Origin of the sequence: Desulforhabdus sp. TSK (assembly GCF_022836495.1) — a bacterium.
Taxonomy (GTDB): Bacteria; Desulfobacterota; Syntrophobacteria; order Syntrophobacterales; family Syntrophobacteraceae; genus Desulforhabdus.
In genome coordinates this window covers 57,672-115,342 of sequence record NZ_BQXM01000014.1, presented here as the reverse complement: position 1 = coordinate 115,342, position 57,671 = coordinate 57,672, and the positions used below count along the sequence as shown (strand labels likewise).

Genomic DNA, 57,671 nt, shown 5'->3' with positions numbered 1-57,671 from the left:
GGATGCGGGAATGGGAAAAGCCATCGGAGCCGAGATTGCAAGGGTCCTGCAAAAGCAGTATCAGCTCTACCCCAGCTGGAGCTTTAAGCTGCACGCCGACAACCTGGCCGCCTACATCAAAGGTCACCCCGAGCTTGGCTCCGTCCCCTCGTATGCTTCCGTGCGTCGTATGATGGTGGCGAGGCAGTGGTTGAGAAAGTCCGGGATCGACATAGCGGGCAGAGGCCTCAGGGAGGTTCGCAGCTTCGAAGCTCAGTACGTGCACCAGCTCTGGCACCTCGATTTCCACCATGGCCGAAAGCGCGTGGCGGACTCCAGGGGGGCCTGGCACACCCCCAAAGCCCTTTGCGTGCTCGACGACAGGTCCCGCCTGTGCTGCCACCTTCAGTGGTATCTCACGGAAACCGCCGAAAACCTCATCCACGCTCTTACCCAGGCCTTCTACAAGAGGGGGCTTCCAAGGAGCCTCCTCACCGACAACGGCTCTGCCATGGTGGCCGGAGAGACCCGAAAGGGACTGCTGCGCCTGGGCGTGGTCCACGAAACCACTCTCCCGTACCATCCAGACCAAAATGGTAAACAAGAATCCTTCTGGTCCCAGCTCGAAGGGCGCCTGCTTTCCATGCTGAGGCAGGTCAAGCCCTTGAGCCTGGAGTTCCTCAATCGCGCCACCCAGGCCTGGGTGGAGATGGAATACAACCGAAGCATCCACTCCGAGATTGGCACGTCCCCCCTCAAGCGATTGCTCAAAGACCCTTGCGTGGCTCGTCCCTGTCCTGAGAGCGGCAAGCTCAAGCTCGCCTTCTGCCTGGAGGAGACAAGATCGCAGCGCCGAAGCGACGGGACAGTCTCGATCGGGGGGGTGCGCTTTGAGGTGCCCGCAAGGCTTTGCCATATCCCCCGACTGCGGGTGCGCTACCAGTCCTGGGACCTGAGTCTCGCCTACCTGGTCGATTCCAAGGACGGCACGCTCATCGATACCATCTACCCCCAGGACAAGCTAAAGAATGCCAGCGGCTTCAGGCGAGTTGTGGGACCCATTGCCGATCCCCTGCCCGAGCCCGACACTCCCGATTCCTCCACTCCTTCGCAAATACCTTGCCGACTATGCCGCAACGGGACTCCCTCCGGCCTACCTGCCCAAGGCCGATCCCATCGAGAAGGAGGGCGACTCCCATGAGCAATGACAAGAAACTGCTGGCCCTCTTCGGGCTCAAGTGGAATCCCTTTTTGCCCAACATTCCCGTCGAATCCATCTGGGTCCCCCCCGGTTTCGAGCCCTTCTTCTCAAGGCTCGAGAACCTGGTTACAGAAGGCGGATTCGCCATGATCTCGGCGGAGCCGGGGATGGGCAAATCCAAGGTGCTCCAGCTCATCGCCCACCGGCTCGCTCCCTTCAGGGGGTGAGTGTCGGTGTCATGGAGCGACCCCAAAGCTCCTTGAGCGATTTTTACCGCGAGATGAGCGTCGTCTTCGGTGTCAATCTCTCACCCGCCAACCGATACGGAAGCTTCAAGGCGTTGAGGGAGCGCTGGCACCATCACATCAAGACCACTCTCATGAGACCCGTCCTCCTCGTGGACGAAGCCCAGGAAATGGTGAGTCCCTGTCTCAATGAAGCAAAGCTCCTCTCGAGCACCCACTTCGACTCCCGGTGCATCTTGACGACCATCCTGTGTGGAGACACAAGACTTCCCGAGCGACTCCGCTCCGAGCAGCTGGTCTCCCTTGGGACCCGGATGCGCTTGCCGATGATGATGGAGCCTCTGACCAAAGAGCAACTCATCGACTATTTGCACCATGCCCTGGATGAGGCCGCAGCCCCGCACCTCATGACCGAGCTCCTCATGGAGGCCCTTGCCGAGCACTGCCTGGGGAACTTGAGGATGCTCAACCTCATGGCCGCGGAGCTCCTCGATTCCGCCGCTCAAAAGGAGCTCCTCCAGCTCGATGAGAAGCTCTTCCTGGAGACTTTTGCAAGACAACCCCGCACCGGCAAGAAACGTTCTTGAGGAAAGGCGGCCAAAAGATGAACCCCTATAGCTTTGGCTTTCTCAAAGCCCGTGTCTCCATTGGAGAGGTGCTCTCCGCCTACGGACTGGACTCTCGCCTCAAGGTGAGAGGCGATCAGCTGATGGGTCCCTGTCCCTTGCACGGCGGAGACAATCCCACCGCCTTTCGGGTACACCTTCAAAAAAACCTGTGGCGTTGCTTCACCTCCTGCGGTGGCGGGGACACCGTCGAACTCGTAAGGCGCATCCACGGATGCTCTCATGCACAGGCCGCCCGCCACCTGCACCGCCTGGTCGAGGACCCGCCCTTGCACCCTATCCGGCCGACACCTGCCTCTTCGGGCAGATCCTTCAAACCCTTCACGCGCTCAATCCCCCTCAACCCGGAGCACCGCTTCCTCCAGCACATCAAGAAGATCACGCCCCGTTGCGCCCTCTACTTCGAGGCGGGCACCACCCCAAGCTCCGCCTTTCTCAGAAACACCGTGGCCGTGCGGCTGCACGACATCCAGGGCCGTCCCCTCGGCTACTGCGCCCGCATCCTCCTTGCCGATCGGATCGCTCGCTTTGGCAAGTGGCGCTTTCCAAAGCACTTCCCCAAGGCTCATGTGCTCTACAATGCCCACCGTGCCGAGCCTTTCCGCCACGAGGGAGTGGTTGTCGTCGAGTGCCCCTGGGCTGCCATACGCCTCTCTCAGGCAGGCCTTCCCAGTGTGGTCTCTCTTCTCGGGACCCAGATCTTTGACGATCAAATTGCCTGGCTCGCCAAGGCCCCCGGCATCCTTCTCCTGCTCGACGGAGATCCCGCCGGGCGAGAGGCCTCCGCTCGCATCGCCAACTCCCTGCAAGCCTTCACTACCGTCTACACCCATCTCCTGCCAGACAACAAGGAACCGGAGGATCTCTCCGATCAAGCCCTGGCAGCGATCGTCATGAAATACCCTCTTTCCTTTTGAACCAGTAATCGATTGGGAGGTGAACAGTGAACAGACATCAACACTCTCGCGACTCTCCATCACAAATCGTGCAAACGAGTCCATCAAAGAGCGTGAACGTGCTCATCATCCCTTGAAGATATCGCGGGCGCATTTCAGGAAGACGACACGTCCGCATCTTTTTATGTTTGACTTGAGTGGAAGAAGACGCTATATTTTTGGAAAATTATTCTTTATTAACTAAACTCTCTTATTAAAGAAGCCAAGTCAATGAAACAAGACCACGGTCCTGAGGTTGAAGCAAGGCTGGATCAAATGCTCAAAAGGCTGCGAGCCCGTAACTTCCGCGTCACGCCTCAGAGACTCGCCGTTCTCAGGATTTTGGCCGGCAGCGAGGGACATCCCACCGTCGAGATGATCTACGAGACCGTGAGAACCGATTTTCCCACCACCAGCCTTGCAACCATTTACAAGACCGTCTCCCTGTTGAAAGAGATGGGCGAAGTCCTGGAGCTCGGTTTCGCGGACGGGAGCAATCGCTACGATGGCAGCAAACCGTTTCCGCATCCCCACGTGATTTGCACCCAATGCAAAAAAATCATCGACCCGGACCTGAGCAGCCTGCGGGATTTGACGAAGGAAGTGATGGAGGAAACGGGTTTTCGCATCGTCACTCACCGCCTTGACTTCTTTGGAGTATGCCCGGAATGCCGGAATAAGGCTGAGAGTTGATCCTTCCCGCCGGATTGGCCCGGGAAAATATTTGCGAACGACGGGAACGAAGATGAGTCGACACCGGTGGAAAACTTTGTGCCTGTCTTAGAGGCTGTCTAAAAATTCGCTTGCTCAGAGTGATTGACTCATTTTTTAGACAGCCTCTTAGTACTACAACGAGAGTTCTTGTGTAGGGTGGGCTTTGCCCACCATTCTGCGCCGAAAGCATTGGTTGGTGGGCGAAAGCCACCCTACGCGGGAGGGCAATGTCTCGTTGTAGTATTAGAACAGCCAATGGTTTCCAGGCTGACACCCCTTGCTTTCCGCAGTTCACCATTGCACAGCAGGTGGTCCCCTCGTCAGGGGCCATGGTGCCACACATCCGTACAGGAGGTTGGCCGGACAAACAGTGAAACACCTTAATTCTCGGTATCACGCTTCAACAGCACACATACAGCGAAAGGAGGCAGCATCATGAAGGAGAAGAGCAAGAGCCCGGTCATGGGATCCACAGTCCGCGGCGGCACGACGAACCAAGACTGGTGGCCGAACCAGTTGAACCTCAAGATTCTTCATCAGCACTCGAACAAAAGCAATCCCATGGGCGAAGATTTCAACTACGCTGAAGAATTCAAGAAACTCGACTTTCAGGCTTTGAAGAAAGACCTCTATGATCTGATGACCCAGTCGCAGGACTGGTGGCCGGCGGATTGGGGTCACTACGGTGGGCTCATCATCCGGATGGCATGGCACAGCGCAGGCACCTACCGCCAGGGCGACGGCCGCGGCGGCGCAGGGTCGGGCAATCAGCGCCTGGCGCCCCTCAACAGCTGGCCGGACAACGTGAACCTGGACAAAGCGCGCCGCGTCCTTTGGCCGATCAAGCAGAAATACGGTCGAAGGCTCTCCTGGGCCGACCTGATGATCCTCGCCGGCAACTGCGCACTCGAGTCGATGGGATTCAAGACCTTCGGCTTCGGCGGCGGCCGCGAGGACATCTGGGAACCGGAAGAGGACGTGTACTGGGGGGCCGAAGAGGAGTGGCTGGCTACGAGCGACAAACCCAAAAGCCGTTACTCCGGCGACCGGGATCTCGAAAACCCCCTGGCGGCGGTGCAGATGGGCCTGATCTACGTGAACCCGGAAGGCCCGGACGGCAACCCGGATCCGGTCGCCTCGGGCCGCGACGTTCGAGAGACCTTCGCGCGCATGGCCATGAACGATGAAGAGACCGTCGCCCTCGTTGCCGGCGGGCACACCTTCGGCAAATGCCATGGTGCCGGGCCTGCAACTCATGTGGGTCCTGAGCCCGAGGCGGCGCCCATCGAAGAGCAGGGTCTCGGCTGGAGGAGCAGCTTCGGCAGCGGCAAGGGCGGCGATACAATCAGCAGCGGCATCGAGGGTGCCTGGAAGCCGCACCCGACCCGATGGGACATGGGCTATCTGAAGGTGCTTTTCAAGTATGACTGGGAACTGGTCAAGAGCCCGGCCGGCGCCAATCAGTGGCTGGCCAAAGACGTGGATGAAGAGGACATGATCGTCGATGCCCACGACCCGTCCAAGAAGCACCGGCCGATGATGACCACGGCGGACCTCTCCCTGAAATTCGACCCGGTCTACGAGCCCATCTCCCGGCGCTACCTGCAAAACCCCGAGGAATTCGCGGATGCCTTCGCCAGGGCCTGGTTCAAGCTGACCCACCGCGACATGGGCCCCCGCTCCCGCTATCTCGGTCCGGAGGTCCCGGCCGAGGAACTGATTTGGCAAGACCCTGTGCCCGCCGTCGACCATGCACTCATCGACGCACAGGACATCGCAGACCTCAAGGCCAAGATCCTCGCTTCGGGCCTGTCGGTCTCCCAGCTGGTTTCAACCGCCTGGGCGTCGGCGTCCACGTTCCGCGGCTCCGACAAGCGCGGCGGTGCCAACGGGGCGCGTATCCGTCTTGCGCCGCAGAAGGATTGGGAAGTCAACCAGCCGGCCCAACTGAAGACAGTGCTCCAGACCCTCGAGGGCATCCAAAAGGATTTCAACATCGCTCAGTCCGGCGGGAAGAAGGTATCCCTCGCCGACCTGATTGTTCTGGGTGGATGCGCAGGGGTCGAGCAGGCCGCCCGGAAGGCGGGTCATGCTGTCACGGTTCCCTTCACGCCGGGACGCACGGATGCGTCGGAGGAGCAAACTGACGTGGTGTCATTCGCCGTACTCGAGCCGGCCGCAGACGGGTTCCGCAACTACCAGAAGGCCAAATTCGCCGTATCGGCAGAGGAGCTGCTGATCGATCGGGCGCAACTGTTGACTCTGACTGCTCCTGAAATGACGGTTCTCGTTGGCGGTATGCGCGCCTTGAATGCCAACTTCGGGCAGTCCCAGCACGGCGTCTTCACTAAGCAGCCCGAGACACTCACCAATGACTTCTTCGTGAATCTGCTCGACATGCGCACGGTGTGGAAGGCAACCTCGGATAACCAGGACGTGTTCGAGGGGCGTGATCGCGCAACGGGCGAGCTCAAATGGACCGGCACCCGGGTCGACCTCGTCTTCGGCTCGAACTCCCAGCTTCGGGCCGTCGCGGAAGTCTACGGATGCGAGGACTCCGGGGAGAAGTTCGTGCACGACTTCGTCGCGGCATGGAACAAGGTCATGAACCTTGACCGCTTCGACCTGGCCTGATCGCAGCACAAAAGTCTACGAAGGTTCCTGACGGGGTGACGAATAAACGGTCAACCAACCCATGAGGATTGAGACGACCCCATGCTATATCCGGGTCGTTTCAATCTGAATGTTCTCCATGAGAAAATCCCTTGTGTGCGGATCTCAGGCCTGAGGCTTCAAGTCTTCTTCCAGGGAAGGATTACCGCTGGTCTGCTCATTCAGAACGCTTTCCCCCCGGCGCAAAGCGATCGGCGAGGTACCTAAACTGCTCGTAGTTCATTCCGCCAGCCAAAAGAGGCCGAGATCGAGCTCCAGCTCCGGAAACGGCTCCACGCGTGCTTTTTCATTCCCCACAAAGGAGTTCAGGATAAGTCTGCCGTCAGGTTCGATGCTGTACGCTTCCAGGGTCATAAGGATGGGATCGACCAGCCAGACGTAGGGTACCCTGTGCCGGATGTAGATGCGCATTTTTTCGATTCGGTCATGACGAGCGGTATGTGGAGAAAGGACCTCGCAGATCCAATCCGGTGCAACCGAAATCCAGTTATGGGCTTCCGCTTTAGGAAATCTTTCCCTCTTCCAACCGGCAAGATCCGGGACCAGGATATTCTCTTCGAATCCGATTTCCGGCTCCACAATGAAAATCCATCCGCCTGGTCCGCCTCCTTCACCAAATTGATAGGGAGTACCGATCTTACCGCTCAACGCCGTTGCGGCGAAACCGTGCTTCCTGGATGGCCTGAGGGTGACGACCAGCTCGCCATCAATGATTTGTCCGGTCATGTTTTCCGGAATGGTATAAAGATCTTCGTAAACGGCTTTCTTTTTGGCCGGTTCCGACATGGGAAGCTCCTTTATTTAGTCGGGAATTAGACCGTTTCACCGGCGGAAAATTGATGTAAGTTCCGTATGTCGCGCGAATCCTGACAGGTCGCTCTTCTTTTTGCCGGTTTGCTCGCGGCGGGTTCCTCTATGATGGCCAAGATACAAGTCCGAAGCAAATCACCGCTTCCAGCATGCCGCCAGGCTATCCTTTCCGCACCATATCTTCATGATTTTCCCCTGTTTCAGTATTGTCCCGGCTCAGCGGAAGCGGCTCTATCGGGTTTTGGCCCTGCTTTATGCCCAGGCGGATGGGCCGAGGCGAGCCTTTCTTCGGAACCGTGACTTCGACCCACAATTCCTCATCCGGTGGACGGCGAGAGGGATCCGGGATGTGCTCGGGGATGAAAAATGCCACGCTTTGGTCCAGCACTGCCAGCTTCTCGCCGCCCCGAGAGATGAATTGCACGTGCAAACCAGTAGGAACGAACCCGGATTCGTGAGGATCCGCCTCGGCCACCAGGCGCTCGCCCTCGACACGCAGTATGACGGATCGCAGCGACCGCCAGGCCATCCCCGGTTTCGCGTCCTCGATCCCTTTGGGCTCGACGACCAGTTGCAGGCTGACGTAACGGCCCCGGATGGGAAGGTCGGGGTCGTACGGAGCAGCGCGTACCCAAACGCGGGGATATATTGCACGATCGTAGAGCAGCTTGGCCCCGAGTGACGCCACCAAGCCTATGTGTACCACGGCTATCACCAAACCTTTGATCCAGGGCTTCATGCGGCACCCTTCTCCAAACGCGCCAGCAAACGGCGGCGCATCTTTTCCAGTAACCATCCTCCCAGCAAAAACAGCACACCCAACCCGACGAGACTCGCCGCACGGCCGAGTTTATCCATCACATTGGAAAAGTAAAAGAATAGCACTGTCAGCGCAAACCCGGCGACACCCAGATTGATGCGCTCCCTGCGCGCCTCTTTCACGCCCCACGCGATCAATCCGATGGAACCCAGCGCGCACATCCCATACGGCCCGAGCTCGCGCCAAGCTTGGCGCAGCAGGGTTTCGCCCCCCACAGGCATCTGGAGAGCCGTCGCACCCAGCATGAGCACCCAAAGCGCGGCAATGAGGTTTATCCAGAAAGCTTTGCGGCGAAGCCACCATGCCAGGACAAGAGGGAGCGCCAGGGCCGCTGTCCATACCGGTACAAGAATGCCTGCTGGCAGTGAGCGCGCGCCATGGAAACTCCATGTGCCCGACCACATCACGGCTCCTGCAGCAGGGATCAGTGCCAGGCCGCCAAGCCACGCCAACGCCTTCCGCGTCGGCGACTCCTTCTCTTGAGAGATCCCCGTAAGATAACTGATGGCCAATAGCAGTAAGCATTCAGCCAGAATTTTGCCGCTGCCGCTCCAGCCGCGTGAGGCTTCTATCCACTCAGCCCCGATCCACATGGGTGTGAGGAGTGCCACGAGCGTCGCTTGCGGCCAATCACGCAAAAGACCCCAGGCGATCCAGGCTCCCATGGCCCATAGCATAAGACCGCCAGGCCAATGCTCCTGCAAGTGAAAGATCTGCCCTGCGAGAAAGATACCCACCCCCAGGCAGACCGTGCCGACAGCATGGAGTGTACTGGAAAGCGCGGAGAAGTAAGTGGACAGCATCGCCCCTGCCACATGGAAAAAGCCGACCAGGAGCAGAACAAGACCGAAACGCTCAGCCGGTGACAACCTGTCCCAATGAGCCGCCACAAACAACAGCGCGCCGGCCCCCAACAGCAACCCCCCGAGACTGATTGCCAACAGCACGGGCCATCGAAGCCCCTGAACCTTTTCCTGCTCCGCCTCGTAAGCGCGGATGCGTTCGGCAACAGCGGATTCAATCAGCCCGATACTCGTCCATCTTTCAAGGTAACGTTCCCAGCGTGCGCGCAATTTGTCCTCCCCTCGCGGAGTATCGACGGAAATCCGATCAAGTGTTGCACACGAATAGCTCCCTACCGCTTGAGGATTTCTTGATTCTCAGCGGGTCAAAAGCCGGTTGGTCTGCTGCTTTGCAGGATACATGGGAAAGGCTGCTTCTCACATTGCCCTAATTTTTTTATCATATTTTGCACTTGAGACCCTTGCAAGGAATTTGCGATAAGAGGGGAGACTTTTTCCGCAAGGGTGTTCTCAAAATTCTAACGTGAATTGATTTCGGCTGCCCTATTCACTACGTGTTGATACAATCGGTAAAATGATTTTCCAAGTTTCAGAGAGAGACATTGTGGAGCTTGAAATGTGGAATCGGACCGATCATGCCCTGAGGCTGTTTGAAATCCGATGTGCATTGAGATGAAATGAAGAGACGCACAGGAACCGATGACCAGTAGAACATTCGCCACCCTCCAAAAAAATCTCCTCGACTGGTTCGCCGTCCATCAGCGGGACCTGCCCTGGCGCAGGAGCTACCTGCCCTACGAGATCTGGATCTCCGAGATCATGCTGCAGCAGACGCAGGTGAAGACCGTGCTTCCTTACTACCAGCGCTGGATGGAGCGCTTCCCGGACATTGCGGCTGTGGCCGAAGCTTCGGAGGAGGAGCTCCTGAAGTACTGGGAAGGCATGGGATATTATTCGCGGGTGCGGAACATCCACAAGGCGGCACAGCGGCTGGTGATGGAAAACGGCGGGACGTTTCCCCGTGAGCACGCCGCCGTTCTGAAGCTGCCGGGCATCGGCCGCTACACGGCAGGGGCCGTGATGAGCGTCGCCTTCAACCAGGATTTTCCCGTTGTGGACGGCAATGTGGAAAGGGTTTTCGCCCGACTTTTCGACATGGATTCCCCAGTGAAGGAAAAGGAAAGCCAGAAGCGCATCTGGGAAACGGCCCGTGCCCTGATCCCGGCCGGAAAGGCGCGGGAATTCAACCAGGCCCTCATGGAGCTGGGCGCCCTGATCTGCCTGCCCCGGAACCCCCTTTGCGGTGAATGCCCCGTCAACAGCTCCTGCGAAAGCCGCCGAAAGGGAACTGTCGAAGCCAGGCCCGTCATGGCGAAGCGCAAGAGCCTGCAGGCCATCGAGGTGGCCCTTGGCCTTCTGCTGTGCCAAGGAAAAGTTTTCATTCAAAAACGCCCCCCGGGCGGGCTGATGCCCCATTTATGGGAATTTCCCGGCGGTAAAGTGGAGGAGGGAGAGACTCCTGAGGCGGCTCTGGTCCGGGAATTCCGGGAGGAGCTCGAGCTGGACATTTGCGGACTCGATAAAATCACTCGCCTCCGCCACAACTACACATCCTTCAAAGTCACCCTTCACGCCTACTTTTGTACCCTGAAGGATTCAACCCAGCAGCCGGTGATTCGAACGGCCGTGGACGCCCGCTGGGTAACACTCGAAGCCCTCCAGGATTTTGCGTTTCCCGCCGCAAACCGAAAGCTGATCCAGCTTCTCTAGAATTTCTTTGGCCTTGTTTCTCCCGGCGCACGGGATTAATCTGGTGTCGCCGCAGAAAGTCCGACCACCCAGGCGGGCGTACACATCTTGATAACGGCTCTTTTCGTGGTCGGGCAACATTACAGACGTATCGCAGTACGTTGCAGGAGATTCCGTTCATGATCAATGTTTTTTCAAAAGCTTCTCTACTCGGGATGACCCTGCTTCTTGCAGCGGGCTGCAGCACTTTGGCGTCCCTGAAGCCCATCAAGCCTCCCAGCCTCGTCGAGGGTCTCAAGGTGGATGATATCTTGAATACAAACAGCCGGTCTGTCGTCACTTTCGAGTCCCTCATGAACGATCTGAGCACCATCCGCGTCATTTACCTGGGTGAAACGCACACCAGTATAGAAGATCATCGCATCCAGCAAAAAATCCTCGAAGGGCTTTACGCACGCAATCCCAAACTGATCCTTGCCATGGAAATGTTTCCCCGGGAAGCTCAACCCATACTGGACCGCTATTCCCGTGGTTTGCTCTCGCAGGAGGATTTCATCGAAGAAGTGAACTGGGATGGGGTGTGGGGGTTTCCCTTCGAGCTGTATCGGCCCATGTTGACGTTTGCTCAGGAAAAACAGCTCCAGATCCTGGCCCTTAACGCACCACGCCATGTCGTGGGCAAGATCGCCGTTTCGGGCCTGGCCTCCCTTTCACCCGAAGAACGGAGCCGCGTGGCGTCCGATTTTCACAAGGATGATCCCAAGCACCGAGAATATGTGCGGCAGGAATACGAGCTCCATCTCAAAGGAGGAATCAAGGATTTCGAAAGCTTCTTCGAGGCACAGCTGGCGTGGGAAGAAACCATGGCGGAAACTCTGGCCGGCAGACTATCCCAGTTGCAGGAAGGGGAGCAAATTGTCGTCCTTGTGGGCAAAGGCCATATCGTGAACCGGGTAGGGATTCCCGCCCTGACCTCCATGCGGGCACCCGCTTCCTTCAAGACGGTTGTCCCGCTCCCCGTCAATTATCCCGATAGCTTGTACGACCCCGATCTTGCCGACTACGTCTGGATCACCGAGCCCCTTGAACCGACGGCCCACCGCCCTCGACTGGGTGTCATGCTTGTCCCCGCCGCGTCGGGAACCGGCCTTGAAGTCCAGGGAATCGCTCCCGGCAGCCCGGCCGAAAAGGCCGGCATTCAAAAAGGGGATATCCTTTTTGAGATCGACGGGATTCCCTTGGAGAGCGTTGAAGATCTGCACAAGGCCCTCGGGAAGGACTCTCTCGACCACACGCTGAGCATCAAGAGGGGCAAACGCCAACTGAGCGTTCCCGTGACCATTTCTCCGTAGGTGCGCCGCGGTATTCCGGGGAGTACCGCGGGGCAGCCCGTCCCACAGATCTCTAGAAATTGAAGACCTTGGCTTCTGCGGCCATATCGATGAGGTGCGGCCCACCGTCGAGAGCCATATTGTGGAAAAATTTCGCTTCATCCAGCTTGCGGTTCTTGGCGCAGGGAGTACACACACCGATTTCCACCTCTTTTTCCACCAGGTACGGCAGGTAATCATTGGGGCAATCGCCGGTGGTGGTTTTGATGCTCAAATCCCGGGTGGAATCGGCCCACATGACGCCGCCGTCAATGAAGAACAGATTGACTTTGTGTCCCTTGGAGTGGGCGACTTTGGCGAACTGAAAACACCGCGTTGCTGCCTCATTGTCATCTTTGCTCAATACAAACAAAAAATTAGCCATGACTTACCTTCTCCTTTTGCAATTGAAATGATGATGAGCCAACAGTTCAGATTGATGCCTTTTTTAAAATAGATGAGAAGTCCGGGAGGATTCAACAGATAAATGAACGGAAAACGTGCAATGAGGTCAGCAAATACGAGGCGCTCTGACTTTATATATCTAAAATAACGGTGGACTCCCATCCGCCCGATGTCTCTTCCACCCGGTAGCGGTGCAGTGTAACGGCTTTGACATCCACGATCAGGTCATGCCGGCCCGGATCGATTTCTTCCCCCCGCATTTCGGCCTCAAGGGTGCAGGTTCCTTCCCCGCCATGGACCTCCACGCAAGCCACACGAAGCAGGAGGCGCTCGGCATCCTTGTAGAAAATGAGCTCCTGGAGCATTTGAAAGAGCAGCATGTCGAGGCTCTCGGATTCCAGGTGAACCTCACGTACTTCCTTCGGTTCAATGGTCTCCAAATCTACTACCATGGCGTTCATCGTGGCGTCCGCGGCAGCCACGAACATTTCAGGAAGGGTCCTGCCCCAGGCTTCGAACGCCACGTCGGCCGTGGCGATGTCTTCAAGATATTTGAAAGGCATGACAACAACCGCCTCTTGAGGTGTTTAAGTCTGGGCCTCGCACTCGTGCAGTCGCCGCAGAACGTCGTCACGGACGCTCTCCAGTTGGCGGCCGATGAATACGAGCTGAGTCTTGTCCGCGGCAAACTCCTCCAAATCGGCACGTCCCACCACGTAATTGAACAGATGGCAGGCATTACTGAAGCGGACGAAACCCTTGACGCGGAAAACCGTCGGCGGCAGGGTCGAGATGAGTCGACTGAATTTTTCTTCGTCCAGGAAGGACTCGGTCTGGTAAGCAAATGACCGAAAGGTCGTCTCGCCATGATGGGTCCATGGCACGGGAGGTCTTTCCTGGGGCGCCAACCCGAAAAGCAGCTTCGTATCCATGTCGCACCCCATCGTCTTGAAAAACACGGCATTTTCATTGTACTGCCGTACCTGACTTTCCACTGTTTGGACTTCGTCGGTGGTCATCTGATCGATCTTGTTGATGAGGATAACGTCCGCCGCCTTCAATTGAGTATCCATCGTGTGACTCACGTAGGGAAATTTGAGGCTCATGTAGGCGTCCACAACAAAAACGACGCAGTCCAGACGGACGTCGGGCAGGTTGTCCTGCACTTCGTAGACGAGAGCATCGGATTCAGCCACCCCCGTCGCTTCGACAACGATGAATTCGGGCTGAATGGTGTCCACAATCTCCCGAACCGCCGCTTCGAACTCTCCCGTCAGCGAACAGCAGACACAGCCACCCAGGAGCTCGACGATCTGAATGTTCTTCCCCTGCAGTACCTTGCTGTCGACGGCCACTTCCCCGAATTCATTCATGACAACGGCGATGCGGCGATCGGCGGCACCCACGATACGCCTCACCAGAGTGGTTTTTCCACTTCCCAACGATCCTGTGACAAGCATGATGGGAGTTCTGGATTTCATGAAATCTCCTGCGATACTCGTCCATTGCCTCCTTCAGACGGCCCCAAGTGCACTCTAACCTTTCACATTCCCGATGGGAATGAAACGAGCCACTCTCCTGCTGATCCCCGCCTGCTCCGTCGCCAGAACCACTTCGTCGATATCTTTGTAGGCCGGTCCCGCTTCCTCGGCCAATCCCGAGAAAGAAGCGGTTCGCAGGTAAATGCCCCTCGCTTCCATATCCTCCAAGAGCTTTTTTCCGTGAAACTGCCTCTTGGCCTGATGTCGGCTCATGGTCCGACCGCTCCCGTGCGCGGTGCTGAAAAAAGTCTGCCCCCCTTCTTCCACTCCTGCCAGCAGGTACGATCCTGTTTCCATGCTTCCGCCCACGATGACCGGCTGCCCGGTTTTCCTGTAAATATCCGGCAGCTCGCTCGACCCCGGCCCAAAGGCGCGTGTGGCTCCCTTGCGATGCACCAGAAGCTGCCTTTGCCTGCCATCAATGGTGTGCTCCTCCAATTTTGCGGTATTGTGAGCCACATCATAGACCTGGTGCATCCCGAGATCGACAGGATCCCGGTTGAAAACTTCGGAAAAGACTTCACGCACCCGGTGAAGGATAACCTGTCGGTTGGCAAAGGACATGTTGATGGCGCATTTCATGGCTGCAAAATAATCCTGACCCTCGGGGGAAAGAAAAGGAGCGCATGCCAGCTCACGGTCCAGAATTTTGATGCCGTACTTCTTTTCCATCACCTTGAGAAAAATCTGGAGATAATCCGTCGCCACCTGGTGGCCGAAGCCGCGGCTGCCACAGTGAAACATCACCACGACCTGGTTGGGCTGGGTGATCCCGAACGCCGCTGCCAACCGTGTGTCGAAAACATTTTCAGGCTTCACCACCTGGATTTCCAGGTAGTGGTTTCCCGAGCCAAGGGTACCGATCTGCTTGAATCCCCGCTCGACGGCCTTCTTGCTGACCTTGGAAGCGTCTGCCCCCCGGATGCATCCTCGCTCTTCCGTGCGATCCAGGTCCTCCGCCCATCCGTAGCCATTTTTGATGCACCAGTCCGCTCCCTGTTCGATGACCCGACGAAATTCATTTTGAGAGATATCGATGAAGCCGCTGCCCCCCACTCCCGAGGGAACGCGGGCAAAAAGCCGATCCACCAACTTCCGCAGCTGAGGCTTGACTTCGTCGTAAATGAGGTTCGTAAGGACGAGGCGCATGCCGCAATTGACGTCGAAACCGATGCCGCCCGGAGAGATGACCCCCGTTTTGAAATCCATGGCAGCCACGCCGCCGATGGGGAATCCATAGCCCCAATGACCGTCGGGCATGCAGTAGGAATAGCCGACAATACCGGGCAGGGTCGCCACGTTGGTGACCTGGTCGATGACGCCTTCATCCATGTTCTCCATGAGCTTCCGCGTGGCGTAGATCCGAGCGGGAACCCGCATTCCTTCCTTATAGGCCGTGGGAATTTCCCAAACCGTTTCGGAAACTCTTTTGAAGTCTTTGAATGTGGCCATAGGTGTCTCACTTTCTATGCCGCCTTTACGCGGAAAAAAAATCTCATGGTCTGCGCAGGAAGAGGAAAAAGTAAGCGTTTGCCGGGAAGCTTGGGGGAATGGAAAGAGGGATCACAGCTTGGAAAAACGCCAGGCCAGGAGAACAAGCCTCACTGCAAACATATGCTAACTGGTTTGAATCATAATTCAAACTGCTCATAAAAACCAGACCGAAGACACGACTTTTATCTCGATATGGCGATTCGTTAATAATTTGCTTGACAGTATCGTCGGTCCCCTTTTATCTTACCCATGCACAATTAGAAATGAGTATAATCACAAGAAAAAAGGGATTGTACCCAAATGGCGGGTCCGGTCGTGTTCGACATCTATTTTTATTACTATTTTCCCGGACGTGGAAAACGGTGCTGACCTGCCCCTGATGTATTGAAGACCATAGCTCGTCTCCCCAAGCCGCAGGTTCAGCCTGCGGCTTTTTTGTTTTCGTGGGGAACAGGGAGTGGGGAGCACGACGGCGAGACTGCGATGCCTGGGGAAGCAGGCGGGAGAGACGGAGGATGTCCTTGAAGGAAGCCTGGGTTTGCCTGAAAGAGTGGTCTCGGGAGATGGTGACCACTGCCCTGGAAAACGGCGCGGACGCCCTCGTGATCCCGGCTGGATGGCAGGAGAGAGTGAAAGCCCTTGGCCGTATCACCACCGTCAGTGTCGACGGGGATCTGAAACCGGGGCAGGATGTTTTTTTTGAATCCCTCCATTCTCCTGAAGACGAAGAGCGCATCGGGCGACTATTGCACCGGGGGCCGGTGGCCCTGGAGGATGAAATCCCGGGAAAGGATGGCGACTCCGGGCCAGGGAGCCGCCGACGCAGCTGGGAAGTGATTCCCCTGGAAAATCTCCTCGCGCGCAACGGGCGGCTCTTCGTCCCAGTGCACTCGACAGAGGAAATAGACCTGGCCCTCGGCATCCTGGAACGGGGCGTCGCTGGAGTCGTCATACATACTGAAAACCCCCGAGAGCTCCGAGCTCTCTTGAAACGCGTGAAAGGTGCGGCACCGGCGCAAGCCCTTCAGATCGCCGTCATCGAGAGCATTCGCCCTGCAGGACTGGGAGACCGGGTGTGTGTGGACACCTGCACCCTCATGCAGGAAGGAGAGGGCCTTCTGGTGGGAAGCTCCAGCTCCTTCTTCTTCCTGGTGCAGGCCGAAGCCAAAACAAACCCATACGTGGCCCCCCGTCCGTTTCGTGTCAATGCCGGTGCAGTCCATGCCTACGTGAAAGTTCCGGAAGATCGCACACGCTACTTGAGCGAGCTCGCTTCGGGTGATCCGGTCCTGGTGGTGCGTGCCGACGGAGCGACTCAGGTTGCCACCGTGGGCCGCCTGAAGATCGAGCGCAGGCCCCTGTTGCTGCTGGAAGCCGTCTGCGGAGAGGCGAGAGGATCCATCCTCCTGCAGAACGCCGAAACCATTCGCCTTTCAAATCCTGAGGGAAAGGCGCTATCCGTCGTGGAGCTCAAGCCCGGCGACGCGATTCTGGCGGCCGTCGAGAAATCCGGGCGGCATTTTGGAATCCAAGTGGAAGAAACCATCTGGGAGAAATGATTGTGGGCGACGAACTGAATACCTTGCGAGAATCCATCGATGCCATTGATTCAGAGCTCCTGAATCTCTTGAACCGGCGAATGGACCTGGCCTGTCGGGTCGGGCGCTACAAAGCGGAAAAAGGACTCCCTCTCTTTCACCCGGGCCGGGAGCAGGATATTTATGATCGTCTCATCAAGGCCAATACAGGGCCTCTCTCCCCGGAATCCCTGCGCTCCATCTATCGGGAAATCTTTGCTGCCTCCCGCCTGCTGCAGTATGTGCTGCAGGTGGGTTTTCTCGGCCCGGAATGGACCTATTCCCACCTGGCTGCACTCTCCCTGTACGGGCACTCCGCGCGCTACATCCCCTGCTCCACCCTGGAGGATGTTTTCGAAGCCGTTTTGAAGGGCAAGGTCCACGTGGCGGTCATACCCATCGAAAATTCCCTCCAGGGTGGGGTCGGCCGGAGCATGGACCTGCTCTATGAATCCTCCATGCGGGTCGGGGGAGAATGCTACCTGGAAGTGGCTCACAACCTGTGCGGCTCGGTGGATTCCGTCCAGAACTTGAAGCATCTTTACGCCCATCATCAACCCATCGAGCAGTGCCGGCGGTGGATTCTGGAAAACCTGCGCCACGTGGAGATCTACGAGAGCACCTCCACAGCCCAGGCCGCTCAACTGGCCGGGAAGGACCCTGTCGGAGGGGCCATCTGCAACCTGTATGCAGCACACCATTACGGACTGAACCTTCTGGCGGAACGGATCGAGGACCACGCGGGAAACACGACGCGTTTTTTGGTCCTGTCCCATGAATTGAACCCTCCCACGGGCAACGACAAGACGTCCCTGCTTTTCGCTGTTTCAGACCAGCCCGGAGCGCTCCACAGGGCTTTGGAAGCATTTTCCCATTCCCACGTCAATATGACCCGCATCGAATCGAGGCCCAACCGTCTCCTCCCCTGGCAGTATCTATTCTACACCGACATCGAAGGGCACGAGGAGGACGATCAGGTCAGGAAGGCCTTGGAAGAGCTACGGGACAAGGTGACCTTTCTCAAGATACTGGGCTCCTATCCCAAAAGAGATCCCAGGTCTCCCATTCGTTTGGAAAAAGAAAACATTCAGCCGACGAAGCAGCAGCCGGCAAAATTCCTTTGAAGTCTGAACTGCCTGTAGTCGTTTGGTTTCGTCTTCTGTTTCGCTAAGAACATTTACTGTCAACGGAACGCATATGGATCGCGAGCCTGTTCTGAAAAAACCCGCCTTGTGCGGTTGTCTGCCGGGCATTTCCCGGGAAAAAGCAGCCGAGGCGCTGCATACCTCTGAGGTGGATCTCCTGGAATGGCGCCTGGATCTCTCTATTCAATCCCATTCCCTGCAGGAGACTCTGAATGCCCTCTCCCTCCTGGCTGTCACCCCAAGACTTCCCGTCCTGGCGACCAACCGGCCCGTGAGGGAAGGCGGCGCTTTTGAAGGCGACGAAGCGCTGCGTTTCGAAGTCCTGCGCAAGGCAGTGGCTGCGGGAGCGGAATGGGTGGATCTGGAGGAAGACACTCCCGGAGAAATCCTGGCAGAGTTCAAGGCAAAGAAGATTGGGACCGTTCTCTCTCATCATGACTTCAGCGGGACCCCCGATCGCCTGGCTTTGCATCGCCTCGCAGAGCGGATGGCTCGGAAGGGCACGGACATTCTCAAGATTGTCACCCAGGCCAACTGCCCGGAAGACAATCTGGCCGTGCTGGATCTCATTCCCTTTGGTCGTCGCCAATTGGGCGTGGAAGTGATCGCGTTCTGCATGGGGGACGCCGGACGCTGGAGTCGATTGGCCTGCCTCCTGATGGGCAGTCCGTGGACATATGTTCAGTTGCCGGGAACTTCGGCAGCAGCTCCGGGTCAGCTGACGTCGGTCGCAATGCGGACGCTCTTGAAAACAGGGGGTTGGCTGCAGGGACTCGAGAGAGTGAATTCATGATCCGTCCCGTACAAAAAAGACTTTTTGCCGTCATTGGAAACCCCGTCGCGCACAGTTTGAGCCCTGCCATGATGAATGCCGCCTTTCAAGCACTGGATCTGGCCGCAGTCTATGTGGCTTTGGAAGTGGATGCGGTGGAGGAAGATCTGGAGACGCTCTTCCGCATGGGCTTCAGTGGCTTGAGCGTGACACTCCCCCACAAGGAAGCGGCCTGCCGCCTGGCTCAAAACGTGGATGCCACAGGAAAGGCCATTGGAGCCGTCAATACGCTCCGGCGGCTGGAAACGGGGTGGGAAGGCTGCAACACCGACTGGATCGGCGCAAACCGTTCCCTGGAGGCGGCAACCTCGCTCCAGGGAAAACGGTCTATCATCCTGGGAGCGGGCGGCGTAGCGCGTGCCGTGGCCTATGGCCTCAAACGAAGCGGAGCAGCCGTCACCATCTCCAACCGTTCGGTGGAGCGGGGAAATGCCCTCGCAGATCGTTTTCAGTGTGAATTCATCCCCCTTGCGGAACTGAACCGTAGAGACTGTGGCCATGCGTTCGATGTGGTCGTGCAGTGCACGTCCGTCGGTCTACAGGGCAAGGAATCTGCTCCCCTGGTTTCCGAATCCTTTTTTCATTCGGGAATGCTGGTCCTGGATACCGTGTACCGGCCTCTATGGACCCCTTTCCTTCGGGTGGCTCAAAAGAAGGGTTGTGTCATCGTCCCCGGACTGGAAATGTTGCTTTACCAGGGAGTGGCCCAGCTGGAATGGTGGCTGGGAATCCGGAGCCTCCCGCGGGAAGGTGTTGAGGTCATGAGAAACACTTTAGAGAGGATGTTGGAAAATGAGTAAGCTCAGCAAGAAAATTCAACCGGTTTCCAGGGTGGACGCGAGCATTCGCCTTCCGGGCTCCAAGTCCGTCACCCACCGGGCTCTGCTCATGGCCGCCTTGGCTGACAGTCCCAGTGATATCAAAAATCCCCTCGTGGCCGAAGATACCCTCCTCACGGCCAAGGCCCTGGAACAATTGGGTGCTGTCATCACCTGGCATGAAGACAGGGTCCGTGTGGTGCCTGCAGTCAGGCGCTGGGCCACGCCGTCCGGTCCCATCGAGCTCGGCAACAGCGGCACCAGCACCCGCCTCCTGTTGGCCCTGGCGGCTACGGGAACCGGGACCTTCCTCTTCGATGGAAGCCCGCGACTGAGAGAACGGCCCATCGGCCCCATCCTGGAAGCCCTGAAAAGCCTGGGAGTGACCTGCCAGTGCCTGAGAGAACCGGGGTATCCTCCCGTGCAGCTCATCAGCCAGGGCCTCGAAGGGGGTGAAGTTCTGGTGGATGCCAGCCAAAGCAGCCAGTTTCTGTCGGCGCTCCTCATTGCGTCCCCGTGTGCACGACACGAAATGCGCGTAGGATGGAATGAGCCCATAGCCTCTTTCCCCTACGTGGCACTGACGCTTTCCATGATGGAGGAATTCGGTATTCAGTACCGCTGGTCGGGCACGCATCAGATCATCGTGCCGGCACCGCAAAGCTACCCCGCCCTCAGATATACCGTGGAAGGCGATTGCTCCTCGGCTTCCTATTTCTGGGCTGCCGCCGCTCTGACCGGAGGCGAGGTGTTTACATACCCCATCTTGCCTGGAAGCTCCCAGGGCGACTGTCGCCTCCTTCAGGTCCTGGAAAGTATGGGTTGCCGGATCCAGTGGGAAGATGAAGGGGTACGTGTGACTGGCCCCCCGTATTTGACGGCCGTGGATCTCGATATGAACCGGATGCCCGACATGGTTCCCACCTTGGGAGTTCTGGCGGCGTTCGCTCAAGGCCGCACTTTCATACGCAATGTCGCTCACCTCAGGGTGAAGGAATCCGATCGGCTTCACACGGTGGCGACGGAATTGAGCAAGCTGGGGGTCCCCGTTCAGGAACTGCCTGACGGACTGGAAATCCAAGGGGGGCAGGTGTGTGCTCCCCAAACGTTCCTGGAAGCCCATGACGATCACCGCATCGCCATGGCCTTTGCGCTCGCCGGCCTTCGCGTGGAAGGGGTCGAAATCCACGGCGCGGAAGCCGTGGCCAAGTCCTTTCCGAATTTCTGGGATGTGTTCGAGCAAATGCGGGCTTGAGCTCAGGAATGACGGTGCATAAAATGCCTTCTGCTCTGCTGCCCGAGTGGAAGATACCGACTCATAACCTCTTGCCTCTATGGGAATAAAGCCATGATTTTCGAAAATCCCTGGATTCGCGTATGGTGCTTGATACTTCTGATGGTGCTCACTGCGGCATGCGACAAAGGCAACGCCAAATTGACCGAAGACAAAAATCCCGGCCATCAAGCAGGGGGACCCTGCCTGTATGCATCCTTCTCCGGCAGGGCGTTGATCACCAAAATCATGCAGACGCCCGCTTCGAAGGAGCAGGCCCAGATAAGGGGGGGTCCCGGATATGAGGGATATGAAGTCTGGTTCCGATTCATACCGGATGCCGAGCTCCCGGAAAATGCTCGACATGCTCTGGACCGGGAGCACCTCTTTACACTTTACAACAGCTGGTATGTCGGGCCCCGGTATGTTGAAAAATACGGCCTGGCTCCCGACAAGGTTTTTCCCTGCACACTCAAGCACATTCAGAGCGGCTCCTGCAGCCCCATCGATTTCCAATTCCCCACCCTGGACCGGGCTGACTATTTTGAAAGCCGGGCTCAGTAAGTGTCAGGATGCACCAAGCTGTTAATGCTGCAAAGTTCTGCTTCCCACTCTCCCCCATTGACCACACCCGTCCTCGCCTTGACTTCCGTATGCCTGTCAACTATTTTGATGTTTAAATGAGCAAAGTGGTCATTGTCGGATATGTTGCGTTTATTTTCAGCACCTTAGAAAATCAATCGCTCCTTCCAGTGAAGGCAATGTGCACAGCAGATTGGATTTTCCAAACTACCTTTCAAGGAGAAACGAATGAAAAAAGCAGAAAACGGCGATTATGTGAAGGTGCTTTACACGGGAAAGTATGACGATGGAGAGGTTTTCGATTCAAATCAGGGATGCCAGCCCTTTGAAATTCATATCGGTTCGCGCGAAGTGATTCCCGGTTTCGAAAAGGCCTTGATCGGTATGAGCACCAATGAGAAAAAGTCCTTTACCCTTTCAGCCGCCGAGGCTTACGGTGATCGAGACGACTCTCTGGAGCGCAGCTTCAACCGTTCCGACTTTCCCGAAGATTTCCAGGTTGAAGTGGGACAGGTGATCGTCCTTCAAAACCCTCAACAGGGACAGTTCCCCGCTACAGTCAAAAAGATTGAAAATGATTCGGTCCTCCTGGATTTGAATCACCCTCTCGCCGGCAAGAACCTGGCTTTCGACATCGAAGTTGTGGGAGTCAGCGACAAGCCCACTGTATCCAGTTGCGGTTCTGAGTGCGGACCCAGTTGCGGGTGCGATTGCTCCTGTTCCTAGGGAATCGCCCCACGGCTTGGTGAGCACACAGTCCATGACATAGCCGGCAGCCCCATTGGGCGGAGCCGGCTTTTTTTATGCCGACGCCTGACGCCTTTGGAATATGGAATAAAAAATTACAAGATGAGCAAAGACGGAAAAATTCAGTGGGGTAAGGCCCACTGCGAGGAGACCTGAAGGGTTGACCCGGCATTTATCCTTTCAAGGGTAGGATGAAATAAAAGAGATTCCCGTATTTTTGGGGCTCGCACCCCACCCTGCCCCCGTGAATTTCCACGACGTTCTTCACGAAATTCAAGCCATGCCCTGTTCCTCTCTCCCTGCTGGAGGATGCAGCCGCCCGGTATCCCTCATCGAAAATCTTGGCGCATTCCTCAGGAGAGAGGGGCTTACCCGTCGTAAAGAAATTGAATCGCACCCCATTGACTCCTTCACCGAAAAAATCCTTCAGGATCTGGCGATTGTATGAGAGCAGCTTGATCTTGTTTCCCAGCTCGTCTTCCACCTGCTGGGCATATTTGACCGCATTGCCGAATAGATTGTCGAATACTTGAGAGATGAGCCCTTTGTCCACAAAGAGGGTGACCTGTTCGTCGGGTACGCTTTCCAGAAGATTGTCCACAGCGATTTTCTTCTTTTCGAAAAGCGGAATGTAGCGCTCCAAAAGGGGATTGATGATCTCCGTTCTGAAGTTACAGGCGTGCCGCCTCAGCACATAGGTACCCTTCTCGAAATGGTCCCGCCTTAGAAGTGTTTCCAGAAAAAGGCTGGTGTGCTCATAGTGTTTCGAAAGAGCCTTCCAGTCCTCTTCCAGGGTTTGTGTGTTGCGTTCGATGAACTGACTGATTTCATGCAATTCCCTGAAAAGATCCTCGTCGCGCCCCTTCAGGGAATTCAGCATGCCATTCAGGCGCTCCTGCGCCTGAACATAGGCTGCCAGATTTTTCTTCAGGCGGATGAGAAAGAGCTTGTAGTACATGTTGGGCGAAATCACGTTGTGCTCGATATCGGAAACCAGCTGATTGATGAATTTCAGGTGGTCGATGTTTTGCTGAATGAGCATTTTCTGATGGAGGTTGAACCCGATGCGGTTGGTGAATTTTTCAAGGAAGAACTGCTTCCTCGAGTCCAACCCGGCTTTGGGGGATACTTCGAAGAGCCCGAGGACCGGACACTTGCTGAGGAACGGGATTCGCTTGGTAAGGGCCTCATTTCCCCGGATGGGGAAAATCATGCTGTTTACCGTTTCATAAGGCCGCTCAGTAAAAGTCAAATCACTGGCAACCCTCTGCTCCTTGGGAATCAATCCATCAATGCTGGTACAGACCTTCTCCAGTCGCGACGTCTTGGGTTGGATGACATAGAGGCTGCTTTCGATTTTGAGGAATTCCCTGGGCACCAGCACGCAGATAAGGTAGAGCACATCAAGGCTCGTGTATTCCTGGGCCAGATCAAAAAAAGTGGCGAAAGCCTCTTCCTGCTCCCGTTCGAAATTATAATTCCGATACCTTTCCTTCTTGTTTTTCACTCGCTCAGAAATGACGGAGCGCAAATTCTGAGCGACAGATTCTTGCCGCGGCTTTTCTTCGGCGCTGAAGATTGCATCTGTAGGATCGGTCATGGGATGACTCCAAGTAAATCGGGTCATTGATGCCAATAGAATATGGAACCCCGGACCAGCAGTACGAGCAACAGGCAATGTTTCCAATATACATGAATAGCTGCCGCCAAACCAACAATTATTGCTCCATTGCCGCGCCTTCGATGATGAGAAACCTGATGTTATTGATAACGGCTGATCACGAACACCGAAAGCTCACGAAACCTGTCCGTGCTCCAGCTCGTGCTTGAGGTTTCGCCCCATGAGCTCCTGGACAGCCGTTCTGGGGTCCTTGTCCTCGTAAAGCACCTGGTAAACCCTCTCCGTGATGGGCATATCGACTTGCATGCGTTGTGCCAGGTAATAGGCTGAGCGCGTCGTTTTGACACCTTCCGCCACGGTTCGCTTTTCCGCCAGGATCTCTTTGAGCTTGCGCCCCTGCCCCAGCTGCATCCCCACGGTGCGGTTGCGGCTGAGATCACCGGTGCAGGTCAGGACAAGGTCTCCCATGCCGGCCAATCCTGCAAAGGTCAGGGGGTGAGCGCCCATCTTGACGCCCAGCCGTGAAATTTCCGCCAGGCCGCGTGTGATGAGGGCAGCACGGCTGTTGAGTCCGAAGCCCAATCCGTCACAGGCTCCGGCAGCCACTGCAATGACATTTTTGAGGGCACCCGCCAGCTCCACTCCGATTTTGTCCAGGCTGGTGTAGACGCGAAAATAATCCGTCGCAAAAATGTGCTGAACTTTCTGGGCCACTTCGATGGCATCACCGGCAACAGTGACGGCTGTCGGAGTCTTTTGGACCACTTCCCGGGCAAAGGAAGGCCCTGAAAGAGTCAGTTCATGAATAGAGTCCTTCTGTGGAAGAATATCCTTCCAGATGCCCGACATGGTGAGCAGCGTCTCATTCTCGATGCCTTTGGTGGCATTCACCACCACCGCACCCGGTTTCAAAAAGGGAAGCATCTGCAGGGCCACTTGGCGATACACATGGGAAGGGACCACCATGACCAGGAAGTCATGATCCTGCACGACACTCCTGAGGTCATTGTGGGGAGTGATGTTTCTGCTGAGGGTGAAGCCGGGGAGGTAGTACCTGTTTTCGCAAGTTTCCCGTATGATGCCGCAGAGATCTTCCTCAAATACCCACAGGTCCACAGGATAGCCTTTTCCTGCCAGCAACTGCGCCAGGGTCGTTCCCCAGGCCCCCGCTCCCAGAACACTGATCGGTCCAGAATGTTCCATCAATCCTCCGTATCTTCCCTGGTCTCGTCGGCGTCTTCCCTGGTTTCCTCCAAGTCTTCCCTGGTGTCGTCGGATTCCGCCAAAACCGTTATGTCCACGACTTTTTCTCCCTCGTCCAGGCCCATCAGCCTGACACCTTGGGTCACTCGCCCGATCTTGCGCATCTCTGCGATGGGGACGCGAATGAGGCGTCCCCGGTCTGTAATGAGCAGAATATCGTCTTCTTCCGCCACCTGCCGAAAGCCGATGACATCGCCGTTGCGCTCGGTGATGCGGATATTCAGAACTCCCTTGCCCCCTCTGCTCTGGGGTCGGTAATCTTCATTGGGTGTCCGCTTGCCGAAACCGTTTTCGGTGACGACAAGCATCGACTTGCCGGGATCGATCACGTCCATGCCCACCAGTTGGCTGCCGTCGAGATTCATTCCCCGTATGCCGCGGCTGACTCTTCCCAGAGGTCTGAATTCCTGCTCGTCCACGCGAATGGATTTCCCGGATTTGCTCATGAAAAAGAGATGGCGGCTGCCGTCGGTGATGGAGACACAGATCAGCTCATCGTCATCATCCAGTACTATGGCCTTGATGCCGTTGGAGCGCGGGTTGCTGTAGGCCGCCAGTTCCGTCTTCTTGACCACCCCGTTCCGGGTGGCCATGACGGCATAGTGCCCTTCCGTAAACTCTTTGACGGGCAGAATGGTCTGAATTTTCTCGCCGTCCTGCAGGGGAAGGAGGTTGACGACGGCCTTGCCGATGGCCGAAGGGCCGACTTCCGGAATTTCGTAGACTTTCAGCCAGAACACCTGGCCCCGATTGGTGAACACGAGCAGATAATCGTGAGTGGATGCCGTGAACACGGTCGTGACGACATCCTCCTCCCGTGTGCTCATCCCGCTGCGCCCCCGGCCTCCCCGCTTCTGGCTGCGGTAAATGGCCACCGGAGTCCGCTTGATATAGCCGGCCCTCGAAATCGTGACGACCATCTCTTCATCGGCGATGAGGTCCTCGATGCAGATGTCTCCCGTTTCGGCAACAATTTCCGTTTTACGCAGGTCACCGTATTGATCGACCAGCTCCTTGATCTCCTCGCGAATGACACCGTCCAGGAGGACGGAGGAAGCGAGGATCTGTCGAAGCCGTTCGATTTCCTTCAGGAGCTGGTTGTACTCCTCGATAATCTTTTCCCGCTCCAGCCCCGTCAAACGCTGCAGCCTCATATCCAGAATGGCCTGAGCCTGGACATCGGTGAACCCAAAGCGCTCGATGAGGCGCCGCTTGGCTTCCGGAGGGTTGGCCGCGGCCCGTATGAGCTGGATGACTTCATCCAGATTGTCGAGGGCGATCTTCAGGCCCTCCAATATATGGATGCGCTTTTCCGCCTGCCGCAGCTCGTACTGCGTCCTCTTGATCACCACCTGGCGCCTGAAGTCCAGAAAATTCTGCAGGAGCCCTTTCAAATTCAAGACTTCTGGCTTGTTGTCCACCACCGCCAGCATGATGACCCCGAAGCTGCTCTCCAGGGCCGTGTGCTTGTAAAGCTGATTTTCAACGACTTTCGGCTCATCCCCCTGACGCAGGGTGAGGACCACCCGCATGCCGTCCCGGTCCGATTCATCCCTGATGTCCTGAATGCCCTCGATCTTTTTCAGCTTGACGAGCTCGGCGATGCGTTCCAGGAGGCGGGCTTTGTTGACCTGGTACGGAAGCTCCGTGACAATGAGATGGCTCTTCCTCCCCGACTCTTCCACCTCCACGCGAGCCCGCATCTTGATGATGCCCCGACCGGTTTCGTAGGCATCTTTGATGCCGTCGCGGCCATAAATGAAGCCTCCCGTGGGAAAATCGGGGCCCGGAATGTGGCGCATGAGCTCAGGGATACTGATGTCAGGGTCGTCGAGAAGGGCCAGGAGCCCTCTGCAGAGCTCCCGCAGGTTGTGTGGAGGAATATTGGTCGCCATCCCGACGGCGATTCCCGAGGAGCCGTTCAGCAGGAGACTCGGTACCCGTGTGGGCAGGACTGTCGGTTCCAGGAGAGAACTGTCGTAGTTGGGCTGGAAACTGACGGTTTCCTTTTCGATGTCCCTCAGGAATTCATGGCCGAGTCGGTGCATGCGCACTTCGGTATAACGCATGGCCGCTGGAGGGTCTCCATCTACGGATCCGAAGTTTCCCTGTCCATCCACCACGAGGTAGCGCATGGAAAAATCCTGCGCCATGCGCACCAGCGCATCGTAAACGGCCATGTCTCCGTGCGGGTGGTACTTACCGATGACATCACCCACGATGCGCGCGGACTTTTTATAGGGCTTGTTGAAGTCATTTTTGAGCTCGTGCATGGCATACAAGATACGCCGATGCACAGGCTTCAGGCCGTCTCGAACGTCCGGGATGGCACGCCCTATGATGACACTCATGGCATAATCGAGGTATGAAAGTTTGATTTCATCTTCGATGTTGATTGAATTCTGATCCATCTAAGCACTTCCTGTGGCCGAGCTTCTCTCCCGAGTATCCCGCGCAGGGTGGCGGAAGCCTCTGCAGGAAGGAAGTCAGCCGCGTCAAGATCCTGTTCCTGGAGCCTGGGGGGCTATATATCGAGCTCCCTGAATTCCAGTGCATTGTATTGGATAAAATCCCGGCGAGGTTCCACACGATCCCCCATCAGGGTCGTGAAAAGCTCGTCCGCCTGATACTGGTCTTCGATGCGCACCTGAAGGAGAGTACGCTTCTCGGGATTCATGGTGGTTTCCCAGAGCTGTTCGGGATTCATCTCCCCGAGACCCTTGTAGCGCTGCAGGTTTGTCCCTTTCCGGGCCTCTTCCATGAGATATTGGAAAAGCGCCCTGGGATGCTCGAACAGCTCTTCAGCACCCTGAGCATCCTTAACGCGGTAGGGTGTCTGGTGAAAGATCTCCAGTTGATTGTAGAGCTCCAGCAGCTTCTTGAATTCCCCCGATTGAAGGTAGCGATGCTCCAGCCGAATGCGCACCTGACCGTCGGCGGATTTTGGATCCCAGAGCTCCAGGTCGTGCCCCTGCTCTTCCTCGGCCGCTTCCATGGCGAGAACTTCGTATCCCAGCGCTTCCAGCTCGACCTTCAGGGCGGAAGAAGTTTCCGGATCTGCAACGACCAGGCGATTCTTGGCAACGATCTTGATGAGCTCTTCAATGAGCCTCCGCGGCATTCCCCGTTGGGACAGCCGCTCCAGGATTTCCTCATAACGGGAAAATGTCTGCATCAGTCCTATCAGCTCTTCGGGCGGCAATGCACCTTCCAGGCCGGGCAGGTAAACTTCCCTCTTTTCCACAGCCCTGCGCAGCAGGAGAGCATTCAGCTGGGCTTCGTCTTTCAGGTAATGTTCCTGCTTCCCGACGGCTACTCGGTAGAGGGGAGGCTGCGCGATGAAGAGGTTTCCCCGTTCGATAAGCTCGGGCATCATGCGAAAGAAAAAGGTGAGCAGGAGCGTACGGATATGAGCCCCATCCACGTCGGCATCCGTCATGATGATGGTCTTGTGATAGCGCAGCTTGTCAGGGTTGTATTCGTCCTTCCCCACACCGGTTCCCAGGGCCGAAATCATGTTGCGGATCTCCTGGTTTTCCAGCATTTTGTCGAAGCGCGCTTTCTCCACATTGAGAATTTTTCCCCTCAAGGGCAGGATCGCCTGAAACTTGCGGTCACGCCCCTGCTTGGCAGAGCCGCCTGCGGAATCTCCCTCGACAATGAAAATCTCACTGTTGGCGGGATCCCTTTCCTGGCAGTCCGCCAGCTTTCCCGGCAGGGAATGATCGCTCAAGACTCCTTTGCGCCGCGTGAGATCCCGGGCCTTGCGGGCGGCTTCTCTGGCGCGCGCCGCTTCCAGGACCTTGTCCAGGATGATCTTGATGACTTTGGGGTTTTCTTCGAAAAAGATGGAAAGTTTTTCGTAGACCAGATTCTCCACAAGGCCCTTGACCTCGCTGTTTCCCAGCTTCGTCTTGGTCTGCCCTTCAAACTGAGGCTGTGAAAGCTTCACACTGACAATTGCGCTCAGCCCTTCGCGGACATCGTCACCCGATAGCTTTTCGAGATCTCCTTTGGACATTTTGGTCTGAACGGCATACTGCTTGATGGAGCGCGTGAGCCCGGCCTTAAAGCCCACCAGGTGGGATCCACCTTCCTTTGTATTGATATTATTGGCGAAAGTAAAAATCTTTTCGTTGTAGGTCTGATTGTACTGCAGGGCCACGTCAATGGCGATTCCCTGTTTTTCCCCTTCAAACTTGATCACTTCGGGGTGGAGGGGCTCCTTGTTCTTGTTGAGATACTCCACAAAGGAAATGAGGCCTCCTTCGTAGCAGAAGCTCCTCTCCTTGAGGGTTTTTTCGTCGGCCAGGTCGATACGGACCCCGGGATTCAGAAAAGCCAGCTCTCGTAGCCTCTGCACCAGAACATCAAAGCTCATTTCCGTTTCGGTAAAAATCTCCGGATCAGCTTTGAACGTGACCCGCGTCCCCCGGCGCTGTGTTTCTCCCTTCACGGTGAGGGGAGTAACCGGCGCGCCGCGTTCATAGCGCTGTGTATAGACTTTGCCGTCTCGGCGGATTTCCACAACAAGATATTCACTGAGGGCGTTCACCACGGAAACCCCCACCCCGTGGAGTCCCCCCGAAACCTTGTAGGTGGAATTGTCGAATTTTCCGCCGGCATGCAGCTTGGTCATGACGACTTCCACTGCCGGTATGTTTTCCTTTTCGTGCAGATCCACAGGAATACCCCGGCCGTTGTCCTCTACCGTGACGGAATCGTCTGAATGGATCTGTATCTGAATATGATTACAGTAACCGGCCAAAGCTTCGTCGATGCTGTTGTCCACGACTTCATACACAAGGTGATGCAACCCTTCCGTGGAAACGTTTCCGATGTACATGGAAGGACGCTTGCGAACGGCGCTGAGCCCCTCAAGGACCGTGATCTTTTGGGCGTTGTACTGATCCTGCAAAACGCTGTCGCCCGGATTGGGATCTGACATACACAAACCTCGATTTCAACTTCTGTCCGTCAATTTCCATCACCCACACAGGGTGCTTTCGCACAAAAAGCACAAAAACTCCTGAGGATGCAGTTCCTCCTCAGGGTAGTTTTTCGAAACTCGTAAATTTAACCTTCTTTGGGAATTTTATCAATTGATTTTCGGAAGCTACGGCGGGAAGGGGGACCATGGCCACGATGCACACCGGGGCAGGGTGGAACGTCGGAGGCGAACCCGATGGCAGGAGTGAGGTCTGTCGGACTCTCATTTTGGGGCTTGAGCACCCGGTCCAGGCCGCAATGACAGAACCAGACAGCCGGCGATCAGCGGGAATCAAACCACCATGGGCATGATGAGGCTGAGGTAACCGGCATCATCGGGGCTGACAAAAACACCTCCGTGAAACTGGTCGACCCATTCGAACTGCACCTGAGGGCTTTCCATGGCCTGCACGGTGTCCATCACATACTTGATATTGAATGCGACGGTGAAGCTGTCTCCTTCGTATTCGATGTCCACGGCATCACTGGCATTTCCAACTTCAGGATTTCCCGCCTCCAGCTCCAGGGCTCCGGAATCAATGATGAAGCGGACATGACGCCATTTCTGGTTGGTGAGGACGGCCACTCGCTTCAACGCATGGAAGAAAGTCTCCCGCTCCACCAGGAATGAAAAAGGCCTCTCCTCGGGTATGATGAGCTGATAATCGGGAAATTCCATTTCCAGGAGCTGGATGCTCAGAACGGTATCGGGAGTCTTCAAGATCAGGCAGTTCTCATGGAGGGCGAGAGAGACATCCTCTTCCTTTTCCAAAACCTTGAGAATTTCCTGAACGCCCTTGCGAGGAATGATGATCCCCTTGCCGAGATCCACCTCGGTGAAACTGTCTTCGGGCATGCCGTAACAGGCAAGGCGGTGTCCGTCGGAAGAAACGAATCGAACGGCTCCCGATTCCAGGCGATGCCAGTAGAGTCCGGCGATGCTGAAGGGATCGTCCTCCACGGGAACGGCATAGAGGGTCTTGCCGAGAGCATTTTTCAGCACGGATGCATCACATTTGAAAAAATCCGCGTCGGTGTAAAAATTCATATGGGGGAAATCGTCCGCTGGGATGGTGGACAGTTCGAACCGTGAGCGTCCGGATTGTATCAACAGCTTTTCGTTGGGCAGTTGTTCCAGGATAATGTTTTCATCGGGCAGTTCGCGGACAATATCGAGGAGCTTCCGCGCCGTTACGGTTGAGGTCCCCGGCACCTCTACCCGGCATTCCATGCGTGTCCAGAGACTCAATTCCAGGTCGGTGGCTGAAAAATCAAGGGTCTGCTCGTCGGAAGCCTGGAGCAGCGTATTGAATAAAATGGGCATTCCCGTCTTTTTTTCGGTAACGCTTTGGACCTTTTGTAAAACCTGTGTCAGAATTCCCCTGCCGACCTGGACTTTCATTCTTCAGCCCTCGATGTGCTCGCCGCATGTTTTTATGAAGTGTTTCTCTCTATATATAAAGATCATAATCTTAATAAGACCCTGTTTAAATGTCAAAAAGTTTAGCATGTAATTATTTTTATTGATAATATGTCTAAACACTCCTTGAACAAAAGGGATACACAGTGGGCATCCAATCTGTTAGGCCTCATCAAGTTGACATTTTTCCGACAGGTTTTGAACAACTTTTAAACAGGTTCTCTGCAGCCTTCTGAACAACCCCTGTCCTGATGCATCATATATCGGAGCACTGGAACTTTTTCTTTACAGGTCAGGGAATAGGATCGCTTGCATTTTACTTTTCTTCTTGACAAGGATTCATATTTTCTCTAGGTTTGGGCGACTTGTGAAAAATTGCATACGCCCATCTTCCCGTGAAAAGTTCGAGCTGTATCCTATTCAGACGGGGAGCTCATTCCGACTGAACCGGGAGATGGTGGGTTAGAATGTGCCGCTCGGTTGGTCCTTTCTCTCTACTCCACGTCTTGGGTTAGGGGGCCAGTTACAGCAATTCCTTATTATCTTGGTCAGATCCCTCGCAATCATCAGACGCTACTTTAAGCTAAGGGGGGTGAAACAAAGGTTGTTCTGGTGGTTTTGTTCTTTAGTTCGGCAAAGGTGATGGGAACAGGTGGTGTTAATCAGGGACTAAAAAAGCAGGTGGAGGTTTAAAGATGGCCTACGATGCAACAGTGCTTAAAGATTGGCAAATATCTGAAGAAGCTGAAAAGAATATGCCCACTCCCTGGGAATGGCAGGAAAAGCTGGGATTGCAGAAAGATGAAATTCTTCCCATGGGCAGGCTGTGCAAGCTCGATTTCATGAAGATCATCGATCGTCTCAAAGACCGTCCCGATGGAAAATACGTTGAAGTAACCGCCATTACACCGACTCCTCTGGGAGAAGGAAAGAGCACGACATCAGTAGGTCTCATGGAAGGCCTTGGAAAGCGTGGTATGAATGTCGGCGGCGCCCTCCGCCAACCCTCCGGTGGTCCCACCATGAACGTCAAGGGTACGGCAGCCGGCGGTGGCAACGCCCTTCTCATCCCCATGACGGAATTCTCGCTGGGACTCACGGGCGACATCAACGACATCATGAACGCTCACAACCTGGCGATGGTCGCCATGACCGCCCGTATGCAGCACGAGCGCAATTACAACGACGAGCAGCTGGCCCGCCTGACTAGGATGCGCCGCCTCGACATCGATCCCACCCGTGTGGAAATGGGCTGGATCATTGACTTCTGTGCTCAGGCTCTGCGCAATATCATCATCGGTATCGGCGGCAGGACCGACGGCTTCATGATGCAATCCAAGTTCGGCATCGCGGTAGGGTCCGAGCTCATGGCCATTCTCGCCATCATCAAAGATTTGGCCGATATGAAAGAGCGTTTCAACAACATCACCGTGGCCTTCGACAAGAGCGGCAAGCCCGTGACCACGGGTGACCTGGAAGTTGGAAACGCCATGGCGGCCTTCATGCGCAACGCCATCAACCCGACTCTCATGAGCACCGCCGAATATCAACCCTGCCTCGTCCATGCCGGCCCGTTCGCCAATATCGCCGTAGGCCAGTCTTCCATCATCGCCGACCGGATCGGTCTGAAGATGTTCGACTATCACGTGACGGAAAGCGGTTTCGCAGCAGACATCGGATTCGAGAAGTTCTGGAACGTGAAATGCCGCTACAGTGGTCTCAAGCCGCACGTATCCGTTTTGACCACCACGATCCGCGCCCTCAAGATGCATGGCGGCGGGCCGAAGGTTGTCGCCGGTCTGGCTCTGCCCGATGCCTACACCAAGGAAAATCTTGGATTGGTGGAAAAGGGCATCGAGAACATGGTGCATTGCATCAACATCATCCGTAAGGCTGGCATCAATCCTGTTGTCTGCATCAATGCTTTCCATACCGATACGAAGGACGAAATCGCTCTGGTTCGCAAGTACGCTGAAAAAGCCGGCGCCCGTTGTGCTCTCTCCGAGCATTGGGCCAAGGGTGGCGATGGCGCCCTCGAATTCGCCGATGCAGTCATCGATGCCTGCAAGGAAGACAACGATTTCAAATTCCTCTATCCGCTGGAAATGAAGTTGAGAGACCGCGTTGCGTTGATCGCCAAGGAAGTTTACGGTGCCGACGGTGTGTCCTGGACTCCCGAAGCTGAATCCAAGGCCAAAATGCTGGAGGGCGATCCCAAGTACGCCGATTATGCCACCATGATGGTGAAGACGCACCTCAGCCTCAGCCACGATCCGGTCCTCAAGGGCGTTCCCAAGGGCTGGACCCTTCCCATCCGCGACGTTTTGATCTACTCCGGCGCCAAGTTCCTCTGCCCCTGCGCCGGGACGATCACCCTGATGCCCGGAACCTCTTCCAACCCGGCCTTCCGTCGCATCGACATCGACACCAAGACGGGTAAGGTCAGCGGTCTGTTCTAGGAACAGCGCCACGGAAAAGACTGTCCGTTTGCATTTCGGCATGCCGGCGGGATCCGGCTTGCAAAAGTCTTGGACTGAGTAACAAACAATAAGGGGGCAGGGCGTACGCCCTGCCCCCTTATTGTTTTATGGCTCAAGGGCTTTTTTTACGGCTTCGCGCCATCAGGAATTTTGCATTTCGCAAGCCATGATGGTCTGTTTGCAGAGAACCCAGGTCGTGACCGAGCCCACACCTGCGGGAACCGGTGAAATTTTTTGAACGATGGGCTCCACCTCGGCAAAATCCACATCGCCGCAGTATTTCCCAGGATTATCCGGGTCAGCATTGATGCCCACATCGATGACGATCTGTCCGGGTTTCACGAAATTGCCTTTGATCATCTTGGCCTTTCCCACGGCAGCGATGAGGATTTCCGCATCCTGGCAGACTCCCGGCAGGTTCTCGGTTCTGGAATGGCAGATCGTTACGGTGCCGTGCTCCCTCAGGAGCAGCATGGCCAGAGGTTTCCCCACCACCAGGGACCTGCCGACCACGACGCATTTCTTCCCCTTGATGGGGATATTGTAATGATGGAGCATATCCATGCAGGCCGTGGGTGTGCAGGGAGGGAAACCGGTGGGGTCATCGGTGAAGACTTTGGCTGCGCCGCCGACGGTCAGGCAGTCCACATCCTTCTCCACCGGGATGAGAGTTCTTATTTTTTTCTCGTTCAAGTGTTTGGGCAAGGGTGAAAACATCAGGATGCCGTTGACGTCTTTTTTCTGTCCCACTTCGATGACGGCCTTTTCAAAAGCGGCCTGCTCAATATTTTCCGGGTATTCGAAAACCTCTGAATCCATGCCGAGGGCGCTGCAGGTTTTTTTCGCTCCACCTTCGTAAAACAGGTCGTCCGGCCGCTGTCCCACGCGGATGATGCCGAGCTTCGGCGTGATCCCTTTCGACTTCAGGCCGTCTACCTTCTTGATGAGCTCTTCCTTCATGGCATCGGCTACGGGTTTTCCTTTCAACAGTTCAGCCATGGAACAATCTCCTTATTTTTTCAATTTTGAAATGACAAGGGCCAGAGTATCATCCGCCAATTTGGATCCGGTATTGATCAGCTCTTCCATTTCCTTGCGGGTGGCGGAAACGAATGCCTGATCTTTGATGGCATTGAGATTGATGATCACATTGAGACTTCCTGCAATGAGAGCGCTCTTCAGAAAAACGACGCCGCACCCTACATCGGAGATGGCGATCATGGTGCCGATCTCACCCATTCTGGCATGTATTTTGATTCCTTCAAAAGCTGCGCGCATGATCTCCATGGGAACTCCACAAGCCGCCTTACAGCAGTTCTCCATGGTTTCTTCCTTGAATTTCGCCTCTTCGGGAGTATTTTTTGGAAGTCCATAGGCTTTGGACAGGGGCTCGAAGACTTCGGCATCCTTGTCCACCAGCTCTTTAAGCTTGAGGATGACCTTATCCCCTTTGGCTATGAGCTCTTTGACCTCTCCCTCCACATCCGCATATTTCTTTTTACCAACGGTCAAATTTCCTACCATGTTGGAAAGAGCCATCCCGATGGCGCCTCCCATGGCAGCCGCGCCTCCTCCTCCCGGAACAGGTGCTTTTGAGGCCAGTACTTCAATGAATGCCGAACAGGTTTGATCTAACATCGTCATCTTTGTTCTCCTCTTTGGTTGATGATGGCATGGAGGTCATGTTTTGAAATGTGAAGGACCGTTCTTTCACATTCCGAGGGGTGACACTGTTCGATTAAATACTGTCCAAAGGCTGTTAACTTCTCTCTTTAAAGGTGAAAACATCTTATACCATAAATCGGTCAATCGTAATGAACTTTTATGTGTATAAGGTTTGAAATGTGTATCAGGAATCCTGCTTTCCGGTGAGGGCATCCAATCTGGCTTCGACCTGCCGAAAAAGGTCCTGTGCAAACTGATCGCGCTGCAATCCCGTGCATTCACCGTAGGATTTTGGAGTCCTGAATTTCGGTCGGTCCAGGCGAAAGATTTGAGAATGCTGGAGGCCTTTCAGGTCGTGCCGCTCCAAATCCACGGCTTGCAGCATGATGGGAACGACCGGCCTGGCGTCGCTTCCCAGGAACATTGGAAGCTCATGCTCGCTGATGTATTGAGACGCAAGAAATGCCGGACTGATGAGGAGCAATCCCAGCTGACACTCGTTCAAAGCCTCATGGATTTCCTCGCTCCATTTTTCTCCCACCATAATGTCGGTGTCGCGCCAAAAGCTGTAGGCGTAGTGTTTGGAAGGGGCAGCCTGCTCCCGGAACTTTTCCATAAACCGGTTTGCCAGGTCTTTGTTTGCACGGGCATACGATACGAAGCATTTGATTTGCTTTTTCATTCCGCTCCACATCTCCTTGGTGGGAAGCCCAATGCCGCCTTGCAGGAACGGCAGTGAGGCATTGTCTGCGCTGATCGAGTCAGAATATTTTTACTGTCGGGCGGATGCAAACGTTAAATGCACCGGTGGCCATAATTTTGTGCCATTCAAGCCTTTGTATGCGGACTTTCGGAGGATGCGCAATGGTGGGTGGGAAAAAGGATGCCGGTGAAATGCCGGCAGGAGAGCTGGAAGGCGTTGCTGCACAGTTCTGGCGTGGAAGGGAGGCGAGCAATGTTGTTGACTTAACCAGCTTCCGTCATTCCGGCGAAAGCCGGAATCCAGGTAAATAAAGACTTTGTGGACCCCGGTTTTCACCGGGGTGACGTTAAGTGAACAGCATTGAGGGAGGTGCCGTGGGGTATGACCGGTCGCGGTGGACAGGGCTTCCATGTGCCCCTCTCCTTTTCGTCCACTTTATCGGGTGGGATGCTTGTATCGGTCCCATGGAGATCGAGGTCCACCGCAACCGGTTTAAGAGCTTCATTGCTGTGCATCAAAAGTCGTCCAAATCCCTTTCTTCCAGCGAGGAGATCTGTCGGGTGGGCGGCAAAGTTCTGCTCCTATGGCTGTCTGGAGAACGTTTGCCGTTGTCTCCATTGCCCCGGGGCGCGGGGTGGAACAGAGGGGGTGCGTCGGACCGTGAAGCTTTGGGTACCCCTGCGGCATGGGCCTTTCCGGCTGTGAAACGGCCTGTTTGCTGTTTGCCCCCGGTGATGATCTCCTGAAGGTCATTGACGAAGGATTGCATCCGCATGGCCTGAGAGCTCATTTCCTCGGACGCCGATGCCGCTTCCTCCGCGCCGGCGGCATTCTGCTGCACCACCTTGTCCATCTCCGCCACCGCCTTGTTGATCTGACTGATACCCTGAGCCTGTTCGCTGGATGCCACCGCAATTTCTCCCACCAGCTCCCCGACGGAAGCGGAACTGCTTCTCACCTCGGAAAAAGCGCCGTTGGTGGTGGTGACCAGTGTGACACCCTCCTGAATCTTTTTCACGGTCCCTTCAATGAGATTGGCGGTATTTTTTGCCGCATCGGCTGCCCTCAGGGCCAGGTTGCGCACTTCGTCGGCCACCACGGCAAAGCCCGCTCCGGCTTCCCCCGCTCGAGCCGCTTCCACGGCAGCGTTCAACGCGAGGAGATTCGTCTGAAAGGCAATTTCATCTATCGTCTTGATGATTTTCTGTGTTTCCTCGCTGGCGGAGGCGATCTCGTGCATGGACGACGTCAAATCATCCATGGTGCTGTTGGCTTTTTCCACCCTGTCACTGACATTGCGCATGAGATGGTTTGCCTGGGCGGCGTTATCTGAGTTTTGCTTCGTCATGGAAGACATCTCTTCCAGAGAAGAAGAGGTTTCTTCAATGGCTGCCGCTTGTTCAGAAGCGCCTTCGGCCAGGTGCTGACTGGAAGTGGAAACCTCCGTTGATGCTGCAGCCACGTGATCTGTGGCTTCGGTGAGGTCTTCTACGAGACGCTTCAGGGGTCGGGTGATGGACCTGCTGCAAAGAAATCCTGCCATCCCGGATAGGAGCACCATCAGGAGAGTACAGACCGCCAGGATGGAAGTCGCTCGGGATGCGCTCTTGTCGGCATCCACCTTGATATCATTCGTCAATTCCATAAATTCATTGAGAGGGGTGTTGGCGGCAATGCTGTAAAATTTGTCTCCGACTTTCAGCGGAAGGAAGGCGATGACCTTATGTATGCCCTCGAATGTATAACTTCCACGCCCCGCCTGGCCCGTGATCATCTGCTCCTTGACGATCTTTGCCAGTTCTCCGTTCTTGGGGTCGCAGAGATTCATGGGCTGGGTCAAATTGTATTTCGGATGGCTCACCAGGATACCCTGCTCATTGACGATATAGGAATAGCCGGTTTTTCCGTAGACGCGGTTTTGAATCAGCTTCCAGGCCAGGTCCCAATTCATGTTCAGGACGACGACTCCCCTGGCTGATCCTCCCACGAACACGGGGGCGGCAAGGCGCATTTCGGGGGTTCCGGTATTGGCGGCGATCACGACTCCCGAATTGTAGACACTTCCCGGGCTGAGCTGCAGGGTTTTTTGGAACCAGGCTTCGGCGGCTTTGGATTTCAGGTCCGTCGTGAATTTGCCGTCCTTCAAATTGACGATCTCCTGGCCCTTTTCGTCGATGTAGCGAATTTGATTGTAGGCTGGAAAAGTCTGTCCCTGTGCCTGGACAGCACAGGCCCCATGCATGGCGGCGATCTCTTCTTTGAGACCCTCCAGGGCCATGCCTGCAGCCTGTTGCCCACTGGAAGGATCATCTCCAGTCATCTCTGTGGGAGTCGCGGGAGTGACGGCCGTGCTCCGGCCAGAGATAGAGGCCAGATATCCCTTCAGCCAGGAGGATCTGGCGAGATGGTGGACGTCGGTTTCGGCCCTGCTGATGAGCCCGGAAATTCTTTCACGATCGACCATGACCCCACTGTCCAAAATGTCCTCGGATTGCTTCTTGAGGCTGATGGAAGAACGATCCAGAGTGGCTTGGGCGAACGAGTGGAATTGCCATAGATTCAGGCATCCTATGACAAGCAGTGGGATGGCGGCCAGGGCAATGCAGATGCTCATCAATTTGACTGCCAGAGAAAATTTGAATTTCATGTTTACAATTCTCCTGAGCAAAAGGGTTGACAACAAGTCCCCGGGATGGACTCTCGGCCGTTTCGGAGAAGGATCCCGGGCGTCCTTCGCAAATCCCCGTGGTTCATTGCGCAATGCGCCTGATCTCGGCAACTGCTTGTGATAACAGTTGATAAGCAAACGGCATGCCATAAGCCGGCAGAATGGTGTGCAGAAGCGGGTGTATCAGGCAGGGTTGGAGATTACCCCGGGGCAAGTGGGAGTGATTGCATCTCTTGGGAGCAGTCATCGTCATTTCCGCATTTCCGCCCAAGAAGCCTGCGGAAATGACGCATGGACGACCGGAGGGGTCCCTATTTTTTGTCCGGCGTCTTACCCTTCAGCAACGCCTCCAAAGCCCCAAACGCCTTGTAAGTCGTGGTGGGCTGACGATCTTCCTCGGGTGCGGGCTCACCGTACCACTCGGCGCTGACACCACGGGAATGCTCGTTGTCGTGGCAGTAGAGGCACAGGAGCTCCCAGTTGCTTCCGTCCGGAGGATTGTTGTCATGGTTATGATCCTTGTGGTGAACGGTGAGCTCTCGAAGTTTTTTGCCCTCGAACTCTCGACCGCATCGCGCGCAAATCGGCGGAAACAGCTTCATGGCCTGTTCCCGATAGGTCTTCTCCCGCCGCTCCCGGTTGCGCAGAGCTTCAGCAATGACCTGGTCCAGTTTGCCGCTTTCAGATGGAGTTTTGTTACGGGACATGAGCGTTTTCTCCCCCGGACCGAATCCGTTAAATTTTCAAGCCCAAAACACAACGTTTCAGATTCAACAATTAGATCCTCTTCCATTCAACCAACCGTAATACTAACCACCATAACCAAGCCCGTCAAAATATGTATGGTCATGTCAAAGAAGAGAGTACCGCTCGAGGAAAAAACTCCGTCTCACAGGGCCAGGGGATTTTTCGAGAGCCAATCAAGGGAACGCGCATACACTTCGGGGAGCTCCTCTTCCTGCACCTTCAGGTCTTTTGCCAACCGAATAACCTCCGGCCAACGGCCTCGTTCGTAAGCGACCACTAAATCGAAAATTTTCCTGTAAGCATTGGATATTCCCAGAAGAGCCTCTTTCAGCTCCTTCTGGAGGGGAACGTCTTCGAGGATTTCGGGCAGCGGTCGTCCCAGGATGACATCCATGAAAGAAAACAATCCCATGAGAAACAGCTCGGATTTCTTCCCTTCCAGCCCGACCTTCAAGGCGAGGGATTCGCAGAAGCTCGCACGCAAAAGAGCCATCCGGAGCAGCTCCACGGGCTGGTCCTTTCCCATCTGATTGAGGACGGAAAGGGAGCACCATTTTTTGATTTCCATATCCCCCAGGATGACGAGGGCCTGCTTGATGGAGGAGATTTGGCATCGAAGGCCCAGAAAGGGCGAGTTGAGGTATTTCAGGAGCATGTAGGTGAGGCAGGGATCGCGTTTGATGACCTTTTGCAGGGCTTCGAAATCCAGTTCTTCCCGGTTCAGTTCCTTCAGAACCTGAAGGCAGGTGAGCTTATATCCGGGAATGTCTTTCTTCGAGATGAGGACAGGCTTGCTGAAGAAAAAGCCCTGGAATAGCGAAAAACCCAGGTCCATGGCTTCCTGGAAATCCTCACGGGTCTCGGTTTTTTCTGCAAGGAGCTTCATGCCTGGATGGTGTCCGTACTGCTCCACTATGGTCTTTCTGTCTTCCGGTCCAGTGCCCATGAAATCGACCTTGATGATGTCGACGACCTCGGTGAAGGGATTGCATTCATTTTTACGAAGCACGAAATCATCCAGGGCGAGAGTATATCCTTGCTGCCGCATCTTTCGACAGGCTGCCAGTACTTCCGGATCAGGCGCAATATCCTCGAGGATCTCTACAATGGCTACCGTTTTGGGCAGGAGAGACGCCGCACCGTTCAGCAACAAACCTTTGGTGAAATTGATGAAAGCTCTTTTACCTTCGGTGACCCTGTCCAGGCCGATCACCAGGAGGGCATTGCGGATGACGCAGAGGGAGGCCCTATCCCCGTCGGTTTCCTGAAAATGGTTTCCATCGCCCGAGCGGTAAAGGAGCTCATAACCGAACACCCTTTGATCCCTCATGAAAATCGGCTGTCGTGCAACGAAGATGTTCATCTCTTCTGCTCTCTGACTGACCTGGCGTGCCCGCTGTTCTAATCATGCGTTGTGTTTTCCAGGACGCCGTTCATTACCCTCTTGAGCTTTTCAAGAGAATAGGGCTTCCCAATGGCCCCACAAAACCCGTATTCCTTGAAATGAGCAATGACCGGATCCTGGGAGTATCCGCTGGAGACGATGGCTTTCGTCCCCGGATCGTACTGCTTGAGGGCTTTCAGTGCCTCGAGTCCTCCCATGCCTCCTTTGACCGTCAGGTCAAGAATCACTCCATGAAACGGGTTCCCGGATTCTTGAGCTCTACTGTAGATTTCAATGGCTTCGCTCCCATCCGCGGCCACCTGCACGTCATAGCCCAGATGGAGCAGCATCTGGGCCACCATGTCCCGCATCAGCTTTTCGTCGTCCATGAGCAGGATTCTACCTGCATGCCGGCCATTCCCCGGGGCATCTTTTTCCGGCACTTCCATCTGAAATGCCGGCAGATAAATTTTAAAAGTGGTGCCGAACCCCATCTGGGATTCCACAACAATGTGACCTTCATGCTTGTTGATGATGGAATGGGCAATGGCCAGCCCCAATCCCATACCCTTTTGCGCTCCCTTATTTTTTGTGGAAAAATAGGGGTCGAATATCTTGTCCTTATGGGCCTCTTCAATGCCCAATCCCTCGTCATGAATGGATATACGAACATAACGGCCGGTTTTGACGGGAATTGCCGCAGGGGCTCCAACCGATCCGGCATTGATATTTTCTCCCGTGATGGAAACGATGCCCCCTGAAGGCATGGCTTCCCTGGCGTTGAGGATCATGTTGTAAATGGCCTGGCTCATCTGTCCTTCATCGATTTCCACCTTCCCCAAATCGTTCGACAAGGAATACTGGCATTGAACGTTCGTGCCGCTGCATGCCAGGCTCACAGCGTCCTGGATGACCTTCTCGACGGAGGTGACCCGTTTGAGGGGGGTGCCCCCTGTGGCGAAGGTGATGAACCGCTTCGTAAGATCGCTGGCGCGCAAAGCGGCTTTCTCCGCGTCGGCGAGGAGTTTAATGCATGGAGAATCCGGTCCCGTGTACTGCTGGATCATATTGACATTTCCGAGGATCACTGCGAGCAGGTTGTTGAAATCATGAGCTATACCTCCAGCGAGGATTCCTGCTGTCTCCAGCTTTTTTGCTCGAATGAGCTCCTCTTCCATCCTTTTGCGCTCGGAAATGTCCGTGAGTGTCCCTGCAGCGCGGAGGGGAGCGCCGTTTCGGTCCCGTTCGACGACCTTTCCCCTGTCCAGGAACCATTTCCATTCGCCGCTTCGGGTTTTCAACCGTTGTTCAGCTTCATAGTACTCCGCAGCACCGCTGAAGTGCCCGTCCAGCTGCCTGGAAACGGAAGGCAGATCTTCGGGATGGACCCGGTCTTGCCAAAAGCTGACGTTGGGCTCCAGTTCTTCCGGTGTGTAGCCCAGCATGGAGGAGTAGCAGGCGTCATAATGCACTTCTCCCGTCTGCACATTCCAATCCCAGAAGCCGTCCCTGCTTCCGTGCAGCACCAGGTTCAGGCGTTCTTCACTCTTGCGCAGAGCCTCTTCGGCCAGGTTTCGTTCGGAAATTTCTGTTTGAAGCGTTTCATTCGACCGCAGCAGTTCCTCAGTCCTCCCATGAACCCGCGCTTCCAGTTCACTGCAAACCGTCTGTAATCCCTGCTGAGAATTCTCCAGAGCGTCGAGCACTGCGTTGAAGGCTGTGGCGACGCGAGAGAGCTCGTCTTTTCCCTTTGAAGGAACGCGAACGCTCAAGTCCGCGCTGGATGCGATCTCCTTCAAATTCTCGCAAAGAGCCGTCAGAGGAGAAAGAACCCATTTCTCCAGGAGAAAAATGATGGTCAGACCGGCGAGAATGCCGATGGCAAGGAGTGCGAACGTCAGAAGCTGCACAGTGGCTTTTCCCTGCCTGTATAATGCCCGTGGCAGATCGGTTTGCAGCAGAAGGGCGGGATTTCCGTGAATATCACGAAGCAGAGTGAACCCGGCGATCCAATCCTCATCGAGGGGCTGCACCAAAATGTCGGATGAATCGCACAGGGCTTGCGCCACTGCTTTCAGCCGGGGAGAAACTCCCGCGCTGTCCAGGCGGTGGGCGGAGAGGGTGAGGTTCAATTTTTTGCCCAGTCGGGTGACCTCGGCAGTGTCGAAATACTTCCCCATGACGACCCTTCCACCCGTGAGATGAGGCTCCGTGCTGTCCGTGATGGGGTGCGAGGTGATCCAGAGGGGGCCTTCCGGCAACAGGAGAAAGCCAGTTGCGGTGCCCATATTCGGGTGCAGGTTGGGAAATAGTCTTTCGTGGAACGAGGCATCCTGAAAAAAAGCCGACATGGGCAGTTCTTTTCTGCTCGCCAGGTCGAAAGCCTTGCCGAAAACGGATCTGCCCGAAGGAGAGATGAGCAGGAGGAGATTGATCTCCATGTGAGTGAAAGCGGTCTGGATGGTGTTGTCCTTGGAATCACGATCATAAGGGGTGCTCATCAGATCCTCAGGATGATGCAGCAGGGCCCAATCCTCGGCCTTGCTGTTCAAAATGGACAGGCTTTCCGAAATGCCCTCCAGAACACGCCCCATATGCTTGCGGGTATCTTCCTCTTCCAGGCAGGCGAAGGGGGGGAGCAGTATCCTGACGGATACTGCATAGGATACGACGATCACTCCGAAGAGGGTGAGACCGATGAAGAGCAAGGTCTTTTTACGCATTGTCATGAGCCAGCTTTCTCTCTTTTGGGACAGGAATGGACTTCCGAGAATTATCGGACAAACCTTCCCCTGTTCTTGAATAAAAATTAATAGCATAAACAATATATTGGATTTGTATCGTTTAAATATTACTTAAAGGTGGCTCAATGCATTACATAAAAAACTCTACGAAATCCTGCTGCGCTTCCCCGAGGATCCCGTTTCAGGACATCAGATTCCAGAGTCTCGCTCGTGAGGAAGGCCTCTTTGCAGTGTGACGCCGTATTTCTTCATCTTTTTCCAGACCGCCACTCGACTGATGCCCAGAATCCCGGCGGCCTTTGTTTGATTTCCGTTCGTGGCTTGAAGGGCCTGAAGGAGTCGAAGCAAGTCGGGATTTTCTTCGAAATCCTTTGCCTCTGGGTATTTGCGCATTGGTTCGTCTCTATGGAGGGCGCTGAAGGCATCAACAGGCGCAGGGGGCTGGGTGCCCTCTTCGGACTGTGTGATCTTTGGAGTCAGATGGTGGGGGCCGATGAGAGACTCATTGCAGAGGACGAAGGCATATTCGATGGTGTTTCGGAGCTCTCGAACGTTGCCCGGCCAGTTGTAGGCGAGCATGATCTCCAGCGCCTGTGGGCTGAGCCCGGTGATGGGCTTTCCGCTGCGGCGGGCGATTTTGTCAATGAAGGTCTGCGCCAGGAGTGGAATGTCTTCCTTGTGCTCACGGAGAGGGGGGACATGGACAGGCACCACGTTGATGCGATAGTATAAATCTTCCCGGAAAAGTCCCTGAATGATGAGATCTTCGAGGTTTTTGTTGGTTGCGGAAATGACGCGAACATCGACAGGAACGGGCTGATGGTCTCCCACGCGCTCAATTTCCCGGGACTCCAGAACCCTCAAAAGTTTCACCTGGATGGCTGGAGAAATATCCCCGATTTCATCCAGGAAGATACTCCCTCCTGAAGCAGCTTCGAAGCGCCCGATGCGATCTTTTCCCGCTCCGGTGAACGCTCCCTTGACATGTCCGAAGAGCTCGCTCTCCAGGAGGTTTTCGTTGAGAGAAGCGCAGTTGACCTTGATGAAGGGCGCTTCAAATCTTCTGCTGGCCATGTGCAGGGCTTGCGCAACCAACTCCTTCCCCACACCGGATTCCCCATAAAGAAGGACGGGCGCTTCGGACTGAGCGACATTGGCGATGAGGTCCAGGAGCTTCTGGATGCACTTGGAGGAGCCGATGATGCCCGTAAAGGCCTCCTTGTGAAGGAGGGTGGAGCGCAGTGACTCAATCTCTTCCTCCTTGCGTACCATTTCGGAGCGGTCGCTCAGAATTTCCACGGCTCCCGAGATATCTCCCTTTTCATCGTAAAGCACTGTGGCGTGCTTGGTCACAAAAACCTTTGTCCCATCCTTCGATTCGATTTCACATTTTTTGTCCCGGACCCCCCCCCGGGAAAACATGGCACACCACGCTTTTCCGGTACCCTTTTCGTGGATTCTGCATCCGGTGCAATTGAGGACCGTGCAGGGCTTCCCCACAAGCTCGCGACTCGAGTAACCGGTCATCGTTTCAAAGGCCGGATTCACGGAGAGGATCGTGCCCTGGGTATCGACCACGAGGAGTGCTTCCCGCATGGTCTCAATGGCCGCTTTGTAGTAGCTGTCTTCCATAACGCTCTCCGGAACGCCTCGTCGCCCGTTCCCAGACCACACCAATGAAGAAGGGTCTGAAAATATTTTCATGCACAGGCACTTAAGTATCCGATTTAAGTATCGGCTTTTATTTACTTTATTCTGTGCTCTCCCGTTAACGGTATGCAGCATGATCCTTCGCTTCCCCAGACATTAACTACTGCTAACCAGCGGGCGCTGGTTTGGTTAACACTAAGGTAACCATTGCCGGTAAAAGAAAAACCCCGCGTCTGAAAACAGACGCGGGGGGAGGGTGGAACTGAGGAAGACAAAACTTGAGAGGAGTCAACCCGGGTGGAAGATCTCCCCTCCCACCCGGTCAAACATCAGGGAGCCTTGCTGAAATTGTGGCATCTGGAGCAGTCGATCCCCTTGTTGGTGTGACGGGGATGGACCTCGCTGAATGAATATGTCTCGGCGCTATGGCAACTCGAACAAAGTGTGGCTGTCGTCTGACCTGTTTTGATGGTGTAACCCAGAGATTTCAGCGGAACCTTCGGACTGGTCGTATTGTGACAGGTGTTGCAGTTGTTGTATCCCAGAGCGTTCTCCTTGGGAGAGACTTCATGGAAGAGTCCCATCCAACGTTCCGTCTGCTGGTAGCCGTAAGGATTTCTCGGCCATGTAACGGCATCCTGCCCCAGGGGTACGGCATTCACCAGATCCCCCTGCATATAAAACTGTCCGATCTTCAAGGGGAGCAGGAAGTTGGTGTCGGTATCGTAAGGCTGCAAGGCCGTGTGATATTTGAAGGGATAGATCTTAGCGCCGGTGGTGGCCTGTGTCGCCGCCGCTGGTCCGCCCATGAAGACATTCCCGTTGGGCTGAATCGTGAATGCGGTGCCGAAGTCATAGAACAATGATGAAGTGCCGTCCCAGAACTTGTACTGGGGGGTAACGTTGGCCTGCATCGTCCGGGCGGGGTCGTACAGACCGGTAGCTGGATTCAGTTCACCCGGAGCCGACCAATCCCTGAACATATCTGTCGCAGCGAATTTGGCGAAGGTCGGGATATGGCAGGTGTTGCACGCCACGCGTTTCAGGTGATACTTGTTGATGTTCGAATTACTATGCGGTGGATTGGCCGTATGGCAGGAGGTACACTCCGGTTTGGGCCCTTCCGCTACCCTGAGGTCCGCTCCCTTGCCGGCGATTTTGTGTGCCGACACCGTATGGCATGCCGTACAGTTCAAGTCCCCTCCACCCAGGGCCGCGGAGGACATGTGGACGTCAAAGGCCCGGGTTGCGGGATTTCGATGATGCTCTTCGATATCGCCCCGCTTAAAATTGTCTCCGCCTCCCGACTTGGTGTGACAGTTCAGACAGGTGGCGCGACTTGTCTTTTGAATGTCTACAGCTGCCTCAAGTACGGTCATGCCCATGGCTGATTCATCCGGTATCCACTGGGCCTTGGTCACTGGATCCACGGTCCGTTTGTATTTGGGAGCGTGGCAGACGAGACAGTCGATGTTCTCCAGTTGCGCGTCTGTCGGGTTTGCCGTGACGGGAGCAGGCTTGGCCCCTTTGCCGACGTGGCACTTGCTGCAGCCGCTATCGACAGGCAGGCCGTTTACATTGGTCAGCTTTCCGATATGGTTGATATCGGGATAGATACAGAAATCGTTGATCTTTCCCAATTTGCCGGCCCACTGATAGTGTTCTGAGTTGTGAACCTCGACGGCCTCAGAGCGATGGCACTGGAGGCAGGTCTTGGTCCCTTCGTAGGCAGCAAACTTGTCCGCATGGGAACCGGACAAAGCAGGGGGCACAACGGTACTGTCGGTGATGGTAACCGTCAGGTTTCCCGTTTTGGTGGTGCCGCTGCTGGTGTAGCTTGCAGTGACGGTGACCGTCTGGTTGCCTGTGACCTGGCCTGCGGTTAACACTCCGGAACTGTCGATGGTGGCGGCAGAAGAATTCTCGCTCCAGGTGGCACTGGTGGTAACGGCCTGGGTGGACCCGTCACTGAAGGCGGCGGTAGCGACGTAAGGCGAGGTGGTCCCTTCGTTCACTGAGCCGGCGCCGGTGACGGCGAGGCTGGAAAGGGTCTTGGCGACCGGACTATCAACAATGGTGACGTTGATACTGCCGTTCCTGGTGGTGCCGCCGCTGGTGTAGCTTGCAGTGACGGTGACCGTCTGGTTGCCTGTGACCTGGCCTGCGGTTAACACTCCGGAACTGTTCATGGTGGCGGCAGAGGAATTCTCGCTCCAGGTGGCGCTGGTGGTGACGACCTGGGTGGATCCGTCACTGAAGGTGGCGGTGGCGACGTAGGGCGATGTAGTCCCTTCGTTCACTGAGCCGGCGCCGGTGACGGCGATGCTGGAGAGTGTTTTTTCGGAGGGCTGGCTTGTGGATCCGTTGAGGATGGTCACCGTCTTGCTGGTCTTTTTCGTGACTCCGTTGGATGAATACCTGGCCGTTATGGTCACACCTCGGTTACTGCGCACAGACCTGGCTGTCAAGACCCCTTGAGAGATGGTTGCGTAGTCGGAGTTTTCCGACCAGGATGCGGTGGAGGTGACTGTTCGAGTTGATCCGTCGCTGAATTTTGCCGTCGCGGTGTAATTGCTCGAGGTGTTTTCATAGAGGCTGCTCGCTCCACTTATGGACAGATCCATCAAGGCAGCGTCCGCTGCGAAAGTCGTGGAATAGCCCCATGCCAACGAAAAACCCGCGACCAGTGCCCACAACGGGAGCTTTCGAAAGAATTCCATAGCTTTTGTTTTCATACGTTTCCTTTTTCCAATTGTTCTCAGTTTCGACCCCAGTCAGCGACCTGAGCTCAACCGTTTCCGATAGACAGTTTCAATGTGTGACGGCCTTAAAAGCAATATAAATGCCAAAATGCATCAAATAATAGAACGGGTGGCTGGATCCTAAGTGTAAAGGCCCGGAAATACAGTGCACGGCGCGGGGAGGATTTCTGGAATCCCTCGGCCGTGCGCCTCCGCGTCTCCGCTCCCTTGCTAACCAAATCGATTAACAAAGGTTAACTTCACAGGAAGAAGCGATGAATGATTTGACGGCTTCAAACCGTCCCTTCTTGCCGGCAGGGTAAGCTGTTAGGGCAGCGTGGGTGCGCTTCGTATGTTTTTACTCAGGTGCAAAGACAATTGCGTTCCCGAGCTCTGCCTCGTTGGGGCTGCACAACGGCTGGGTTGCCATAACCTTCTGCAAGGATTAATTTTACTTGGAATAAGGCTATGGATTTTCATTTGAACCCCCAAGAGAGGAGTGGGAGCTATGAGAAAATTTTACATATGGGTGTCATTGTTCCTGGGAGCGGTGGTTTTTCTTGTTCCCGGTTGGCTTCAGGCTGCAGACAGTGCGGATAAGACCGTGAGCTCGGCGTCGAATGTTTTGGAAGAGATCATGCGCATCCCGGAAAAAGGTCTTCCGCCGGCGCTCCTCAAGGACGCTTATGGTGTGGCGGTGCTGCCCGGCCTCCTCAAAGCGGGCTTTGTCGTGGGGGGCAAGTACGGGCGTGGGGTTCTTTCCGTGCGTGAGGGGGGGCGTTGGAGCAACCCCTCCCTGATCACCCTCATGGGGGGTAGCGTTGGATGGCAGATTGGAGCCGAGTCCACCGATGTCATCCTGGTGTTCAAGACACGGAAGAGCATCGATGCCATCACCCAGGGGAAGTTCACTCTGGGAGCCCAGGCCTCTGTGGCTGCAGGTCCGGTAGGACGTTCTGCAGAGGCCGCTACGGATGTTCAGCTGAAGTCCGAGATATATTCCTATTCCAGGAGCCGGGGACTCTTTGCGGGAGTTGCTTTGGACGGAGCCGCCCTCCAGATCGATGACGACGCCAATGCCCAGTATTACAGATCTCCCGGCGTTACCTCTGCGGCGATTTTTGCATCGGGCAAAGGGCTGAAAGTGCCTGCGTCGGCAGCCAGTTTCAAGAAGGTTCTGACCCGTTATACCCCCAGGTGATTTTGGGGCCCCCAGGGTCGCCGTGAGGCATGAGTGCGCAGGTCGGGATACTCTTTGTGAAGGCCGATGTTCGGCATCGGTAGCCCGGCCTGCATTTTCCTCTGAATGGTTTTACAGGTTCCCAGTAAGCACTAAATCCCCATCCCAGTGACCTTCTCCCTTGACCGTAAACTCTTTTTAAGCTAGATTTTAAATGTAAGTTCAAAATGTTACCTGCTGGATTCCTGTCTCATTCCCTGGAAAGCGGTCCCTCCGGGACGCGGGCATCAGTGCGCCCCCTTGATCCGAACGGGAGTCAGGTCCCTCGAGTGCTGAGCGATGGGCAAACGCATCCAAAAGATCTATCACAGCCTCATTTCGAGACTCATCGGCCTGGTGGGGCTGTTTCTGTTCGTCGTCATCTCCACGTGGGCTTATTTCAACATCGATTACCAGAAAAAAAGCACCCTCGAGAACATTGCTGAAGGTCATACAGATGCGGTGCCTGGAGGAAGAAATTCGCATGTCGGAGGAAAAGTACCGGTATATATTCGATAATATCCCCAATCCCGTGTTTGTGCTCGATCGCAGAAGCCTCATGATCATGGACTGCAACGACAGCGTGAAATCCGTGTATGGCTACGACAAGCAAGAACTGCTGCGGACATCCTTCCTGAGGTTTTTCGAAGACAGTGAGCACCAGCACTATGCCCTGGAGATCCGCAACAACGATACCCTGAACATGGCGCGGCAGATGACGCGGGACGGCCGCAGTATCTATGTCAATATCCGCGTGTCCCCTTCGGAATACCAGGGGAAGAAGGCTTACCTGGTCACCACGAGCGATATCACCAAGCGGCTCATGGCGGAGCAGCAGCTCATTCAGGCCAGTAAAATGGCCACCGGCATCGCCCACGAGTTGAACCAGCCCCTGTCGGTCATCAAGACGGCCAGCGAGTTTCTCATGCGCAAGGTGCGCAAGGCGGAGCCCATACGGGAGGATATTCTCAAGACCATGGCGGAGGAAATCGACAGGCATGTGGACCGGGCCTCCAAAATCATTCAGCATTTGAGAGAATTTGGCCGCAAATCCGATGTGACGAGTGAAAGGGTCCAGGTGAACGAGGCCCTCAGGAACGCGGTGGATATTTTCAGCCAGCAGTTGAAGCTGAGGGAAATCGAGGTGGTGCAGGATCTGCAGGAAGATCTCCCCACCATCCTGGGGGACGCCAATCGCCTGGAGCAGGTGTTCATCAATCTCCTCATCAATGCCCGGGACGCCATTGAAGAGCGGTGTGAAAAAGAGGGCCATCGGGAGATCGAAAAGCGTATCTATTTGAAAACCTGGCTCCAAAAGGACAAGGTCACCATCGAAGTGAAGGATTCGGGAGTGGGCATTCCCCAGGATATCCTGCGAAAGATATTCGAGCCCTTTTTCACTACCAAGCGGGTGGGCAAGGGCACGGGACTGGGGCTTTCCATCAGTTATGGCATCGTCCAGGATTATGAAGGGACGATTCGGGTAAAGACCGCGGATAACGGCGGGGCGGTCTTCATCCTCCAATTTCCCGCATTGGGTGGCCGGTGATGGCTGACGAACTGATCTTGCTGGTGGATGACGAAGAGGGCATCCGCAAAGTCCTCGGAATCTCCCTCATGGACAGTGGCTACAGAGTATTGACTGCAGCGAGCGGGGAAGAAGCCCTCGGTATTTTTAGGCAGCACAAACCGTCCATCGTTCTCACGGATATCAAAATGCCCGGAATGGACGGGATCGCGCTCCTCCGTAAGATCAAGGAAGAAAGGCCCGACACGGAGGTCATTGTCATCACGGGCCACGGAGATTTTGACTTCGCCGTGAAGAGCCTCCAGGCCGACGCCTCGGATTTCATCACGAAGCCCATCCATGACGAAGCTCTCACGGTCGCCCTGAAGAGAGCGCATGAAATAGTCTGGATGAAAGCGAGGCTTCGGGAATACACGGAAGGCCTGGAGCGTCTCGTGCAGGAGAAGACGGAAAAGTTGCTGCAGGCCGAAAGGCTTGCAGCCGTGGGCCAGACCGTGGCTACCCTACGAAGGGAAGCAAAGGGACCGGCCTGGGGCTCATGATCGCTCAGAAGATCGTGGGAGAGCACGGAGGATCCATCGAGGTGGAATCCGAAGAGGGAACCGGCACCTGTTTTGTCGTGCGCCTGCCGGCGGGGGACGGGGCGGCTTCAGGGACAGGTATTTGAACGAAAGGGGAAGACCATGGTGGAATATAAGAATATTTTGATTTGCACGGATTTTTCCGACGATGCCCATATTGCATTCATCCATGCCCTGAATCTCGCTAAAAAATGTGGTGCACACCTGCACATACTCCATGTGCCCCATTCGTCCTTCACCTATTCGAGGCAGATTGTGGACGAACATATCCCCGAAGGGAAATCCCAGGATGGGCAGGCCTTCTTCGATGAAGAGATCGCCGCGGAAGCAGAAAAAAACTTGCGGCAAACCTACGAGGGGCGTCTGGGGGATTTCAAGGATTACACGTTCGCGATTCGCTGCGGCGCGCCCGATGTGGAGATCATTCGCTATGCCAAAAAGCACGACATCGACCTCATCGTGATGGGGGCTCTCGGAAAGTCGGAGCTTGACAGGATGGTGCACGGCAGTACGGTGGCCAACGTTTCCAGGTATGCCCACTGCCATGTCATGGCCATCAGGAATCCGGCCAAGCAGTTCACCCTGCCGGGAAAGATGTATTCTTAGGCTGTCGCCCCAATGACACTGAATCCATCGCCGGTGTGCACGCGATGAAGTGGAAAACGTTCGCCGTTCATGGAACAGGACCTGGAGGAATCACACCATGGCTAAGAAGGTATTGGTAGTGGATGACGAGCAGGACATGAGAGTCTACATATCCACCCTGCTGGAAACGAATGGGTTCAAACCCCTGCTGGCCGAGGACGGCCGGGAGGGGCTGGAGGTGGCGCGGCAGAAGAGCCCCGCCCTCATTGTCATGGACGTCATGATGCCCAAAGAAAGCGGCATTCAGCTGTACCGGGAGCTGAAAAAAGATCCGGAGCTGAAAGATATTCCCGTCATCATGGTTTCGGCCCTTGCCAGGAAGACGTTTTTCCATTCCCAAAGAGTCCTGGACGAATATGAAGGGGGAACGATCCCCGAACCGGCAGACTACATTGAAAAGCCCCCCGAGCCCGATGAACTGCTGGCGGCCATTCATAAAATCCTGGGTTAGAGGCTGTCTAAAAATTCGTTTCCTCGTCATTCCGGCAGTCTTTTAGCCGGAATCCACCCCAGCGAAAAACCTGGATTCCGGCTTAAGAACCGCCGGAATGACGAAACAAGATGCGTGCTCAGAGTGAGAGACTCATTTTTTAGACAGCCTCTTAGCAATAACGAGGAGATCCCGGCATGTTCCCCATGGAATTCGACCATCGCATCCTGGGTACTCTGCCCTTTCCCACCGATGAGCAGACCCGGCGGATTACGGAGCTCCTGCGGGCGATCATCGGGCGGCGGATCGTGCCGCATTTCAAAACCCGGAAGGGCACGGACCCCATTGTACTGGCCCGATGCCAGGAGCGGCTGTCCATCAACCGCCTGGAAGACGAGGCGAATCGCAATCGCCTCGTGACCCTGCTCACCCGGTCAGGCGACGGCTGGGTCCTCCATCTGCACGAGCGGATTTTTGATTACCTGGCCTTCGTCATCCCGAGCGATCCTGAGTCCAGGCTGGGCGACGGGACACTCGATGAACGGAAGATGCTGGCCTTTGCCGAGCTTCTCCTGCGCCATCAAATGGAGCACATTCTTTATCCGGATCACACAGAACGGGATGTCATCAGTGCTGATGTAGATTTTGCCATGGAGCAGCGTAGAGCGGACCCCACATTCTACCGCATGCTTCGCAGCGCCCTGGCCGATGAAATGAACGGCATCCGTGGAGAGCTTTACCTGGCCCTCATGGATCATGCGGAACAGGAGCGCCCGTACCACGAAGTCGTGAGCCGGGTGCTGGAGGGGGCCACGACGGCCCTTGCGGATCTGTCCGGCAGGGAGCTGCACGAGGTTTTTCCGGTTCTGGACGTGGACCTCAAGAGCAGGCTTCTGGGGGAATTGTACCGCCGCAGTCAAAACAACACGCTTCCGCTCATGCAGCGGGCTTCCTGCTTCCAGGATATTCTCCAGTTATTCACGCTTCAGATGGAGACCAACGCAGCAGGGGCCATGGAGGTCTTTCAGGCATTCAAAGAGCGCTGGGGAGTGGTGACTCTCTTTCACGAGCTGCGCCTGCCTGAGGGGCGGCTCGACAACAAGAATGCCGCGGAGCTTTTCGAGCTCTTCAAGGAAGGAGTACTTTCCTTCATGGCACAGGAGCGGGCGTGGTTCAGCGCACAAGCCGCCGCCGTGGGCCCGCCCGGGAAGCCGACTGTACCCTCCGCCCCGGCCGAAAAGACTTTGACCCTGAAGGACCGCATTGAAGCCGCACACAGCGATCCGCGCTTCCCGCCCCAGGTGCTCGAAGTCATCGACCGAAACAAGCTCAACGCCGTGGGACACAGTGGAGCCAAGTACAGTGAGCTCATCGAAACCCTCCTGGCGATACCGTGGGGAAAGATCCAGCCCGTTCGGGTCTCCCCGACCGCTTTCGAAGAGGGGCTGCATCGGACCCATTACGGGCTGCAAAAACCCAAGGAGCTGCTCTGTGATTTTTTCTCCAACCTCATTTGGCGGTACCGGCAGTATTCCGAGGCTGAGGCAGCCTCATGGCACCGTACGGGAAGCGCTTTTCTTTTTGTAGGGCCGCCAGGAGTGGGCAAGACCTCCCTCGCTATCTCCATCGCTCAGAACCTGGAAATTCCCTATCACAAGATCTCTCTGGGAGGGATGCAGGATGAAGCCGACATTCGAGGGCACGGCTTCACCTACGAAGGCTCGAAACCGGGGGCCGTCGTCCAGGGGCTGATCAAGATGGGGGTCATGAACGGCATGATCATCATGGATGAGGCCGACAAAACCGAGAAGTTCGCCATCGCCACCCTCCTGGAAATTCTGGATCCCGAACAGAACCACCTCTACCATGACAAGTACACGGAAACCACCGTGGACATCGATCTTTCCAACTGCCATTTCATCCTGACGGCCAACACCCTGGAGACAGTGCCGCCGACGGTGATCAACCGGTGCGAGGTCGTCTTCCTGGACCGCTACAGCGTCGAGGAAAAGATCGCCATTGCCCGAAAGTATCTCATCGAGCGTCTGCGCACCAAGTACCAGATCGGGAGGGACGAAATTTTCTTCGATCCCGACGAGGAATCGGATCTCCTGAGACACCTCATCCGAACGTATACCTACGAGGCCGGAGTTCGGGAGCTGGAACGGATCATCCGAACCCTTTTCCTTCGTATCCAGCGGAAGGAAATCCTGACTCGCGGAGCCACTTCCGTGTGCATCACACGGGTGAAGATCAAGCAGTACCTGGAAGAGCCTCGCCGACCGCGGCAGATCAACAATGAAGACCGGGTGGGGGAAATGCTGGCGCTTGGAGTGGATATCGAGCGCGGTGTGGGGTCCATTATCCCCATCCAGGCGACCCGCATTCGCCTGCCGGCGGGAGGGGAGCCCGACGGTCGGGGGGCCATGAGCATCGTGCACGCCACGGGCAACATAGAAAAAATCATGGACGAGAGCCGCAAGGTGGCCGCAACGGCCCTTCTGCACTGTGCCGACGCCTGGGGCATCGATCTGGATCACCTCAAGGACCCTGTCCACCTGCATTTCATGGGGGCTTCCACGAGCAAGGACGGCCCATCGGCGGGAGGGGCCATTGCCCTGGCCCTGGCTTCCCAAATCCTGGATCGAAAGATCCGGAGGGATGTGGCCATGACGGGGGAAATCGACACGCAGGGCCGGATATCTTCCATCGGGGCACTGGTCATCAAGCTGGAAACGGCCTGCGATGTGGGCTGCAAGACCATGATCATTCCCAGGGAAAATCTCCATGGTCCCGAAGGAATCGAACGGCTGCCCGACGCCCTCAAAGAAGAGCTCCAGATCCTCACCTATGAGGACTGGCAGGGCGATCATCCCCCATTTGATCATACGCGACACATACTGCAGGTGGTGGCCGTCGATCATATCGTGCAGGCTGCATCCGTTGTGTTCATCGAGGAGCAGGAACTGGTCGCCCTGGAAGGCCGTTTCATCGCCAACGCGCGGGAGGTGGCCCAGGAGCTGCTGAAGCGCCGGTCGCAGCCCGGTCAATGGTTCCAGCTGCTGCAGATCAAGACGCCGGGCGAGCTCGCACCCGAGCTCCTGCAGTCCACCGTCTCCCTTTCGTGCAACGGCTGGATTCTGCTCACGCTTCCCGAGGCCAGGGAAAAAATTCTGCACCTGCTGGATCAAGCCTGCTGCCGTATGGAGGTGAGGGAGTTCGATCCCCTGGGGGAAAACCTGTCGACCGTGTTGCTGGAACTGCGGGAAAAAATCCCCGAGTGCCCGTCTTCCCCCCTGCACCTTTCCCTCGTGGCCCCCTTCTATCTCTTGAAACGGGACGGCATCAGCTCCGAAGCTTTTCCCAGCGGGTCGGCCTTTGCCGGACTGACCCTTTTTGCCAACAATTACTCCCTCCAACAACTGAAGATCAAGAGCTCCAAGGCGATTCTCAATCGGGTCTACTGTCACCTGGCCCAGTTGGATCCCGTCAGCCTGAGCCGCATTCCTTTTCTGGCGCGGCAGGACGGAATCCATGTCGTCGACCTGTCGTTGATCCCCGAAAAATACCGCCTGGATGTACAACGCGCCGAGGAGATCCTGCACCGCTGCCTCACTCGGTGGCTCAGCACCCTGGAAGAGCTGATGTGCAGCTCCCTGTGAGCTTTCGACGGAGCCGCCGTTTATGGCGGGGAGCGCGGAGTGTAGGGTGCTTCTCACGCTCTCAAGGGGATTCAGCCATCACCGGGATCTCTGCAATGAAGGCCTGATCCTCATCACTCCAGTAGATGATTGTACCGTTCAATTATCCGCAGTAGCTGCTTGGCCTGGTACATTGCTGCTATCTTTGGTTCACGTAAATCAAATCGTCCGTCTTGAAGCCCAATGCCTGGGCTTTTTCCACAAACAGGGCAAGAAGCTCTTCGCTCACAGTAGGCGTTCGCGACAAGAACCAGAGATACGATTCGTTCGGTTCTGAAACGAAAGCATACTGATAGTTCGCTTTGTCCAACTCGAAAACAATGTATGAGCCGTAGAAAGGACCAAAGAAGGAGACCTTCAGATAGCCTTGGGTCGGGTCTCGCACGAAACGGCTTTGCCCTCAACTTCTTTCCAAGTGCCTTGGCTGTTGAATACCCGCGATTCTTCACAAGAATACCTCCGCCTTCGCGTAGCGAGTATTCTGCTGTCACCCGTTCCAGCCCGCGCTCAAAGGAGTGATCCAATCGAGCGATCTCGTACCACTTGCCCAGGTACCGGTTCAGCTCAAAGTCCTGAACCGGCGTCACCATCTTCGGATGCCCAATACATCCCCCCATAAATACAGAAAGCAAAGGCCTGCGAGCATGGTTTTCATGGCTCACTCCTTGTGTCGAACGACACGTTTTTGCTCAAGCCAATCCTGGTGAGCTCCAGCGAAAAGTGACAGAGCAAATGCTTGGAGGCACCATAGAATCTCTTGTCTATTCTTATTGTTACCTACTGTCGGCGCACCGACACCCCTTTTCTTATCCCGGCGCTCGACTTGTGGAACGTCACTTTGGGAACATCCATGATTCTGAGCCCTCATGCGCCGGGTAGCCCAGTCCGGGCAAGCACCGATGCGCTTTGAGGGACGACCCATCCCGAAGCATGGGGACCGGCTCTCATAACGTGATCGTAAGCGGTGCGCGGCCAAGGGACTACGGACAATGCCAACACACTTCACCCCGCGCGTCGCCTGCCTGCACCGCTTGTTGGCGTTCAAGTCAATGGTTGCTCAGGAAGCTGTGCACCGTGCCAGACTGCGACAATCCAAACGATCTCTCCTTTGACTCGGTAGAAGAATCGGTATGGTGAGATGACCACCTCCCGG

At 55.6% G+C, this 57,671-nt stretch carries 46 protein-coding genes and 2 pseudogenes (2 of these 48 cut by a window edge); 25 read left to right on the top strand and 23 right to left on the bottom strand.

What is annotated here, in order from left to right; genetic code table 11:
* The 6 genes and pseudogenes from MWC30_RS10465 to katG form a co-directional block, all read left to right on the top strand.
* Positions 1–1,187: pseudogene (locus MWC30_RS10465) on the top strand (DDE-type integrase/transposase/recombinase) (it extends 254 nt beyond the left edge of the window).
* Positions 1,177–1,407: a hypothetical protein gene (locus MWC30_RS10460; protein WP_244084115.1), complete on the top strand. Its 231-nt coding sequence runs from the start codon at positions 1,177–1,179 to the stop codon at positions 1,405–1,407. The pseudogene MWC30_RS10465 and the gene MWC30_RS10460 overlap by 11 nt, the downstream one beginning before the upstream one ends.
* Positions 1,408–1,418: 11 nt before the next feature.
* Positions 1,419–2,012, top strand: a complete 594-nt coding sequence (locus MWC30_RS10455) for an AAA family ATPase (RefSeq protein ID WP_244084114.1) — start codon at positions 1,419–1,421, stop codon at positions 2,010–2,012.
* A 17-nt stretch (positions 2,013–2,029) separates the two neighbouring features.
* Positions 2,030–2,968, top strand: coding sequence for a CHC2 zinc finger domain-containing protein (locus MWC30_RS10450; RefSeq protein ID WP_244084113.1), 939 nt, complete (start codon positions 2,030–2,032; stop codon positions 2,966–2,968).
* A 249-nt stretch (positions 2,969–3,217) separates the two neighbouring features.
* Positions 3,218–3,679 (top strand): Fur family transcriptional regulator, encoded by a 462-nt coding sequence (locus tag MWC30_RS10445; protein WP_244084112.1) that lies wholly within the window; start codon positions 3,218–3,220, stop codon positions 3,677–3,679.
* 456 nt (positions 3,680–4,135) lie between these two features.
* Positions 4,136–6,334: a catalase/peroxidase HPI gene (katG, locus tag MWC30_RS10440; RefSeq protein WP_256461242.1), complete on the top strand. Its 2,199-nt coding sequence runs from the start codon at positions 4,136–4,138 to the stop codon at positions 6,332–6,334.
* A 258-nt stretch (positions 6,335–6,592) separates the two neighbouring features.
* Here the strand turns inward: katG and MWC30_RS10435 are convergent, their stop codons facing one another.
* The 3 genes from MWC30_RS10435 to MWC30_RS10425 all read right to left on the bottom strand — a co-directional run bounded on the left by MWC30_RS10435 (position 6,593) and on the right by MWC30_RS10425 (position 9,076).
* A complete protein-coding gene (locus MWC30_RS10435; RefSeq protein WP_244084111.1) occupies positions 6,593–7,159 on the bottom strand; it encodes a Uma2 family endonuclease in 567 nt (188 codons plus the stop codon).
* A 184-nt stretch (positions 7,160–7,343) separates the two neighbouring features.
* The gene (locus MWC30_RS10430) at positions 7,344–7,922 is read right to left on the bottom strand and encodes a hypothetical protein (RefSeq protein WP_244084110.1); all 579 of its coding nucleotides are present in this window, start codon (positions 7,920–7,922) and stop codon (positions 7,344–7,346) included.
* Positions 7,919–9,076, bottom strand: a complete 1,158-nt coding sequence (locus tag MWC30_RS10425) for a DUF2157 domain-containing protein (RefSeq protein WP_244084109.1) — start codon at positions 9,074–9,076, stop codon at positions 7,919–7,921. Before MWC30_RS10425 ends, MWC30_RS10430 begins: the two co-directional genes overlap by 4 nt.
* Positions 9,077–9,505: 429 nt before the next feature.
* Here MWC30_RS10425 and mutY point away from each other — a divergent pair, with 429 nt between their 5' ends.
* Positions 9,506–10,576: an A/G-specific adenine glycosylase gene (gene mutY, locus MWC30_RS10420; RefSeq protein WP_244084108.1), complete on the top strand. Its 1,071-nt coding sequence runs from the start codon at positions 9,506–9,508 to the stop codon at positions 10,574–10,576.
* Positions 10,577–10,734: 158 nt separating this feature from the next.
* Complete coding sequence (locus tag MWC30_RS10415; protein ID WP_244084107.1) at positions 10,735–11,907, top strand: ChaN family lipoprotein; 1,173 nt, start codon at positions 10,735–10,737, stop codon at positions 11,905–11,907.
* A 52-nt stretch (positions 11,908–11,959) separates the two neighbouring features.
* Here MWC30_RS10415 and MWC30_RS10410 read toward each other — a convergent pair whose 3' ends face one another.
* The 4 genes from MWC30_RS10410 to MWC30_RS10395 form a co-directional block, all read right to left on the bottom strand.
* The gene (locus MWC30_RS10410) at positions 11,960–12,310 is read right to left on the bottom strand and encodes a DsrE family protein (RefSeq protein ID WP_244084106.1); all 351 of its coding nucleotides are present in this window, start codon (positions 12,308–12,310) and stop codon (positions 11,960–11,962) included.
* A 151-nt stretch (positions 12,311–12,461) separates the two neighbouring features.
* On the bottom strand, positions 12,462–12,893 hold the full coding sequence (locus MWC30_RS10405; protein ID WP_244084105.1) for an archease: 432 nt from the start codon (positions 12,891–12,893) through the stop codon (positions 12,462–12,464).
* Between the two features lie 24 nt (positions 12,894–12,917).
* The gene (locus MWC30_RS10400) at positions 12,918–13,811 is read right to left on the bottom strand and encodes a GTP-binding protein (protein ID WP_244084104.1); all 894 of its coding nucleotides are present in this window, start codon (positions 13,809–13,811) and stop codon (positions 12,918–12,920) included.
* 54 nt (positions 13,812–13,865) lie between these two features.
* Positions 13,866–15,323, bottom strand: a complete 1,458-nt coding sequence (locus MWC30_RS10395) for an RtcB family protein (protein WP_269467785.1) — start codon at positions 15,321–15,323, stop codon at positions 13,866–13,868.
* A gap of 557 nt (positions 15,324–15,880) precedes the next feature.
* Here MWC30_RS10395 and MWC30_RS10390 point away from each other — a divergent pair.
* From MWC30_RS10390 to MWC30_RS10360, 7 genes are all read left to right on the top strand, one after another.
* Complete coding sequence (locus MWC30_RS10390) at positions 15,881–16,924, top strand: 3-dehydroquinate synthase II (RefSeq protein WP_244084103.1); 1,044 nt, start codon at positions 15,881–15,883, stop codon at positions 16,922–16,924.
* A gap of 2 nt (positions 16,925–16,926) precedes the next feature.
* Positions 16,927–18,066, top strand: coding sequence for a prephenate dehydratase (gene pheA, locus MWC30_RS10385; protein WP_244084102.1), 1,140 nt, complete (start codon positions 16,927–16,929; stop codon positions 18,064–18,066).
* 73 nt (positions 18,067–18,139) lie between these two features.
* Positions 18,140–18,880, top strand: coding sequence for a type I 3-dehydroquinate dehydratase (locus MWC30_RS10380; RefSeq protein ID WP_244084101.1), 741 nt, complete (start codon positions 18,140–18,142; stop codon positions 18,878–18,880).
* On the top strand, positions 18,877–19,719 hold the full coding sequence (gene aroE / locus MWC30_RS10375) for a shikimate dehydrogenase (RefSeq protein WP_244084100.1): 843 nt from the start codon (positions 18,877–18,879) through the stop codon (positions 19,717–19,719). The genes MWC30_RS10380 and aroE overlap by 4 nt, the downstream gene beginning before the upstream one ends.
* Entirely contained in the window at positions 19,712–20,992 is a 1,281-nt protein-coding gene (gene aroA, locus MWC30_RS10370) for a 3-phosphoshikimate 1-carboxyvinyltransferase (protein WP_244084099.1), read from the top strand. The genes aroE and aroA overlap by 8 nt, the downstream gene beginning before the upstream one ends.
* Before the next feature lie 93 nt (positions 20,993–21,085).
* A complete protein-coding gene (locus MWC30_RS10365; protein WP_244084098.1) occupies positions 21,086–21,574 on the top strand; it encodes a hypothetical protein in 489 nt (162 codons plus the stop codon).
* Positions 21,575–21,820: 246 nt separating this feature from the next.
* Entirely contained in the window at positions 21,821–22,318 is a 498-nt protein-coding gene (locus MWC30_RS10360; protein WP_244084097.1) for a peptidylprolyl isomerase, read from the top strand.
* Positions 22,319–22,511: 193 nt separating this feature from the next.
* Here the strand turns inward: MWC30_RS10360 and MWC30_RS10355 are convergent, their stop codons facing one another.
* The 5 genes from MWC30_RS10355 to dnaN form a co-directional block, all read right to left on the bottom strand.
* Positions 22,512–23,939 carry a sensor histidine kinase KdpD gene (locus tag MWC30_RS10355; protein ID WP_244084096.1) on the bottom strand — a complete coding sequence of 476 codons (1,428 nt, stop codon included), beginning with the start codon at positions 23,937–23,939 and terminating at the stop codon, positions 22,512–22,514.
* A 195-nt stretch (positions 23,940–24,134) separates the two neighbouring features.
* Positions 24,135–25,163 (bottom strand): NAD(P)H-dependent glycerol-3-phosphate dehydrogenase, encoded by a 1,029-nt coding sequence (locus MWC30_RS10350; RefSeq protein WP_244084095.1) that lies wholly within the window; start codon positions 25,161–25,163, stop codon positions 24,135–24,137.
* Positions 25,163–27,634: a DNA gyrase subunit A gene (gene gyrA / locus MWC30_RS10345; RefSeq protein ID WP_244084094.1), complete on the bottom strand. Its 2,472-nt coding sequence runs from the start codon at positions 27,632–27,634 to the stop codon at positions 25,163–25,165. The genes MWC30_RS10350 and gyrA overlap by 1 nt, the downstream gene beginning before the upstream one ends.
* A gap of 113 nt (positions 27,635–27,747) precedes the next feature.
* Positions 27,748–30,171 carry a DNA topoisomerase (ATP-hydrolyzing) subunit B gene (gene gyrB / locus MWC30_RS10340; protein WP_244084093.1) on the bottom strand — a complete coding sequence of 808 codons (2,424 nt, stop codon included), beginning with the start codon at positions 30,169–30,171 and terminating at the stop codon, positions 27,748–27,750.
* A gap of 333 nt (positions 30,172–30,504) precedes the next feature.
* Complete coding sequence (dnaN, locus tag MWC30_RS10335) at positions 30,505–31,614, bottom strand: DNA polymerase III subunit beta (protein ID WP_244084092.1); 1,110 nt, start codon at positions 31,612–31,614, stop codon at positions 30,505–30,507.
* Positions 31,615–32,327: 713 nt separating this feature from the next.
* On the opposite strand from dnaN, the gene MWC30_RS10330 reads away from it, so the two are divergent.
* Positions 32,328–34,091, top strand: coding sequence for a formate--tetrahydrofolate ligase (locus MWC30_RS10330; protein ID WP_244084091.1), 1,764 nt, complete (start codon positions 32,328–32,330; stop codon positions 34,089–34,091).
* A 162-nt stretch (positions 34,092–34,253) separates the two neighbouring features.
* Here the strand turns inward: MWC30_RS10330 and MWC30_RS10325 are convergent, their stop codons facing one another.
* The 3 genes from MWC30_RS10325 to MWC30_RS10315 all read right to left on the bottom strand — a co-directional run bounded on the left by MWC30_RS10325 (position 34,254) and on the right by MWC30_RS10315 (position 36,459).
* Positions 34,254–35,111 carry a bifunctional 5,10-methylenetetrahydrofolate dehydrogenase/5,10-methenyltetrahydrofolate cyclohydrolase gene (locus tag MWC30_RS10325; RefSeq protein WP_244084090.1) on the bottom strand — a complete coding sequence of 286 codons (858 nt, stop codon included), beginning with the start codon at positions 35,109–35,111 and terminating at the stop codon, positions 34,254–34,256.
* Between the two features lie 12 nt (positions 35,112–35,123).
* Positions 35,124–35,756 (bottom strand): cyclodeaminase/cyclohydrolase family protein, encoded by a 633-nt coding sequence (locus tag MWC30_RS10320; RefSeq protein WP_244084089.1) that lies wholly within the window; start codon positions 35,754–35,756, stop codon positions 35,124–35,126.
* Positions 35,757–35,961: 205 nt separating this feature from the next.
* Positions 35,962–36,459: a toll/interleukin-1 receptor domain-containing protein gene (locus MWC30_RS10315; protein ID WP_244084088.1), complete on the bottom strand. Its 498-nt coding sequence runs from the start codon at positions 36,457–36,459 to the stop codon at positions 35,962–35,964.
* Between the two features lie 182 nt (positions 36,460–36,641).
* Here MWC30_RS10315 and MWC30_RS10310 point away from each other — a divergent pair, with 182 nt between their 5' ends.
* On the top strand, positions 36,642–36,791 hold the full coding sequence (locus MWC30_RS10310) for a hypothetical protein (protein ID WP_244084087.1): 150 nt from the start codon (positions 36,642–36,644) through the stop codon (positions 36,789–36,791).
* Positions 36,792–36,994: 203 nt separating this feature from the next.
* Here MWC30_RS10310 and MWC30_RS10305 read toward each other — a convergent pair whose 3' ends face one another.
* The 6 genes from MWC30_RS10305 to MWC30_RS10280 form a co-directional block, all read right to left on the bottom strand.
* A complete protein-coding gene (locus MWC30_RS10305) occupies positions 36,995–39,127 on the bottom strand; it encodes a methyl-accepting chemotaxis protein (RefSeq protein WP_244084086.1) in 2,133 nt (710 codons plus the stop codon).
* A 332-nt stretch (positions 39,128–39,459) separates the two neighbouring features.
* Complete coding sequence (locus MWC30_RS10300) at positions 39,460–39,855, bottom strand: YajD family HNH nuclease (protein ID WP_256461241.1); 396 nt, start codon at positions 39,853–39,855, stop codon at positions 39,460–39,462.
* A gap of 182 nt (positions 39,856–40,037) precedes the next feature.
* The gene (locus MWC30_RS10295; RefSeq protein WP_244084085.1) at positions 40,038–41,258 is read right to left on the bottom strand and encodes an EAL and HDOD domain-containing protein; all 1,221 of its coding nucleotides are present in this window, start codon (positions 41,256–41,258) and stop codon (positions 40,038–40,040) included.
* Positions 41,259–41,296: 38 nt separating this feature from the next.
* Positions 41,297–44,008 (bottom strand): PAS domain-containing protein, encoded by a 2,712-nt coding sequence (locus tag MWC30_RS10290; protein WP_244084084.1) that lies wholly within the window; start codon positions 44,006–44,008, stop codon positions 41,297–41,299.
* Between the two features lie 204 nt (positions 44,009–44,212).
* On the bottom strand, positions 44,213–45,655 hold the full coding sequence (locus tag MWC30_RS10285; RefSeq protein ID WP_244084083.1) for a sigma-54-dependent Fis family transcriptional regulator: 1,443 nt from the start codon (positions 45,653–45,655) through the stop codon (positions 44,213–44,215).
* A gap of 347 nt (positions 45,656–46,002) precedes the next feature.
* On the bottom strand, positions 46,003–48,408 hold the full coding sequence (locus MWC30_RS10280; RefSeq protein ID WP_244084082.1) for a multiheme c-type cytochrome: 2,406 nt from the start codon (positions 48,406–48,408) through the stop codon (positions 46,003–46,005).
* A gap of 514 nt (positions 48,409–48,922) precedes the next feature.
* Between MWC30_RS10280 and MWC30_RS10275 the strand changes: the two genes are divergently transcribed.
* From MWC30_RS10275 to MWC30_RS10240, 8 genes are all read left to right on the top strand, one after another.
* Positions 48,923–49,615, top strand: a complete 693-nt coding sequence (locus MWC30_RS10275) for a lipid-binding SYLF domain-containing protein (RefSeq protein ID WP_244084081.1) — start codon at positions 48,923–48,925, stop codon at positions 49,613–49,615.
* Between the two features lie 318 nt (positions 49,616–49,933).
* On the top strand, positions 49,934–50,152 hold the full coding sequence (locus MWC30_RS10270) for a hypothetical protein (RefSeq protein WP_244084080.1): 219 nt from the start codon (positions 49,934–49,936) through the stop codon (positions 50,150–50,152).
* On the top strand, positions 50,118–51,182 hold the full coding sequence (locus tag MWC30_RS10265) for an ATP-binding protein (protein WP_244084079.1): 1,065 nt from the start codon (positions 50,118–50,120) through the stop codon (positions 51,180–51,182). The genes MWC30_RS10270 and MWC30_RS10265 overlap by 35 nt, the downstream gene beginning before the upstream one ends.
* Positions 51,182–51,703 carry a response regulator gene (locus MWC30_RS10260; RefSeq protein WP_256461240.1) on the top strand — a complete coding sequence of 174 codons (522 nt, stop codon included), beginning with the start codon at positions 51,182–51,184 and terminating at the stop codon, positions 51,701–51,703. The genes MWC30_RS10265 and MWC30_RS10260 overlap by 1 nt, the downstream gene beginning before the upstream one ends.
* Positions 51,700–51,828, top strand: a complete 129-nt coding sequence (locus MWC30_RS10255) for an ATP-binding protein (protein ID WP_269467784.1) — start codon at positions 51,700–51,702, stop codon at positions 51,826–51,828. Before MWC30_RS10260 ends, MWC30_RS10255 begins: the two co-directional genes overlap by 4 nt.
* A gap of 16 nt (positions 51,829–51,844) precedes the next feature.
* Entirely contained in the window at positions 51,845–52,348 is a 504-nt protein-coding gene (locus MWC30_RS10250; protein WP_244084078.1) for a universal stress protein, read from the top strand.
* A 97-nt stretch (positions 52,349–52,445) separates the two neighbouring features.
* Complete coding sequence (locus tag MWC30_RS10245; RefSeq protein WP_244084077.1) at positions 52,446–52,838, top strand: response regulator; 393 nt, start codon at positions 52,446–52,448, stop codon at positions 52,836–52,838.
* A gap of 176 nt (positions 52,839–53,014) precedes the next feature.
* Complete coding sequence (locus MWC30_RS10240) at positions 53,015–56,479, top strand: S16 family serine protease (protein WP_244084076.1); 3,465 nt, start codon at positions 53,015–53,017, stop codon at positions 56,477–56,479.
* A gap of 178 nt (positions 56,480–56,657) precedes the next feature.
* Here MWC30_RS10240 and MWC30_RS22950 read toward each other — a convergent pair.
* Both MWC30_RS22950 and MWC30_RS22945 read right to left on the bottom strand, forming a co-directional pair.
* Positions 56,658–57,135 (bottom strand): annotated as a pseudogene (locus tag MWC30_RS22950) (lipocalin family protein).
* 424 nt (positions 57,136–57,559) lie between these two features.
* On the bottom strand, positions 57,560–57,671 hold the 3' end of the coding sequence (locus MWC30_RS22945) for a type II toxin-antitoxin system RelE/ParE family toxin (RefSeq protein WP_368860829.1). Its footprint extends 179 nt past the window's final position; only the last 112 of its 291 coding nucleotides appear in the window; its start codon lies off the right edge, out of view; the stop codon is at positions 57,560–57,562.

Bases quoted from the DNA above. Each gene is read 5' to 3' on its own strand.
- MWC30_RS10460 (WP_244084115.1), top strand. From the start codon at position 1,177: ATGAGCAATGACAAGAAACTGCTGGCCCTCTTCGGGCTCAAGTGGAAT.
- MWC30_RS10455 (WP_244084114.1), top strand. From the start codon at position 1,419: ATGGAGCGACCCCAAAGCTCCTTGAGCGATTTTTACCGCGAGATGAGC.
- MWC30_RS10450 (WP_244084113.1), top strand. From the start codon at position 2,030: ATGAACCCCTATAGCTTTGGCTTTCTCAAAGCCCGTGTCTCCATTGGA.
- MWC30_RS10445 (WP_244084112.1), top strand. From the start codon at position 3,218: ATGAAACAAGACCACGGTCCTGAGGTTGAAGCAAGGCTGGATCAAATG.
- katG (WP_256461242.1), top strand. From the start codon at position 4,136: ATGAAGGAGAAGAGCAAGAGCCCGGTCATGGGATCCACAGTCCGCGGC.
- MWC30_RS10435 (WP_244084111.1), bottom strand. From the start codon at position 7,159: ATGTCGGAACCGGCCAAAAAGAAAGCCGTTTACGAAGATCTTTATACC.
- MWC30_RS10430 (WP_244084110.1), bottom strand. From the start codon at position 7,922: ATGAAGCCCTGGATCAAAGGTTTGGTGATAGCCGTGGTACACATAGGC.
- mutY (WP_244084108.1), top strand. From the start codon at position 9,506: ATGACCAGTAGAACATTCGCCACCCTCCAAAAAAATCTCCTCGACTGG.
- MWC30_RS10415 (WP_244084107.1), top strand. From the start codon at position 10,735: ATGATCAATGTTTTTTCAAAAGCTTCTCTACTCGGGATGACCCTGCTT.
- MWC30_RS10410 (WP_244084106.1), bottom strand. From the start codon at position 12,310: ATGGCTAATTTTTTGTTTGTATTGAGCAAAGATGACAATGAGGCAGCA.
- MWC30_RS10405 (WP_244084105.1), bottom strand. From the start codon at position 12,893: ATGCCTTTCAAATATCTTGAAGACATCGCCACGGCCGACGTGGCGTTC.
- MWC30_RS10400 (WP_244084104.1), bottom strand. From the start codon at position 13,811: ATGAAATCCAGAACTCCCATCATGCTTGTCACAGGATCGTTGGGAAGT.
- MWC30_RS10395 (WP_269467785.1), bottom strand. From the start codon at position 15,323: ATGGCCACATTCAAAGACTTCAAAAGAGTTTCCGAAACGGTTTGGGAA.
- MWC30_RS10390 (WP_244084103.1), top strand. From the start codon at position 15,881: ATGTCCTTGAAGGAAGCCTGGGTTTGCCTGAAAGAGTGGTCTCGGGAG.
- MWC30_RS10380 (WP_244084101.1), top strand. From the start codon at position 18,140: ATGGATCGCGAGCCTGTTCTGAAAAAACCCGCCTTGTGCGGTTGTCTG.
- aroE (WP_244084100.1), top strand. From the start codon at position 18,877: ATGATCCGTCCCGTACAAAAAAGACTTTTTGCCGTCATTGGAAACCCC.
- aroA (WP_244084099.1), top strand. From the start codon at position 19,712: ATGAGTAAGCTCAGCAAGAAAATTCAACCGGTTTCCAGGGTGGACGCG.
- MWC30_RS10365 (WP_244084098.1), top strand. From the start codon at position 21,086: ATGATTTTCGAAAATCCCTGGATTCGCGTATGGTGCTTGATACTTCTG.
- MWC30_RS10360 (WP_244084097.1), top strand. From the start codon at position 21,821: ATGAAAAAAGCAGAAAACGGCGATTATGTGAAGGTGCTTTACACGGGA.
- MWC30_RS10355 (WP_244084096.1), bottom strand. From the start codon at position 23,939: ATGACCGATCCTACAGATGCAATCTTCAGCGCCGAAGAAAAGCCGCGG.
- MWC30_RS10350 (WP_244084095.1), bottom strand. From the start codon at position 25,163: ATGGAACATTCTGGACCGATCAGTGTTCTGGGAGCGGGGGCCTGGGGA.
- gyrA (WP_244084094.1), bottom strand. From the start codon at position 27,634: ATGGATCAGAATTCAATCAACATCGAAGATGAAATCAAACTTTCATAC.
- gyrB (WP_244084093.1), bottom strand. From the start codon at position 30,171: ATGTCAGATCCCAATCCGGGCGACAGCGTTTTGCAGGATCAGTACAAC.
- dnaN (WP_244084092.1), bottom strand. From the start codon at position 31,614: ATGAAAGTCCAGGTCGGCAGGGGAATTCTGACACAGGTTTTACAAAAG.
- MWC30_RS10330 (WP_244084091.1), top strand. From the start codon at position 32,328: ATGGCCTACGATGCAACAGTGCTTAAAGATTGGCAAATATCTGAAGAA.
- MWC30_RS10325 (WP_244084090.1), bottom strand. From the start codon at position 35,111: ATGGCTGAACTGTTGAAAGGAAAACCCGTAGCCGATGCCATGAAGGAA.
- MWC30_RS10320 (WP_244084089.1), bottom strand. From the start codon at position 35,756: ATGACGATGTTAGATCAAACCTGTTCGGCATTCATTGAAGTACTGGCC.
- MWC30_RS10315 (WP_244084088.1), bottom strand. From the start codon at position 36,459: ATGAAAAAGCAAATCAAATGCTTCGTATCGTATGCCCGTGCAAACAAA.
- MWC30_RS10310 (WP_244084087.1), top strand. From the start codon at position 36,642: ATGGTGGGTGGGAAAAAGGATGCCGGTGAAATGCCGGCAGGAGAGCTG.
- MWC30_RS10305 (WP_244084086.1), bottom strand. From the start codon at position 39,127: ATGAAATTCAAATTTTCTCTGGCAGTCAAATTGATGAGCATCTGCATT.
- MWC30_RS10300 (WP_256461241.1), bottom strand. From the start codon at position 39,855: ATGTCCCGTAACAAAACTCCATCTGAAAGCGGCAAACTGGACCAGGTC.
- MWC30_RS10295 (WP_244084085.1), bottom strand. From the start codon at position 41,258: ATGAACATCTTCGTTGCACGACAGCCGATTTTCATGAGGGATCAAAGG.
- MWC30_RS10290 (WP_244084084.1), bottom strand. From the start codon at position 44,008: ATGACAATGCGTAAAAAGACCTTGCTCTTCATCGGTCTCACCCTCTTC.
- MWC30_RS10285 (WP_244084083.1), bottom strand. From the start codon at position 45,655: ATGGAAGACAGCTACTACAAAGCGGCCATTGAGACCATGCGGGAAGCA.
- MWC30_RS10280 (WP_244084082.1), bottom strand. From the start codon at position 48,408: ATGAAAACAAAAGCTATGGAATTCTTTCGAAAGCTCCCGTTGTGGGCA.
- MWC30_RS10275 (WP_244084081.1), top strand. From the start codon at position 48,923: ATGAGAAAATTTTACATATGGGTGTCATTGTTCCTGGGAGCGGTGGTT.
- MWC30_RS10270 (WP_244084080.1), top strand. From the start codon at position 49,934: ATGGGCAAACGCATCCAAAAGATCTATCACAGCCTCATTTCGAGACTC.
- MWC30_RS10265 (WP_244084079.1), top strand. From the start codon at position 50,118: ATGTCGGAGGAAAAGTACCGGTATATATTCGATAATATCCCCAATCCC.
- MWC30_RS10260 (WP_256461240.1), top strand. From the start codon at position 51,182: ATGGCTGACGAACTGATCTTGCTGGTGGATGACGAAGAGGGCATCCGC.
- MWC30_RS10255 (WP_269467784.1), top strand. From the start codon at position 51,700: ATGATCGCTCAGAAGATCGTGGGAGAGCACGGAGGATCCATCGAGGTG.
- MWC30_RS10250 (WP_244084078.1), top strand. From the start codon at position 51,845: ATGGTGGAATATAAGAATATTTTGATTTGCACGGATTTTTCCGACGAT.
- MWC30_RS10245 (WP_244084077.1), top strand. From the start codon at position 52,446: ATGGCTAAGAAGGTATTGGTAGTGGATGACGAGCAGGACATGAGAGTC.
- MWC30_RS10240 (WP_244084076.1), top strand. From the start codon at position 53,015: ATGTTCCCCATGGAATTCGACCATCGCATCCTGGGTACTCTGCCCTTT.